Origin of the sequence: Pseudoalteromonas sp. '520P1 No. 423', assembly GCF_001269985.1 — a bacterium.
In the GTDB taxonomy this organism is placed as follows: Bacteria; Pseudomonadota; Gammaproteobacteria; order Enterobacterales; family Alteromonadaceae; genus Pseudoalteromonas.
This window is the reverse complement of record NZ_BBZB01000001.1, coordinates 3,748,648-3,806,318: the sequence shown is the minus strand read 5'-3', so window position 1 is coordinate 3,806,318 and position 57,671 is coordinate 3,748,648. Positions and strand designations below refer to the sequence as shown.

Sequence of the window (57,671 nt, the reverse complement as noted above, 5' to 3'; positions counted from 1 at the left end):
ATCAAAATCCATTGGTTTTAGTGGGCGCAGCTGCATTATCAATTGTATTAGCTGTAGCGATAGCACCTAAATCAGCTACTCCAATTATTGATGAAACTGGTAGTGAAGTGCATACAGTAGATTTACAAAAAGTGAACGATATTATCGTTAGCCGTTGTGCAAGTTGTCACTCAAGTACTCCTACGGATGATATTTTTAAAGTGGCACAAGGTGGTGTAATACTTGATGACATAGAACAAATGAGTCGTTGGGCACCTAGAATTCAAGCGCGTGCAGTTGATGCCAAAGATATGCCGTTTATGAATAAAACAAAAATAGAAGACGATGAGCGTAATTATATTGCTTTATGGATCGCGCAGGGCGCACCTGTTAAGTAAATCTCGTTTTACCTTTGTAGTGGGCTTTTAATCCGATTTGGCCCGCTACTTTTTATTTTAAGTACAGAAGTAGGATCTACCACATGACAAAGCGAAGAATAACTGTTGGCGGATTTCAGGTAGCAGAAGCATTTTTTAATTTCATAAACCAAGATGTTATTCCTGGTACAGGGATAGAGCAGGATAAATTTTGGCAATCATTTGAAGCCATAGTAAATGAACTCTCACCTATCAATAAGCAATTACTCGATACACGTGTAAAATTGCAGTCTCAAATTGATGAGTGGCATAAACAACACCAAACAAGCCAGTACGATGAAGTGGCTTATAAAGCCTTTTTACAGGAAATAGGTTACTTAGCTGAAGATATTGCTGATTTTAAAATCTCACCTAAAAATGTCGACCCAGAAGTGGCTAACTTAGCAGGCCCACAACTTGTAGTGCCAGTAATGAATGCGCGCTATGCACTTAATGCGACTAATGCACGCTGGGGCAGTTTATTTGATGCCTTATATTCAACTGATGTCATTGCAATTCACGACGAAACAGCCATCACTAAAAGTTATAATCCAAAACGTGGTAAAGCTGTAGTTGCATACGCTAAGCAATATTTAGATGAAACCTTTACGTTAAATCAAGGTATTTTTTCTGAGGTTACAAACTATCAAGTTATTGACCAACAGCTGCAAATTACCTTAACAAATGGCGAAACAACACAATTATCAAATGCATCAAATTTTGTTGGCTTTAAAGGTAGTAAAGACTCACCAAGTGCTATTTTATTAGCTAATAACGGCTTGCATGTAGAGTTAGTTTTTAATGCAAATCATCCTGTAGGTGAAGCTGATATCGCAAATATGAGTGATGTGATCATTGAATCAGCATTAACAGTTATTCACGACTGTGAAGACTCCATTGCAGCAGTAGATATTGAAGATAAAATCCAAGTTTATAAAAATTGGTTAGGCCTAATGAAAGGTGACTTAAGTGAAAAAGTCACAAAAGGCGGTAAAGTGATTCATCGTAGCTTAAATACAGATAGATATTACACAGCTAAAAATGGTGAAGAGCTGGCATTAAGTGCACGCAGCTTAATGTTTGTTAGAAACGTAGGTCATTTAATGACAAATGAAACCATTATTGACAAAGATGGTTGTGAAATACCTGAAGGTATTTTAGATGGTGTAGTCACATCTCTTATTGCAATTCATGACTTAAAACATACAGGGGCATTAGTTAACTCCGCTGCTGGCAGTATTTATATTGTAAAACCAAAAATGCACGGCCCTGAAGAGGTGGCTTTTGCGGTAAAACTATTTGGTTTAATTGAACAAGCGTTTGGTCTTGAAGCTAATACCATAAAAATGGGCTTAATGGATGAAGAACGCCGTACCAGTGTGAATTTAAAACAATGTATTCATGCTGCTAAAGAGCGCGTTGTATTTATTAATACGGGCTTTATGGATAGAACAGGCGATGAAATTCATACCTCTATGGAGGCCGGTCCTGTTGTGCCAAAAGAGGCTATGAAGTCGCAAGATTGGATCCAAGCTTACGAAAATCGTAATGTGGTAATTGGACTTGATTGTGGTTTTAAAGGCAAAGGTCAAATAGGCAAGGGCATGTGGCCAATCCCAGATAATATGGCGCAAATGCTGGTGGAAAAAGATGTTCATCCAAAATCAGGTGCCAATTGTGCTTGGGTACCATCGCCAACAGCGGCAACGCTACATGCATTGCATTATCACAAAGTAAATGTTGAAGCCCTACAAGACGAAATCGTAGATAAAGGCCTTAAAAGCTTAGATATGCTGCTTAGATTGCCATTATTGAAAGATCAAAGTCAGTTAACGGCTGAGTCTATTCAGTTAGAGCTAGATAACAATATCCAAGGAATTTTAGGTTATGTAGTGCGTTGGGTGAATATGGGCATAGGCTGTTCTAAAGTACCAAATATTGAAGATGTTGGCTTAATGGAAGACCGTGCAACTTTACGTATTTCAAGCCAACATGTAGCCAACTGGTTGCATCATGGTATTTGTAGTACTGAACAAGTAGAAAATACTTTAGTTCGTATGGCAAAAGTGGTGGATCAGCAAAATAGCCAAGATAAAAATTATATTGCAATGTCTGATAACTTAAATACCAGTGATGCGTTCGCTGCCGCATATGAATTAGTATTTAAAGGCAGTATACAACCTAGCGGTTATACTGAACCTGTACTTCATCGTCAGCGTTTAATTGTGAAAGCTAAATAACGGTGAAGTGAAGTTCAGCGCTTATTATTTGAATCTAGATTTTTTTAAAAACAGTAAAAGGGATGTTATTTTAAATAACGTCCCTTTTTTATATGGCTATTATATTGTTAGGTATAGCTCAAATAAGCGAAATTCCTTATACTGATTTTTTTGATTAAGCATATTTAAAAGTTTATGAGTGAAATTGACGTATTACAAAACCGCCGTAAAGAGCCTGCTGGACGTATTCGCCAACAAAACCAAGTCGTGATCATTGCAGCAGCAGAAGAAGAGTTTCTTACTTTTGGCTTTAAAGGCGCTTCTATGAAGCGTATTGCTGAGCGTGCTGAATTACCACGTGCCAATATTCATTATTACTTTAAGAATAAACTCGACCTATATGGCGCTGTGTTAGGTGATATCGTTGAAGTATGGGATGCAACCGTATCTGATATTAATGCAGATGATGATCCTAGAGAGACTTTAACCACTTATATTCGTGCAAAAGTGATGTCATCAAAGAACAATCCTAATGCGTCACGCATATTTGCCAGCGAAATGGTCCATGGTGCACCGCATTTAAGTCATTTTTTGAGCCATGACTTCAGAACTTCAATAAAACATAAGGCCGATGCTATCCAAGCATGGATAGATCAAGGTAAAATGGACCCTATCGACCCGATGCACTTATTATTCTTTATTTGGGGCTCAACACAGCATTACGCCGATTTTGGTGTACAAGTATTGGCCGCTATGGATAAAGAGTCACTATCTGATGAAGATTTTGAAGACATCACAGAAACTTTAACTCAGCTAATATTAAAAGGCTGTGGTTTAAGGTAGGCGAATTCGCCAAACAATAGAAACTCACAAACGGAAACTCAATGAAATATTTATGTATTTATCACAAAAACTGTTCTGATGGCTTTGGTGCTGCTTTAGCCGTAAAACAATATTGTGATCTCAATAACTTCGATTGTGAGTTTATTGCCGCACAACATGGTGATGAAGCGCCAGATGTTAGCAATAAACATGTTTTTATTGTCGACTTTTCTTATTCACGTGAAGTGATATTAAAGCTAGAACAAGAAGCCGATAGTTTATTAGTAATAGATCACCATAAAACAGCAGAAGAAGCACTAGCTGGTTTAGATTGCACTGTATTTGATATGGAACGCTCAGGTGCCGTATTAACATGGGAGCATTTATTACCAGAGCGCCCATTACCAACTTTATTAGCTTATATCCAAGATCGCGATTTATGGCATTGGCAATTACCAAACAGTAAAGAAGTATCGGCTGCACTACAAACATGCGCTATGACCTTTGATGTATGGGAACAATACTTAGATGAAACTAAGTTATTAGATTTGATCAGCAAAGGCGAAGCCATCGTTGAATATCAAAATAAACAAATCAGCAGAGCAACTAAACCTAAAAATATAGAAATGGTTGATATCGCCGGCTACCAAGTACCATGTGTCAATACTAATAGCCTAGCCAGTGAAATTGGTAACGAATTAGCAAAAGGCCAGCCTTTTGCCGCTATGTACTGTGATAATGCTGATAAACGCATATTCTCATTAAGATCAGATGTCGACGGCGTAGACGTAGCCAATATCGCAAAATTGTTTGGCGGTGGAGGACATTTCCACGCAGCCGGTTTCGCAGTAGAAAAACCTAAAATCTCATTAAGCCTAAAAACTACTTCAGTTACAAAGTAGTTCTTCTCTTTGGCACCAGACGGTTCGTTTGGTGCTGAAATATCCTCTTTGTAAGTCCCCATATAAATCAAAACTTTTAACTGTTTTAAGAATTTAATATCAAAAAATAAGCTCAAACCTAAAGTGCTTTTTTAATTTTAACATTACACTTGTAATTCTATTGATTACATGTGTAATATATTGGTGTTGTGAATTTACTAAATATTAAAATACAGAGCGAAAGTTATGAATAAGATAAAAATATTATCCGCTAATTTTATGTTTTGGCTGTTAATTGTTCTAATAGGCATAAGTACGAATAGTAATGCAGCAGAGTTTAAAAATCATATTAATGGTATGTATGATGCTGGTGGCATAAAACTTCACATTGAATGTTATGGGGATAAATCACCTAGCATTATTGTTCAATCCGGTTTTAATGGTTATGGCTCTGAAGATGAGTGGGGGGCTGTAATAGAAAAAATGAGTCAAAAAAACAGGATTTGTATTTATGATCGTGCACATATGGGAAAAAGCGATAAATTATCAAAAGCATACAATATCAATGATATTAGCGAGCAGCTTCATACGTTATTAAAAAACGTGGATGTAAAGCCGCCTTATATAATGGTTGGTCATTCGTACGGTTCGTACCCTGTGAAAGCATATAATCACCTTTACTCTAGTGATGTTGTAGGTATTTTACTTATTGATCCTAGCCAATATGGGCAGTGGTCTAATCGAATAGCTAAATGGAAACCTGAATCAGAGCAATATAGCAAAGATCAAGAAGCTGATCGCTTAGAGGAATTATCATATTGGAATGAACCAATGAAAAACATAGGCTTTCATGACCTTAAAGCTAATGAAAAAATAATCAAAGAAGCTGATGATTTTGGAGACACGCCTTTTGTTCTTTTATGGGCAAAGAACGGTATTTGGACCCCTGGAAAAGATCTTGGGAAAAATAAGGTGTGGACTAGGATGAAAAACATGTATTTAAAAGCGATTGAAGACATGAATAAACTTTCAACTAATATGAGAGTAGAGTTCTCTAGAACCACAGAGCATAATATCCATTTTTATGAACCTGAAACTGTCATCGAGCAACTGAATTATTTAATAGCGCAACAATAAAAGTAGTTTGCTCGGATAAATTGTATGCGAATAAGTAGACTATTTATTACTTTGATATTTTTAAATTCACTGTAATATCTGATTTTTGATATAAAACTAAATTCTCAAATCCCAAGCCATAAAATGTGAAAATCTCTAAAACTAGTTTATAGTTAAATCTAAACAGCAGGGATAATCTGACCAGCTAAAAAATCCTCACTCATTTTATATCGCGCATACAGTACTTTTTCTTATCGCCATTCTGGTTTATATTACTTCTTGGTTTATTCCTGCTGGGCAGTATGACCCTATTGAATATAATTCAGATAAATACATGTTTATATTGAGTACAAATAATTCACAAATCGAATTACTAGTAACAGAAAAAACAATTTCTGAGTTAGGAATAAAAGTAAAGTTAGCAAGCTTTACGCAAGGAAAAATTTTAAAACCAATTGTAATTCCTAATACTTACGAGCAGCTACCTAAGATGTGATTGATTTTTTACAATCATTCTTAAAAGGTTCTTATAATACGATAGATATTATTTTACTTGTATAAGTGGTTGGAGGCTTGATAGGTTTAGTTGGAGCCACAGGGGCTTTTGATAAAGGTATGTATGCGCTTTTAATATATTAAAAGGAAAGGAACAACTCCTTATTGTATTTTCTTTTTTACTTACTGGTATAGACGGTATGACGTTTGGGATGGCAGAAGATCTAATTGCTTTTTACCCTATTTAAATTCTTGTTTTTTTAGTTGCAGGCTACGATGTATTAGTACCACTAGCAACTTTGTATTTAGGGGCGGCTACCGGGCTTTAGGGGCAACTATAAACCCGTTTAGTGTCATAATAGCTTCTAACTCTGCAGGTATTAATTGGACTGTTGGTACTGGTTTAAGAGTCGTTATATTAATTACGGCAAGTATCATCGTTTATTTTATATTCTTCACTATGTAAAAAAAGTAAAAAAAGTAAAAAATGACCCTAGCCAATCTTTGATATTTTTTGCTAAACAAGAGAATATTAATCATTTTTTTAAATCAGATATGGATTCAATAGGAAAGTTAGATAGAAAAGTAGTGATTATTTTAACACTGTTCTTCGGTACCTTTGTCACTATGGTTTATGGGGCAATAAGCTTGCAATGATGATTTTGGAAATGACAACTGCCTTTTTTACAGGTGCTATTTTGATTGCTTTAGCCGCGCCGGGATGACCGAAAAAAGCATAGTAAATAACTTTGTTAATGGTGCTCAGAGCTTATTAAGTATTGCACTTATTATTTGCTATGGCTAGGAGCATAACTGTTTTAATGGAAGATGATTTGATCAGTGACACTATTTTTTATTATTCGTCACTATCTTTATCTGGTATGAAAGATTGGTTATTTATTAATATGATGATAATCAACTAAGGACTAGACGTTATTATCTCTTCAAGTTTAGGGCTTGCTGTTCTTACTGAGTCAATATTTGCTCAATTAGGAGGCTCTATTGGAGTTGGTCGAGTGGACTTCCTAGACTTTGCTAGACACTTAAAAGAGTTACAATGTAACTAAAAAAGAGGTGTTTATGAGTAAAGAAAACGTTATACCCAAGAATTTAAAGTTGAAGCTGTAAAGCAAATCACTGAATGTGGTTATTTAGTTTCAGAAGTGTCAGAATAGTTAGGAATTTGTACTAAAACCTTATATCACTGACGGAGCCAGTTATCTAAAAAAACCTAAACTAAAACAATCTTCTGATGATCAATTAAAAATCGCAAAACTTGAATCTGAGCTAAAACGCGTAACAGCGGAGAGAGACATCCTAAAAAAGGCCGAAAGGTACTTTGCCAACAATCCAGAGTAAAATACTGTTTTATTAGAAACCATCGTAACGAGTTTTCAGTTATATTTATGTGTCGTGTTATGAAGTTAAACCGCAGTGGTTTTTGTGTATGCTTAAATAAACCACAAAGCGATAGAACGATTGAAGACAATCGTTTATTTAAGCTTATCAAGGAGTTTTATGTTGCTAGTGGTGGTACTTATGGCTGTCCTTGGATCTACCAAGGTTTACGTGAGATTGGTGAACAATGCAGTGTTAATCGTGTTGCAAAGGTAATGCGACAGCATTATTTCAAAGCAAAAATAGGTTTAAACGACACTACATAAAAGGTGGTAAACCATATTGAGTCGCCGATAATTTGTTAGCACACCAATTTAATCCGTCTGCTCCTAATCAATCGTGGGTAAGTGATATTACCTACATTGAACGAATGAAGGTTTTTTATATTTTGCAACCGTGATGGTTCTATTTTCAAGACGGATTGCTGGGTGGTCAATGGATAGAAATATGGATAAGCAATTAGTGATAAAAGCTTTATTAATGGCTGTTTATCAACGCCAACCAAAATCAGAAGTTAGGTGTATAGCGATCAAGATAGCCAATACGGCAGTGCTGATTAGCTAGCATTCATGAAATAACATAACCTAGTTCCATCGATGAGTCGAAGAGGAAATTGTCATGATAATGCTGTTGCTGAAAGCTTTTTTGCAACGATCAAAAAACGCATTGTCTGAAATAAGATATACACAACTCGTAATGATGCGAAAGCTGAGGTATTTAATTTATAGAAATGTTCTTCAATCCTAAAAAGCTTCACTCATACACTGCGGTATTTCACCAGCTAAGTTTGAAGAAGATTATTTTCTGAATTGAAATCTGTCTAGTGAAATCAGGGAAGTCCACCTGTTTTTCATTGAGTCACCTATAAAAATACTGAGATGAATTATATCTCCTCTAACTAGTTGGTCAAAATTACTGTACCACTACACAATTAACAAACACAAAAATACTGTCACAGTAGAGCTTAATGTTAGTGGAGAACTCTAGTCCTCCACCAACTTTATCACTTATAAATTAATCTTTTATGTGGAAGTTATATTTATAGGCCTCAATTTTATTTAAGGTCACTTTCTTATTATTACAGCTATCAATATCAACTCGGATTCCCAAAATTTCAGAAGAGGTTCTCCAGTCGTAGTTCATATGTATGGGGATTACGTTGTCGCCATTGCCTATATTAAATCTTATTGACTTAGCTTCACTAAAACCACCCCCATCATCCCAAAATAATTGAGAGTTACATATGACATCTTTACTTAGACTAAAGTTTAAATTTATTAAATCAATCTCTAATGGCCTAAGTTGATTCTTTATATCATATAAGAGCCAAGGATCCTTGCCACTAACAATATTGCTAAAATTATTAATACTATTACTCTTAGAAAATGATTCATCTACTCTAGCATTTACTAGGTTAGACAACTGATTGCTTAGAGCACTACCCCATTTAATTGGAAGTAAACCAAATTGGTTAGTAGAGTATTTTTGTTCAAAAGAATTATTAACAATGAAGTCAAGTTTATTTTCTATAGATGAGAATACTTCAGGTGAAACAAGATAGTCTCTACCCTTAAATGATATAAACTTAAAGTTTAAGGATGATAAGTAATTAAAGAAAAGATGATACCGACGAACTCCATTAGAAACTCTTATTATTTCCACATTAGAGTTTTTAACTTTGACTAACTCTTTGTTTTGTAACTCTAAGCTACTTACATTAAGAATAGAATGATTTAAAGTTGGCGTTAATTTATCATAGATTGAATAACGAGCACTTTGCGTAACATATTTATCTATTAATAAAAATGTCTCATTGCTTGATAAATTACTAATAAGCTCATACTCGTTTTTTAGGTCTTGATACCTTCTTTTCTTTATAAAGCCATCACCTAAATTAGGTATTTCATTTTCATCTATTAATATGTGCTTATTATCAATGCCTTTGTCTGAAAATACGCGATGGAAATTGTTAATACCTTTAATTTTAATCCATGCAGGGTTGCTAGTAATGAAGTAAATAATTATAAAAAGTGATGATAATATCAACTTAGTGACTTTATTAAGTTCAACACTCTTGTTGTTGATGAATGCAAAAATCATTGGTGCGCAGAAGGCTGTGAAAAGAAAGGCTCGAGAAAATCGACCATCAGCTCTTCCTTCAAGATAGGATAAAATGACGAAGGGGAATATAATAAAAAAGCAAAGCCACAATATATTGTCTTTATTAATAACCAGATTTTTAGTATAGATAAGAAAAGAAAGGACTATGGGTATTAATACCCATAAATTACTTTTTAACAATGATTCGAAAGTGCCTGAATTTCCCCAGTAGAATAAGTTACTTGAGCTATTTGATAGAACATAAGCTACTGATGAAGTAATATAATTAAAAAGGAAAATTAAAATAAGCATCCCAATAATAAACGAAATAGATTGCAATTTATTAGGGTGATATTTATGAATGACTATCTCTTTTAAGTGATAAATAAGAATAGGAAGAATTACAAGTCCGAAAGCAATGGCAAACGCATTATAATAAACAAAGTAAAAAAAGGAGAATAATAATGAGGCTATCATGAAGTTGTAACTATCATTTACTACTCTTTTACTACTTAGTATACAAATACCAATTAATATCGGTGCGTAATGTCCTGTGAAGGGCAGGCCGATACATAAAAGAATTAAGAGGATAAATTTACTATAGAAAAAGCCAAGAACTCCCAACGCTAATATTACTGTAATCAGTGCTGATAGTTTTAAAGACAATCCGATGGTAGTATAACCACCGTCGTAGAAAGTGTTATTCAATAAACCTGTAAAAGTATGCATAAAACCTTTAGTAGGAATATATTCTGAGTAATATGCTTGATTTAAAGTAATGCCCTGATGAAAATTAGTAAACACCTCACCAAGGTGATACTCATCTAAAGCATAAATCCGACTACCTTCACCTATTAATGCTACGCAAACAAAAACCAAAAATGAGAAATTAATTTTGCTATTATTTTTCATTACATCATTAATTGAAATGATTAGCGTAATCAAAGATATAAAATAGATAAGGTAGCTTAAATTATCAGAAGGGGGGAAATGAATGACGTCACCGTTAAAAATATAACTTTCATTCAAATAGACTAAAGGCGAAACAGAAAAAAATAATTGAGAGACTAACGGTGCTCTTTGCTTAAAAGAGAGCGAAATCACCATAATTGAGATAATAAACACATTTCGATTAAATGTTGAGTAATGCTCCCACCCTATTATGCTAAATAAAACCTTACTAGATAAGTAAGAGAAAAGTACAACCAAAAGGAAGTCAAAAATAATGGACGTAAACTTATTGCTTTTTATTAGGGGTAGGAATGTTAAGAGGCTACTGTATCCATTTATACATTTCGTTATGACTTTAAATTTATCAAAAATAAAGAAAGAGAAAAGAAACAGACTGAATAATATAAGTAAAAATCTATAGTCGGTAAGTTTGCTATATGAAGCATTAATGGTATCCCCATATATAAATTGATCATAGGGGTCAATGTTAATTATATTAATTTTGTAATATAATATAGCTATCATCAAAGAGAATATAAATGCCACAATAAGGTGTATAGATTGGGATAGGAAGTTATTACTTTTCATTGTAAAACCCTAAAGAAGTTTTAAATAAAGTTTTGATAACGCCTAAATTACCTTTTATTGGTGATATTTTAGTTGGCACTTTTCCCTTCGGATAAGTTCTTGTTACCGGGATTTCTATACATTTAAAACCTTTTTTTGCTGCTGTAATAGCTAAGTAATAATGAAACTCATAACTTGTGAATACATCTCTAAATACAGCCATATTATCATCAAGTAATAAGTTTTTGCTGTAGGCTCTGAAGCCATTCGTAGTATCTGTATACTTAAAACCTGAGGCCATTCTCATCATTGGCACATGTAAAAGTTTTAGTCCTAGTAATCGGGATATTGGTGTGTTAATAGCCTTACCTCCAGGGATAAATCTAGAGCCTTGAATATGGTCATAACCTTCTTCTAGTTTTATGACAAAATCATTTATATTTTTAACACTATCCTTATTATTGCCATCAATTACTACGACTCCTTTGTAGCCCTTTTTCAGCGCCCAAGAAAAGGCAATTCTCATTTGGCTACCAAGCTTGCCTGCTTCTTTCTTCACGAGTAATGTATTAACATTCAATGCTTGCAGTGTTTGTGTATCTGTTGACCCATCCGTACTTCCTCCATCAGATATGATGACATCCACATTTAGATGAGAATCTTTCATTCGTTGTAATTGTTTATGTAGCTTTTTGCCTTCATTGATAACAAATATTGCAACACAATAATCGTGCCTTTTTTTTGAAGTAAACACTTCATCATAACTTGGAACTTGATGATTAGCTGAATGTATTATCATTTATTCTTTCCTGTTTGTTATTCATTTCATTATTAACTGAGGTGAATAAAACATTGCTACGATTCTCATTTAACATAACAGAGCTATTTTTCTCATATACAACGTTATAATCTTTGTGTTCACTACGGTCATTTAATAACCTAGCTAGATACTCACCAAAAAATGATAGCATCGTGAATAAAATGGCAAATAACATTGACATAAAGAGGATTGTTGTTGTCCAACCTGAAGCTACAGTGTCATTAATTAAATGTACTAATAGGCTATAAATTGAAAAAAACATAGCTAGAATACTGCCTATAACGCCTAAAAAACTCATCCAACGAAGTGGTTTTGTTGAGTTAAACACCATATGATGAAGAGTTTCAGTTATACCACGTGTTATGTTCTTTTTCTTATTGGTATGTGTGTATTGATTGGCATCGAATGGGTGGAGATTATAACCAATATTGGCCATTCTCATATGCAATTTGCAGTAGTAACGGCCTGACTCTGTAATGGCATTGACAGATCTTCTGCTAAAGCAAAACGTTCCTGTACTGTCATTTGGCAATGTATACCCTATAGATTTTAGCAACCCAGTTGATACTATTTTAATTTTCTTATAAAAATAAGAAGTTACTTTATTTGATGTGCATATAATAATATCATTACCTAATAAAGCATATTCCATTAATGGCAATACTATTTCTACATCATCACTTTCAATATTTAAATTGATAACAAAATCTCCGATTGCATTCTCTAGCCCAGCAGCAAGAGCAACATCATTACTTTCCTCTTGAGATAAACGGATATGCCTTATCGATTGATGAGTTGCAAGTGATTTTGGGAGCTCGTTCTCTAAACCATCTTTGGAGTTTTGATCGATAATGACAATTTCATAGTCATTAAGGTGATGGTCTAAGTATGGGGATAGTTTATCTATATACCCTATTAACTTCTCTGTTTGATTTTTAACGATTAATACAACAGAGATAAAAGTATCGCTTTTTATCATTTATCTAATCCTAATTCATTAATTGTTTGTATCACGTCATACACATTATCAATTTTCCCACCCATTACGCAGTGTAAGCCTTCTAATCCATAATTTGCTTTAAATAAAATCGGGCGTGAATCATCTGTACCACTGCGAGGCAAAATTGTTTTTACTTCCCATAACGATTCTTTATAATTTATATCTTCTAGCATCGGGATATAACGTTGAGCATCTAATTGCATTTTTTTAAATGCACTTTTTCGCAGGTTTTCTTTTGCCAATTTATGAGCATTTAAATAAGAATTTTCGTTATTATCATCCCACTCGTAATGTGGTGTATAACGTACATGACTAAAAGAATGTGCTTGTTTAGATGGAAAAGGCATAATGGAAAAAAATGGACCGCACATTACAGTAATACCAACTTTTTTCAATTCATCAGGGACATCAACAATGCACATTTCTGTCATTTCATGTCTTAAAGGAATAAGTTCAAGACTCGACTCTGATAAGACAGAGTTCAACAATGAATAAGTGCAGTTAAACACTTGTTTGCTCGTAACCTTTTGTATTTCTGTACCTGAGGTAACGGTAAGCTCTAAGTTAGAATTGTTTTTTTTAATTTTAGACACTTCGTGATTAAACAAAATTTCAACATTATTATTTTGCAATCTGTTTAACATAGTTTCTTTCAAAAGGGTTGAATTAAATGCAAACTCCTTTACCTTGAAGATGCTATCAATCATATTAGGTTTAACTAACTGATGTATTGCCGATGATGCAGGCTCGTGCGATGCACCTATTCGATCACAGAACTTTTCAAATTGGTTAGGGGTAACTTTACCTAACCGATTAGATATCATGTAATACTTATCAAAATCATTATCAATACATGATGCGAACTCGTCAACAAACCGAGGAAAAGAGATGCGTGAACGTAAAGCTGTAAGGACGCTTCTAGGGTAATGATACCCATTATGAACACGAGCCTGATTGTTATATGAAGCTCTTTGCATCGCATCGTTTTCTTTTTCGATGATCAATACTTTTTTGTTCAACAGAGAGTAATATTCGGCAAGATATAAGCCAAAAAAACCACCGCCAATAATTGTGATATCTACATTTTTATACATAAGTTAATTAATTGTTAACGCAACAACCCCAAGAGTTATTAATAAGATGCCTGCTATATTGATAGGAGAGAGTGTTTCACCAAAAAAAGCAACTGAAGCGATTGCGACTAACGCAATGGAGCCGCTAGTTAATGTAGGGTGGGCTACATTTAAAGGTAGGTATGTTAGAGCAACGGCATAGAGTATGAAAGCTAATCCATACAGGCTAAGCCCCGAGACTAACGGAATGTTTCCAATGATAGACAACGGCTTACTAAGCTGTATTGGTGCGGATGTATTAGTCATCGCAACCTTAATCAAAACACTTGCTGATGCATTTGAAAAAATACCCAAAACCAAAATTAACCATTTCATCTATAAGCCTCTATAAACTTGTTGCATTAGCTCTATTGCATTTCGTATTTGCTTAATTGATGAGTAAGAGTTGGTTGTTAGCATTTCAATTGTCATAGGCATTTCTGGCAAATAGGTTTGTATCGCTTCAGCTGCTTTTTTGTGATAGGGGTTATTTTGGTTCAATGGAGCAAGTTGTGGTTCACTAATATGAATGTGATGAATAATGGGCGCTACTGATTTTATAATTTTAGCAGGGTCTTCATTGTTGATATCCATTGCACCAATATCAAGCTGCATTCGAATATGAGCGTGATTAACTTCTTGTACAATAACCGCTGTATCAATGCTGTTCGTCATAAAGTTCGCTTGATAACATTCAGGGTTAGGCTCTAGACATATAACAACACCATAACTCTCAGCTATAGCACCTAAGCGTCTAAAGAAATCGACCGACATTTTTAGTGTTTGATTATCGTCTAAATGAGAGCGGTCTCTGTTTTTAGGTGAGCCAAAAACAAGTTTTTTCGCACCAAGAGAGCTTCCTATTCTACAAATATGAGTTAAATGCTGTAAAAGCAAGTTTTGTGTTTCACTTGTTCCAAAAACATTAAGGCCAGTAGTACCAAACAAGAGGGCTTGCATCCCAATAGGTTCGACTCCCTTACTATTCCAGTAATGCTTTACCTCTAAGATTTTTCTTTCTTCTGCTTGGCTAGGTATGTCAAAGTATTTTGGAGGTGCTATGTCGATGTAAGGAACGGCATAGTCGTTTAAAACTTTAGCAACATCCTCATCCTTGGCTACATCCCAAGCAATATTAGAGATTGATATCATTATTCACCTCTTTCTTAGTTTCTGATTGAGCATAAGAACGAATCGCTAATAATGTTTCTTTTTTAGAGTATTGATAAGGTTGCTCAGTATGAAATAAATGAGAGACCTCTGTTTGAAAGTCATAACTAGCAGGCGTATCACTTAATTTATTGTCAAAATCTAAGTTAAAACACTCTTTTGCAATATCACTAACAGATAATGGTTCAGCCGTTAAATGTAAAAGATTACAGTTGTTCTTAATAGCAACTTGGATATCTGGCCATAAGTTTACCATAGGGTAAAACTGGAAAACACCACCGCTATCTATAGCCTCTAAATTATTGTTGTTTAAAAAGTCATAAATGATATTCTTTTTAAGCCCAGGGCCAACTAGGCCTGGTAGGCGAATGATAAGATGATTTAAAAAATTAGCCTTTACAAACTCTTCAAGCTCATACCTGTGGAGGCCGTAGGGATGAAGACCCGATGTGTCAATTGAAGTTGATTCAGTTGCTTGATTAGGGTTTTGAAAGACATCTACCGTACTAATTAATATGAATTGTTCACATTTTATGGTCGACAAATGTGAGATTAAGTCTTGTATACTCTGTTTATCTTGCTCTGGATCCTTGTTCGCTAACCATTTCACAGCGGGAGCTCCAGCACAAACGACAGTATCAAATGACTTGTTTCTAATCTCAGTTATATTAGTTGAGCGGTATAAGCCATTGAATTTTTTTTGTTTTAAAAGTGTGCTACCGACAAATCCACTGTAACCTATTAAGGCATCTTTTTTAGTCATTATATTTTTCCAGTTAGCATTATCATATATGTATAATTCTATCAATAATACAAGCTACAAGCTACAAGCTACAGCTTGAAATGTGTTTTACTCTTCTTAAGTTTCTAAAATTAAAGAGTTTTAATTCAGTTGTAACTTTGTGTAACGGTAAAATTTAACTAGAGGCTACGTTTTAGGTATTATCTAAAATAACAATGGTAAAATGCAAAAAATATTATGAGCTGAATTCAAACGTGAATGTATAAAGCTTGTAGTGTAAAGGTAGAATTTAACTAGAGACTTCGTTAGAGGTATTATTATCAAAAATAACGAGGTCAAAAATGCCAAAGAAAATATTATCAGCAGAATCTAAACGTGAATGTGCAGAGCTAGTGATTGTACATGGCTACAAACATAAAGATACAGCGGTAGCTATGGGCGTAGGGTTATCTTCAATTCAGCGTTGGATCAGTCAGTATAAAAAAGAGCAACAAGGTATCACACCAAAAGCGAGTGCTTTATCTCCTGAACAAATACGTATTTTAGAGTTAGAAAAACAAATAAAACAGTTAAAAAGTGATAATCAACTATTAAAAAAAGCGTCGGCCTTTTTCGCTATGGAAATGAACAACGGCAGCAAGTGGCTGTTATGTTGAAGAAGGCAGGAAATAAAGTTCAGAAAATTTGTCGGTGCTTATCGATTGCGGCAAGTACATTTTATTATCGTTCAAAGCCTAAAGTTATAAATGCTGAACAAGTAACACTCGAAGCGGCCATGAAGCAAGTTCATGTTGATATGGATGCAACTTATGGCAAACGCAGAATGCTAATAGAGCTTCAGTCGATGGGTTTTAACCTAGGTATTCATAAAGTTAGAACAGTAATGAAGCGGTTAAAGCTTGTAGCTAAACGACCTAAGCAACATAGTTATCCATCAGGTGGTAAAACATCAGTTATCGCACCAAATCACTTGAATAGGCAATTTAACCCTGAGCAGCTAAATACACTTTGGTCTGGCGATATTACCTATATCCGAACACAACAAGGCTGGCTTTATTTAGCTGTGATTATGGATTTATGCTCGCGTAAAGTAATTAGTTGGGCATTCTCAGATAAACCAAATAGTGAGTTAACAACAAGAGCAATACGCTTAGCAGTAAATAAACGACAACCAAATGATGACGTTATATTCCATAGTGACCAGGGAGTCCAATATACGAGTGAAACATTTCAAGAAACGCTAAATGAATATGATATTAAAGCGAGTATGAGTCGCCGAGGAAATTGTTTAGATAATGCTGTTACAGAAAGGTTTTTTCGCAGTTTAAAATCTGAGCGAGTTAATTATCGTCGTTATCAAACGAGGAGTGAAGCGATAGCCGATATTATTGATTATATAGAACCATTTTATAATCAAAAGCGCCGCCATTATAAGTTAGGAAATATTTCACCAGCAGAATATGAAATGAAATTACTAAAAAGTGCCTAAAGAAGTCTCCAAGTTGAGTTGACCATTACAGTAAGTTTTATTTTAGGTTTTAAAAATTTAACTAAGGTTTGATTTCTAAAATCCTTTGTTGCAAATTTCCCATTAATATCAATTTGTATATATAAGTGTAATAGGGCGCTATCACATATATGTATTAAGTTTTTGTAGTAGTTTGTATTTTGGGTCATAGTAAAAATCCATTTATTCTTCCCCTGTTTTTATATCGTTAAAAATAAGTTTTTTCCTAATCTATTTTATATCTATTCGCTCTATTTAGACTCTTTTAATGGATTTTAGCAGTAAATATGCTGTTTTTTTATTGTATAGAAGTCGATTTACTTTGTTTAATCACAATACAAAAAAGGGACATATATTCTTGTGTTTAGCTGCATAATTAAAAATCAAATTTAGCGTTAAAATTAAACAATTAAAAGTCGACACTTGTGTCAATAGTGATTAGTGTTGATGTTGCTAGCGTGTTAATAAAATAAAACTGTCAAATAATAAACCTTATATTGATAACATAAACGAGAGAACTGAAACCATGGAACAAGTAAATCAGTCAGTTAATAATCATTCTGCCCGGGTCGGGTTGTTAGAGCGATTATTTAAACTATCAGCACATCGAACTAATGTTAAAACAGAGCTTATGGCTGGGTTAACGACCTTTGTCACTATGTCTTACATCATGTTTTTAAATCCAATAATCATGTCTAAAACCGGCATGCCATTTGACGGATTATTCCTTGCGACCTGTTTAGGTGCAGCTATTGCCACAATTTTTATGGGCTTATATGCAAACTGGCCAGTTGGTTTGGCGCCGGGTATGGGGCTTAATGCCTTTTTCACCTTTACCGTTGTTTTACAAATGAATTACAGCTGGGAAATCGCACTTGGGGCAGTGTTTCTTTCGGGTTGTTTGTTTGTAATTATGAGTGTAACTCGGCTTAGGGCGTGGATGTTAGAGAGCATACCTATGAGTTTACGGCTTGCGATGACCGCAGGTGTCGGATTGTTCTTAGGATTTATAGGTTTGCGCTTTACAGGCATAGTTGTGTCTAACCCAGATAATGTTGTTGCATTAGGTGATTTGACACACTTTGGTTTTGGTGAATTTGGACCTGAAGCACCTGCGCTTGGTTTATTAAGCTTTCTATTAATTGCGGTTTTAAGTTACCGCAAAGTATTTGGCGCTGTGATTATTGGTATTGCAGTAACCACAATAGTGGCATTTATGATGCCTGGTGACTTCTTTACGGTTGCAGAAAAAGCAAAAGCTTGGGCACCAGCTTCGGGATTTGTGTCTTACCCCGGTGGTGGCTTATTAGCTATTCCTGATTTTGCTGCAATTGCGCCTATTTTTATGAAGTTAGATATTATGGGCGCACTTGAAGTTGCTATGATCCCTGTAATTGTGACTTTCTTATTTGTAAATATCTTTGATACTGCGGGTACCTTAATGGGTGTGGCAGAGCGTGCTGGTCTTCAAGATGATAAAGGTAATATTAAAGGTTTGAATAAGTCTTTAAAAGCTGACTCTATCTCTTCTGTAATTGGTACTGCATTTGGTTGTCCACCTGTGACCTCTTATGTTGAATCGGCTGCGGGTGTTTCAGCTGGTGGTCGTACAGGCTTAACTGCTGTCGCTATCGGTGGTTTGTTTGCACTGGGTGTATTCTTTTTACCATTAGCTCAAATGTTGCCTGGATTTGCTGTAAATGGCGCATTAATTTATGTTGCTATGGTGATGATGTCGTCACTTAAAAACATTGACTGGAATGATATGACAGAGTTTGCGCCAGCGGCATTAACCACAGTTATGATGGCATTTACTTTCTCTATTGCTAACGGTATTGCAATTGGTTTTATTACTTATACAGTGATGAAGGCGGGTACTGGTAAACATAAAGAAATATCATCAGGTGTTTGGGCGTTAACGGCACTGTTTGTTGCTAAGTTTATATTTTTACCATAAAATTTTTACCATACTTATGCGATTTAGCAGAAGTTAAATTTATAGACTAAAATTAAATTGTTAAGCAATTAAAAACTCCATAGCCTGCGGGCATGGAGTTTTTTATTTTATAGAAACAATGCCTGTTTCACTATTGTATGTAATCAAACCACTGTCTTTAAATGGCTTGTATTCACAAGTCGCATGGTCTCGCTGAATATCAATATCACCACTTTGCATCAATGAAAGCCATATATTCTTGCAATCTTGGTGGGTATGTATTGCTGATGGGTGATTATTGGCAACAAAAAATTTAGCGTATACCCATTTAATACAAGCTGATTAGGCTCTCCTGCTATGATATGTTTTCCTTTTAATAGTGCTAGAGAATCTACTAAGGCTGCTTTATGGCCTTTTAGGGATGCTTGAGTTGCATCATCATTTAGGTTTAAAAACTTAGGTAAAGCAGATAATGATAAGATTGATAAAACTATAATGGTAATGATCAGTTCAGTAAGGGTAAAGCCTGTATTTTTGCTCATGATGTAAAACTTAAAATGAGGTTGGATTGTTATTTATAACGAATTAATGATATTAAATTTGTAATCTTATTATGTGGTTTTGTGATTAATTTAGAATGGTAATATAAGGTCAAAAAAAAGCAGCTTTTCAGCTGCCCTTTGATTGCAATTTGGAATGATGAATTGGTTGGGGGATTTGTATTAAAAGTGCCACTGAAGCAATAGGTTAGCGTTTTTCTCTGTGATGCCATCTATGCCAAACTTGTTGTGCCAATATACATACTCAATACCGGCATATAATTTGTTCTTTTCAACACCCATATGTTGGCCAAAGTCATATTTAAGTTGTGATGTGATGTTATAGCTAGAGACTGAACTATCTGTGCTATCAACAGCATCCATAAAACCATCGTAAACAAAACCATCAGCAAAAGGGAATGCCCAAGCAAGAGTCAGCTGATTGTTTGCATCACCATGTTCATTGTTTCTACGGTATAGGTTTACGTTGAAGAAAGTTGAACCAGGAATATCAAGGTTAACACCTGCACCTAATAAGTAGTTATCTTGTGACATACCAAAAGCACCAGATGAAGAACCGTATTCCCACTGAGTTGCTACGTATACATCTTTAATAAAGCTTTCTTTTTGCCGCATAAGGTTAAAAGTCATGCCAACTTCGCCATACACTTCTTTATCGTCACTATTTTTAGGGCTTAATCTATCTACAAAAGCAAATATGTTTCCCCAGGTATGACCGCTGGCATGCTCAAGTGTGAAAACATTTCTTTCACTTTCACCTACTTCATAATCACTACCTTTAAGTAAAGTGAAGCTAGTATCGCTCCAAAATTGCTTGGCACTTACTGAAGTTGATAAAAGCGCAGTTGCTATTAACGCTGAATATACTTTTGCAGACATAGATGTTCCCTTATTTCGTTTTTAATAGCCAATAAAAGAGTATGGCTTATATTATTGAAGTTAAAATTTTAATAAATGTAATAATACTATTTAAAGTTATTCCCTGGTTGAGATAATCGGCGAGTTCTAGCCTAAAAGAGTTGAAAAGCCGATATTTAATAGTGCTTTGTCATATGTTTGTTTTTTATAAAACATATGATTATTAATTCATCTATAACTATTATTGCGTTTTTATTTTAAGTTGTTTATTGCTTAAAATTTATCAAGTTCATTAATAGTCTAGGTTATTTACTTCTATGTAAATCAAATCGTTTTAACATATCTGTAACATCAATGCTATCTATTCTTGTCACTTGTGTTAAGTTGAAATGAAACGAATTTATAGCTTGATTTTCACACAAAAGATGTTTGTTTTTTCTCCAAGGTGAAAGGCGTGTAAATTAGCCTAAATCACGATTGTTAGGCTACGTGAGTATGTTTAAAAATATGAATTTTCAATTGTTTATAAAATTAAAATAGCTCTAAAATCATTTACATTGGTTCTTGTTGGGCCTGTTTTTAAAAGTTGTTCTGTAGCTTCAAAAAAACCATAACTATCATTGTTATCAAGGTAATTCTCAAGGTTTAATTGCTGATGTTCTGCGCTGATATAGGTTTGTGGCGTTAGCAAACAACCTGCGTTATCCTCTGAACCATCTATGCCATCGGTATCAGCTGCAACGGCATAATATTGTTGCTTTTTTTGCAATGAAATGGCAAGGCTTAATAAAAACTCAGCATTTCGACCGCCACGTCCAGTGCCTTTTAGGGTTACCGTGGTTTCACCACCGGATAAAATTACACTAGGAGGTGTTACTGGTTGCGCATTTTCAGCAATATTTAGTGCTATTGCACCGTGAACCTTAGCAACTTCTTTTGATTCACCTTCAATTTTATCACCTAATACGAGTGCTTTTATGCCTATTTTTTCTATCTGTTTTTGTACTGCATCAAGTGCGTCTTTTGGTGTGGCAATTAAAGTAAAGTGTGTATTTTTAAGCGCAGGATCATCTGCTTTTAAGGTTTCTGATGCTGGGCTTTGCAACCAAGCTTTTACATTATCAGGAATATTAATATTATAATTTTCTAAAATAGATAGTGCTTGCGCTGATGTAGTTGGATCTGCCACTGTTGGTCCAGATGCAATCACTGTTGCTTCATCACCAGGTACATCTGAAATCGCATAAGTATGAATCGTAGCAGGGAAGCAAGCTTTTGCTAATCGGCCACCTTTAATAGCTGATAAATGTTTGCGTACACAATTCATTTCATCAATGGCTGCGCCTGATTTTAATAGTGCTTTATTGATCGCTTGTTTATCAGATAATTTAATGCCCTCAGCGGGTAAAGATAATAAAGAAGAACCGCCTCCAGATATTAAACAAATCACCACATCATCTTCAGTTAAGCCTTCAACTAATTGCATTATGCGTTTTGCCACAGCTTGCCCTGCATCATCAGGCACAGGATGCGCAGCTTCAACAACTTCAATATGTTTACAGCTTTCATTATGACCATATCGTGTTACTACCAAACCAGATAATGGACCTTGCCAATGCTGCTCTAAGGCTTGCGCCATAGAAGCTGCTGCTTTGCCTGCGCCAATGACAACAGCACGTTTATTGGTATCTTTAGGTAAATACTTAGCCAAAACTTCTTTTGGATGTGCTGCGTTAACAGCAGTATGAAAAAGATCAATTAGAAACGCTTCAGGATCTTTAATTTCTGTTTGAGAACTGAGCTCAGATTGTGAGTTGTCCATAGTTGCTCTCCATATGTTAGTTTTTATACTGACACTCTATAGCTAAATAACCTTTTGAATACCTGTAATATAAAAGTCATTTAGCTATAAAGAATATCGACATAAGCTGTAAAACCCTATGTCGATATTAAAACTTATTGTGTTAATGTGTGGTTAGCCATTAGTTCTATAGACTTCACCAGTGCTGAATGATCTTCATTAACACCACCATTTGCACAACAAGTATTAAATAACTGTTGTGTGCTTGCGGTATTTGGCAGGCTCATTTCAAGCTCTTTTGCTGCACTTAATGCTAAGTTTAGATCTTTTTGATGTAAACTAATTCTAAAACCAGGATCAAAAGTACGTTTGATCATGCGTTCGCCATGTACTTCTAAAATTTTAGATGAAGCAAGTCCGCCCATAAGTGCTTCACGTACTTTAGCTGGATCTGCGCCTGCTTTAGATGCAAATACTAAGGCTTCACTGACCGCTTCAATGTTAAGTGCCACTATAATTTGGTTCGCTACTTTACATGTTTGGCCATCACCATTACCACCAACTAAAGTGATATTTTACCCATTAAATCAAGAATTGGTTTAACACGATCAAAAGCTTCTTGTTTAGCACCTACCATAATTGTCGGCTTGCAGCTTTAGCGCCTACTTTACCGCCAGAAACAGGCGCATCGACATATTCACAATCTACAGCGTTTATGCGTTTAGCAAATTCTTTAGTTGCCATAGGTGAAATAGAACTCATATCTATTACAATTTTACCTGCGTCTAAACCGTTAATAACACCGCTTTAACCAAACAGTACATCTTCAACTTGTGGGGTATCTGATACCATAGTGATAATGATATCTGCTTTTTGTGCAACTTCTTGTGGTGGTTTTTGGTTTGTATTCGCAACCGATCCAACCTGTATATTTGATGCTGTCGAGAAACTTAAAGATAAAGTGATAGTTAATTTTACCTGTACTAGGCTCATTTTTGGCATAACAATTACCTCTCATTTTTTATGAATAAGCGGCACAAATACTAAATTTGGTTGGCTAAAGTTTGGACTGAATAATTAATTGATTTTTGTATTGACCTGTTAAGTTTTATTGATACTGTAAATTCCTGTCGAAAGTGTTAGCTTTTAATTGTTATTTATCAGTATTTTGAGTTGTTCTGGTTTTTAAAATTAAACATAAAAAATAAATTAGTTTTATTTGCCAAAGCGACTTCATGTAAATCTCGTCAATTAATGGGCTTGGCTGTAATTTAACAAGTAGTTTATTATCAATCGGGCTAAATGAAATTGAAAAGATATTGTCTTTGATAGTTTGTTTTTTAGGTTTCTTATTAGAATCTTAAGTAGCAATAAATAATTTCTTAAATTGTAAATCTTCTTCGTAAATTTCAGTTTTAAAACCTAGTTTTACAAGCTCTTTATTTTCTTTTTCTTTAGGTTTTTTTGCTAAAACAGCTACTTTTTACCATTGTGATTTAAATCGAATTGGCTAATAGATGCTTTTTTTAATGATACTTGTTTAACTGCTTCACCACCGTTAGCTTGTATAGATATAGAATCGTTATAAAAAAGATGTGCTTAAAATGAAATAAAAAAACCGCTTTCGCGGTTTTTTTATTTATTTAATATAAGGAAATGTATTAAGTATTAAATCTTGACGCTAAATATGAGTAAACAGCACGAATACCAAATGCTTCGCCACCTAATGGGCGACCAGATAGTTTACGGTTATTCCACGCCATCACATCAAAGTGTAACCAATCTGTATTTTCATCAACAAAGTATTGTAGATATAAGGCTGCACAAATTGCTGCACCTTGCGGTACTGTTGGGCAGTTTGTCATATCAGCAACTTCGCTTTTGAATAGCTCTTTATATGGCTGATATAAAGGCATTTGCCATACAGGATCAAATACATCATCACCGGCATCAATAATATCGTGGGCAATTTTACGATTTGTAGAGAAGAAACCTGGTAGCTCAGTACCTAAAGCAATGCGCATAGCCCCCGTTAAAGTTGCGAAATCAATTAATAACTCAGGATCATCATTTTGCGCTTCATTTAACGCATCACATAATACTAATCTACCTTCTGCATCGGTATTATCAATTTCAACTGTTAAACCTTGGCGTGTTTTTACAACGTCACCTGGGCGTAACGCATTACTAGATACTGCATTTTCTACTGCGGGTACTAATACACGTAATCTAATTGGTAAATTATTAGCCATGATTAACTGTGCTAAACCAATAACATGAGCTGCACCGCCCATGTCTTTTTTCATATTACGCATGCCAACTTTTGGTTTTAAATCTAAACCGCCAGAGTCAAAACATACGCCTTTGCCCACTAAAGTGACTTTAGGATGTTTTTCATCTCCCCAAGTTAAATCAAGTAGTCTTGGTTTATGACAGCTTGCACGGCCTACAGCATGAATTGTTGGATAATTGTGTTCTAACAATTCATCGCCAATTAATTGAGACATATCAGCACCAAACTGCTGGGCTAAATCACGCATAGTTTGTGCTAAATGTTCAGGCATCATATCAGCAGGTGGCATGTTAATTAAATCACGCACTAAGCTAGTTGCTTCAACTTGCTTTAATACTTTATCTGCTAGTTCCTGAGTTGCTAAACCTAAAGAAACCTGGGGTTTTTCAACAGTTTTATATACATCAAATTGGTAACAACCAATCGCCCATGAAAAAGCGATGGCTTCATGATATGCAACATCTGCTTTTAATGAATATTGTCCAGAGGGTAATTGCTTGGCCAGTTCACCACATGAAAAGAAATGCTCAGGTGTTTCTACAACAAATACTACTTGCGTTAAAGCCCCTGTGTGATCAGGTATTAAAGATAAACCGGCACCTTTAAATTGCGTTTGCTTTAACCAGTTTTGAACAAGTTCATTTTGTTGTGATAGCCAAGCATCAAAACCATCTGTTGATAAAATATTTAATGGGATACCTTGGTTATTAGCATTTAAAAGTTGAATCATGTTTTACCTTAAATCGTAATTTAAAACGTGCATTAATTAAGATCTAATATACCTTATTTTGATGTTAAAAGGCTGATTTGCGATGAAAATTAAAAGCTTTTACTTTATTGATTTTAAAAGACAAGATGTAAAAAAGAGAATTAAATAGTTTAAAAGGCATTAAAAGAAATTAATGCCTAAGAGATTAGGGTTATTAATATCGAGTTAAAAGCGGTAGCTAAAGCCAATACTCGTTTGAAATTGATTAAGTAAATCGCCATCAAAATGCCATAAACAGTTATCGTCTTCTTCTTTATTTTCGGCTTCGCAGGTGGTTTTACTATTGTTATCTACGATTGTCGTTAACCAGCGAGTTTCAAAAGAGACTCTCATTGCTTCTGATAAATGATACTCAACACCACCATAAAGACCTGTAGCAAAGTAGGTATCCGACTCTGACCAGTTAGGTTTTATATTATTAATACCTAAATGAGCGCCAAAATAGCCTGATAAATCTTGACCTAATGGTACATCTATCGCGCTTTGAAATAATAAGTAATTAAAATCGAGTTTTTTGTCTTTTTCATTTTTTAAGTGGGTCGACATATTAGAATAAAACACACCATATTTCGCATTAGGAATGCTTCTTTCTATCGTTAAATTAAAGTGAGTACCGTCTTTAACTTCTATTTTTTGCAGCTCTTGAGTTTCCATTCTTTGGCTAAATGTTTTACCAACAGCACCACCTACAATGATTTTTGCGTTAGAAACAGGTGAAAAAGCAAATAAAATACTGGCAGATATGAGAGAAAGAAGGGTTTTATTCATATTTATTTCCTTTAATAAAAGAAGCTTAGCGCATAACTCTAGCGGTAGAGTATCAAATTTAGGGTATTAAAATAAGCTTTAACTTCGCTCTAATGTTCATTATGCTGATGACAATTATTTATATAAGAAAAAAATCTATGAATTATAAAGTTATATTTTTAGCATTAAGCATATTAATGTTATCGGCATGTTCAGATAATGCAGGTAAAGTAAGTTTAGGTTTATTCACTACAAAAGATGTGGTTATAAAAGCAAAGAGCGATCCTAAAATCTCTGGCATTACATGCCATATAAGTCATGTTGAAGCTGATTTAGATTTTTCCGACCCTTCAGATATGTCAATTGCGTGTCGTCAAACTGGTCCTATTTTAGCTGAACAATTACAAAAAATTGATTTTTCCAAAAATGGTGAGGTAGTTTTTAAAGAGTCTAAAAGCATATTGTTTAAAAGCTTAAAGGTGAGACGTATTTATGATGAAGAGACTAAAACGTTGATGTATTTATCGTACTCAACTAAAGAGTCAAGCGGTAGTCATCATCATGCTTTATCAACGGTGCCTCTTTATAATACCCAAGCTTGGCAATGGGCTAATCAACCAACTAAGAATTAATTATGTTATCAATTTTTAAATCTAAACCATTATTAGCAACCGAAGAGCAAAATTGGGTATTAGATACTTTTGTTTGGGCTTTTGAGCGTTTTGATGGACTGCATTTTCTAGACAAAACAGAAATCATTTTACCTAATAATCATTATTTTCCTGATCAGGTTAATAGTGTATTCGGCATGGCACAAAATGTATTTAATCACGTAGTTAATTATGCTGGTATGCAAAACTGGCCTTTGAAATTAGTTGAACCAAGCCAAATGCAGTCAGTTGCTTTTCCTAATTGGCAGTTTTCACCGCGTTTACGTGGAGAAAATGCAAAGCTGGTAAATGACAGCATGAATGATCAAGTGATTTATGTATCGTATAACCCAAATCAAATAAATCAGCCTCAAGATATGGTGGCTTCTTTTGCACAAACATTAGCATTAATTTTAATTCACCATGGTAGAGAGTTACCGCCTGGTGGAGAAGCACTATTACCGCAAGTCAGTGAGTTAATTGCGGGGTTTTTAGGGTTTGGTGTCATGCTGAGTAATACTGCTTATCAGTTTAAAGGTGGTTGTGGTTCTTGTTTTAATGCTTATGCTAACAGACAGCCTGCTTTACCTGAGCCTGAGTTGATTTTTAGCCTTGCCTTGATTGCAAAATTAAAAGGCGAAAATAAAAATAAAATATTACCCCACTTAAAGCCACACCTACGCAGTATGTTTAAAAAAGCAGATAAAACGATAAGTAATGAGCTAAAAGAATCGGCAAATCCTTTGTTATTAGCTGTATTTGATAAAGCGAATAATTAAAAAATTATAAAGAGAATAAAAATGAAAAAATTAAGCGCGATATTTTCAGGGATGTTAGCCGCATCTTTGAGTTTTTCATCAGTTGCCCAAGTAGACGCTGATAAAATATCAACAATTGTAGAGAACTCTATGGCACGCTTTAATGTGCCGGGTTTGGCTATTGCCGTAGTCGAAGATGATAAAGTGATTATGGCTAAAGGCTTTGGTGTTAAGCATTTAGATACTGGCGAAAAAGTTAATAAAGAAACTTTATTTGGTATCGCCTCCAATACCAAAGCATTTACTGCTGCTGGCATTGGTATGTTAGCTGATCAAGGAAAGCTTAATTGGGATGATAAAGTAATAGATCATATTCCCGAATTTCGTTTATACGATGCCTATGTCACGCGAGAAATGACGATTCGTGATTTATTAAGTCACAGAAGTGGCTTAGGTTTAGGTGCGGGTGATTTGATGATTTGGCCTGATACCAATAAAGATATGCCTGATATTTTGGATAGCCTACGACATTTAAAGCCTGTTTCTAGCTTTCGTTCTAAATACGCTTATAACAACTTAATGTTTGTGACTGCGGGCGAGGTAATTGCGCGTGTATCTGGTATGAGTTGGCAAGATTTTACAGAGAAAAACATCCTAAAACCATTAGGAATGAATGCGTCTAAAGCGGGCTTTTCTCGAATCGACAAAGATAATAAAAACTGGGCAACAGGACACATTCCATTTGATGGCCAATTAAATCCATTTTTTGTTAACTATTTAGAGGATTTCCGTGGTGCAGGTGCAATTGCATCAAACGTTGTAGAAATGAGTAGCTGGTTAAAAGTGCAATTAGCGCAAGGTAAAATGACTAATGGCGAACAGCTTTTCACTGAAAAACAACAAAAAGAAATGTGGCATCCGCACATTACTAAGATGGCATCTCAAAAGGGCTTTGATAGCCACAGACAACAATTTAGTGGTTACGGCTTAGGTTGGAGCATAGAAGATTATCAAGGATATAAAAAAGTAGGTCATGGCGGTGGTATTTTAGGCATGGTTTCACAAGTGACATTAGTGCCAGAGAAAAACTTAGGTATTGTAATTCTTTCTAATCAGCAAGCATTTAGTGCTTTATCTGCTATCACTCATGAAGTATTAGAAGATGCACTGCACCTTAAAGACAAAGATTGGGTAGAAGAATTAGCTGTTAAACATTTTGCAGGTAAAGACAAAGCCTATGCAAAAGCTAAGTTAGATGATGTTAAAGATGTTCAAGCGGCATTACCTTTAAAACATTATACAGGTGAATTTGTAGATAGTTGGTATGGTGATGTCAATATTATTGAAAAAGATAATCAGTTATTAATTGATTTTACCCATACTGAACAACTTAAGGGTAAATTAGAGCACTATACAGGTAATACCTTTATTGTAAGGTGGAATGATAAATTATTAGAGGCGGATGCGTTTATTAATTTTGAAATGACATCTAAAAATACGGTGAAAAATATCTCTTTAAAAGCAGCTGCACCAAGTGTTACAGATTTTAGTTTTGATTTTCACAATCTAAATTTAAAACAAAAACTTTAGCATTCTTATATACCAAAGTATCAAAGTTTGATTTTATAAACTTTGATACACTTCCTTCTATTCCTATATTTTCAATTTATTAATCTGAGTATATTATGCGTACCGCAATTATTTATCATCCTGATTGTCGTAAACACAAAATGGTGGCAGATCATCCCGAGTGTTCAGAGCGCCTAGATGTTATTCAAGATAGATTATTAGCTTCAGGTTTAGATATTGCGGTGCCGCAGATCATGACATCAAAAGCCAGCGAAGAAGATATATTAAGGGTTCATAAACAAACACATTTAGATCTTGTTAAAAGCAAAATACCAGAAACTGGCTTAGCAGACTTAGATGGTGATACTTGGCTGTGTAAAGATACATTTAAAGCTGCTGAGCGTGCGGCAGGTTCAGGCGTCTTTGCTGTAAAACAAGTATTAGCTGGTCAGTTAGATGCCGCTTTTTGTGCTGTGAGACCGCCAGGGCATCATGCAACAGAAGATACTTCTTCAGGGTTTTGTATTTTTAATAATACCGCAATTGCGGTTAAATATGCGCAAGAACAAGGCATTGAACGCATCGCTATTTTAGATATTGATGTGCACCACGGTAATGGTACACAAGATATTTTTGAACATGATGATAACGTATTATTTTGCTCTATCTTTCAACATCCTTTTTATCCAAATACGGCAATTGATAGTACAAAAACTATTATTAATACGCCTCTAACCGCAGGCATGGGCGGAGATGATTTTAAACGCGCGATCATAGGATCTTGGTTACCCGCTATTAAACGGTTTAAACCTCAATTGATATTTATCAGCGCCGGTTTTGATGGCCATTTAGAAGATGATATGGGTGGATTAACTTTAGTTGAAGCTGACTACGCTTGGTTTACTGATAAAATAGTTAAGTTATCTAAGTCCCCAGAGTGTAAAGGCATAATTTCCATGCTTGAAGGCGGTTATGACTTATCTTCATTAGGGCGTAGTGTTACTACCCATCTCAAATCATTAGCTGAAGTTTAATTCTTTTATAGAAAACCTTTCTTTGATCTAAAACACATCTTAGTTATTTCCTATTTGATAAAATTTACACTTTGCATGTATCTTTATCATGAATAGGGAATTTCAATAATGGTTTTAAAATCAAGTAATAAAATATTGACTGTAGCAGATTTAATGTCGAAAAATATTTTATTCTGTAAACCAGAAACATCATTATTCAAAGTCGCTAATATGATGGGCAACAGAAATGTAAGTGCCATTTTCATTATGTCTGACAATAAGCTTGTTGGTGTATGGACCGAAGCTGATTGCGCTAAATTAGACTTTTTAGAGCCTGAGTTTTCTCAACAACTAATTTCTAGTTTTATGAGCAGCCTAGTTAAACAGGTGCAAAGTTCAATATTAGTATCTGAATTAACCGTATTACTTCATAATTATGGCTTTCGTCATTTATTAGCAGTTGATGAAAATAATACCCCTCAAGGTGTTGTAAGCCTATCAGATGTAATAAAAAGCCAAGGGCTTGAGCACTATTTTCACTTTAGGCAGGTTGATAAAAGTTATAACGCTAAAATTCCAGATGAATATGGTAATAGTCAAATAGTGAAAGCTATCATCGCATTGGCACAGAGTTTAGATTTAGAAATGGTGGCTGAGGGGGTAGAAAAAGAAAAACAACTGCAGTTTTTACAAAGTATCGGTTGTCATGTCATACAGGGATACTTTACAGTAAAGCGTTACCTAAAAATGAATTTAATCAATTTATTGCCAATCAAAATTTAGCATGCGAAGTAATATGATTTTAAATTAAATACTTGAAAGGCATGAGTTATCATCAGAGCATGCCTTTTATCGATTTGTAGCAAAAATTTAAGCTTAAACTTCTTCTACATCAACAATTACATCCGAAGTAATAGATTCTAACGCGTTGATAATTTCGCTTTTATCTAAGCCACTTGGTAGGTGTACAGTTGCAATGGCATTAAATAAAGGCACGCCCCAATTAGGTGCACTTTGCTGTTTAGAAGTGAAATGAATAATGCTTGCGCCTTTATGCCTAATAACACTTGATAATTCTTGAACGATACCTGGTCGGTCGTTACCTGTGATCACTAAGTTGATTTGGCTTTGTTCGCAATGTTTTGTATCTTCCCCATCTTCAATCCTTATTTCTAAGTCTTTGATATTATGGAGAGCTGTTTGTAAAATGTCTAACTTTTCCTCTGGTACCTCGATTTGTAATATGCCGGCAAAATGACCGCATAAATGACTTAAATTACTGGCTAACCAATTGCCGTTGTATAATAAAACTGTTGATGAAACTTCTTCTACAAGACCTGGTCGGTCTTGCCCGATTAGGGTTAGTACTAACTGCTTCATAGGTATCTCTCTGTATCACGAAACTAATACCATTTGCGTTAATTAACTGGTCACTCAGCGGGAGTTCAAAGCGCTTTAGGTAAGGCATTGATTTTAGAAAATGGTTATTCCCTTATCAAAATCAATAACGCATCATAAAGTGCTTTGAAACCCACCTAAAAGAGCTAATGAGGATTTACACTTCGTTGTTATGTCAGCTCTAATGGGAATAACCATTAATTCACTGGCATGCCTAGAATTGTAAACCCTCATTAACTCTGAGTGGTCATTTAATTGTCGGAATTGGTAAAATTATTATTTAATATTAATTTAAAACCAAAGTATTGACCTAGCCTAGTAATTTGTCCAGTTTCCACAACAAAATTCCATTTTTATGGTTATAACTTTGACTCGAAGCAATATTTGCCTTTTTATGACATTTTTATGTCAAAATATTTGTTTAATTAAGTCTCATGTAACAAAACTGTCATCTTGACACAATATAATATGCTCAACTTTAATGCTGAAGGAAACTTTGATGGCTTCACATTCGCAAAAATCTAACTTTCATACGGATAAAGGCCGTTTGATTAAAGATAAAATTGCACAGTTTAGTATTTTTTCAGGTGGTGTCATGGTATTGGCAGCACTTCTTATGATTTTCTTTTATTTACTTTATGTTGTTGCACCAATTTTTGAATCTGCGTCAATAACACCGAGAAATGAATTTAAATTACCTGCAGGGCAAGAAGTTTTAGCTGTAGGTATGGAAGAGCAGACTGAAATTGCTTATTTACTGACTAAATCAGGTGGAATGGATTTTTATCAGGTAAAGGGCGCTAACTTTGGTGAAAAGATAACGAGTAGCCAAGTAAATCTTGAAAGCAATATTACAAGCTTTGCTCAAAGTGCACCTCATTTAGGTTTGTATGCTTATGGCTTATCAAATGGTGGCATGACGTTAGTTCACCCTAAATTTGATGTGACATTCCCTAATGATAAACGTGTTATTACACCGGGTATTTCTTATCCTGTAGGAGAGAGTGCTTTAATTGTTGATGAAAATGAGCAAGCAATTAAAGATTTTGCTTTTAGCGTTGATGAAGGAAAAATTTCTGTATTAGCGCAAACACAAGAAAATAAAGTGGCTTTTACTGTTTTCACCGCAGAAGAAAACTTTATGACTGATGAAATTGAATGGATTGCTGAATATGCTTATCTTGATATTGAAGGTCGCATTGATGAGTTATTAATTTCTCCAGATGGCACGCGCTCATTTATTCGCAGTGCTAATAAAGTTTTTATATTTAATACACGTGATATCGACGATATTTCTAAAATACAAGTTTTAGCGGCAAATGAAGAAAATGCTAATTTAGTTTCAAGTGTGCTATTAGCTGGTGCAAACTCTTTATTATTTAATAATGATAATGGTGAAATTTCACAATGGTTTGAAATCAATACTGAGCAAGGTCGTGAACTTACGAAAGTACGTACTTTTGATACACAAGATAGCTCAATTACAGCGATGTTTCCTGAATATTATCGCCGTACATTTTTTACTGTTAATGACCAAGGTGGTTTAGGACTTTATTATACAACAAGTGAAAGCACACTTTGGTTAGGTGATGTTGCTGATTCTGCAATCTCAAACTTTGCCATTTCACCCCGTTCAAATGCAGCTCTGATCATTGCTGGTAATACAGTATTTATGATTGATATTGTAAATGAACACCCTGAAGTGAGCTGGTCAGGTTTATGGAATGAGGTTTGGTATGAAGGTTACACTGAACCTGGTTATACTTGGCAGTCAACTTCAGCAAGTGATGATTTTGAATCTAAATTTTCACTCATTCCAATTTCATTTGGTACCATAAAAGCGGCATTTTATGCCATGTTATTTGCAGTACCAATTGCGTTATCCGCTGCGGTTTATACTGCTTACTTTATGTCACCACAATTACGTAAAGTTGTAAAACCAACAATTGAAATAATGGAAGCATTACCAACTGTTATTTTAGGTTTTTTAGCAGGTCTTTGGTTAGCGCCAATATTTGAAGAGCATTTACCTGCTATTTTGATTTTATTGTTTGGTTTACCACTGGCTATGTTAGCAACAGCCAGTGGTTGGAGTCAGTTACCGCAAAAAATTCGTAACTCAGTACCTGAAGGGTCGCATTCAATACTATTAATTCCAGTTGTTTTAGTGGTGGGTGTTTTTGCTTTCAGCATGAGTCCGTTTATCGAAGAGTTATTATTTGGTGGCGATGTTCGTCAATATCTTACAAACGATTTAGGACTTGATTTTGACCAAAGAAATTCACTCGTTGTTGGTATCGCAATGGGCTTTGCGGTTATTCCAACGATATTTACAATTGCTGAAGATGCGGTATTTAGTGTGCCTAAGCATCTTACAAATGGTTCACTAGCATTAGGCGCAACACAATGGCAAACCTTAGTTAAGGTTGTATTGTTAACTGCCAGTCCAGGTATTTTCTCTGCGATTATGATGGGCTTAGGACGTGCAGTAGGTGAAACTATGATAGTACTGATGGCCACAGGTAATACACCTATTATGGATTGGAGTATTTTCCAAGGTATGCGTACGTTAGCTGCCAATATCGCAGTAGAAATGCCAGAGTCTGAAGTAGGTAGTTCTCATTATCGTATTTTATTCTTAGCAGCATTTGTTTTATTCATATTCACCTTTATGTTCAACACAATAGCTGAATTTGTTCGTCAACGTTTACGTGACAAATATAGCTCAATGTAAGGTGGTTTAAGATGATATTTCAAAAGTTGAATATGTTTAATAAAAGAATTGTGAAAGGTTATAAGTATGAATAACTGGTTTAAATCAGGATCACCTTGGATATGGTTAACAGGTGGCGCAGTTAGTATCAGCTTGATTTCAGTAATTGGTTTGCTAGCGCTTATAGCATGGCGTGGATTAAGCTTTTTTTGGCCATCTGAAGTGGTGCAGTTTGAGCTTGAGCAAGCGGGTGTTAAAAGTACTGTTATTGGTGAAATCTATGATAGAGAGCAAGTACCCACTTCTCGTATATCGGCAACAGGTGCAGATTTAGGTGATTACAATGAAGAGTTTATAGAACGCTTGCTTGTAAAAACGGGTAATCGTGAGTTTGTTGAGTTAGATTTTCGCTGGATTTTAACAACAGATATCAAGTCTCAATCAGTACCTAAAGAAATGGCTGTTTTTGAACGTAGTAAAAACGGTAACTTTTATGGTTATGTTGAAAAAGTAATTGAAAATGGCAAAGAACAAACGATTGATAAAATAGAAAAGCTTGATGCATTAGTTGAACGTGCCGTATCTCTTAATGAAGAAGCGCTTGATTTACAAAATGGTCCGATTGGTCATATAAACTATGAGCTTGAAAGAGCGCGTTTAAAACAACGTGCTTATGAATTGGATGGCGAGTTAACGCAAGAGCGCATACAAGAGTATGAGCAATTTAAAGCAGAGCAAAAAGCCAAATATGATGTTTTAGAAACTGAATTATTTAAATTACGTGGTGAAGCTAAGCGTGATCAAATAATAGTAAAAGATATGCGCGGTGAAATGGTAACCATACCTCTATACCAAGTGCTTGATTTTACTTTCCCTAATAAAATGGGGTTCTTTGCTAAGTTAGGTCAATATTTTGTTCAGCTAGGTAAATTTGTATCTGACGACCCAAGAGAAGCCAATACTGAGGGCGGTGTATTTCCTGCAATTTTTGGTACTGTATTTATGGTAATGCTAATGGCTGTGATAGTGACGCCATTTGGTGTGGTTGCAGCAATATACTTACATGAGTATGCCGCTAAAAATGCTGCTACAAAAATGATACGTATTGCAGTTATTAACTTAGCAGGTGTACCTTCAATTGTTTATGGTGTATTTGGTTTAGGTTTTTTTGTTTACATGTTAGGTGGTAGCTTAGATCAGTTATTTTACCCTGAAGCATTACCAGGTCCAACATTTGGTACACCAGGTGTTATGTGGTCAGCACTTACGCTAGCGATATTAACTTTACCTGTTGTGATTGTATCAACAGAAGAAGGTTTATCTCGTATTCCAAGTTCAATTCGTCAAGGTTCGTTAGCCTTAGGCGCAACTAAATTCGAAACTTTATGGCGTATTATCGTTCCTATGGCAAGTCCTGCAATTATGACAGGTTTAATCTTAGCGGTAGCACGTGCAGCAGGTGAGGTTGCACCATTGATGCTGGTGGGCGTTGTTAAAATGGCACCAACTTTACCATTAGATGGTAACTTCCCGTTTATGCATTTAGACCGTAAGTTTATGCATTTAGGTTTCCATATCTATGATGTTGGTTTCCAAAGTCCAAATGTTGAAGCTGCAAGACCATTAGTTTACGCAACTGCATTTTTATTAGTCTCTGTTATTATTGCTTTAAATATAACTGCGATTGGTGTGCGTAACCACTTACGAGAAAAGTTTAAAGTTCTAGATAACTAATAACTTAACAGATTTAAATGATAAGTAGCGGGCGTAATTGCCCGCTAACTAGAATCAAATATTTAGGTAAAGAAAATGATTACAGTTGCACCAGAAGTTTCAAACCCAACAAATGGTTTAAAATTAGACCTAGAAAATTTAATGCCAGAACAAACGGCACTTGAAATTAAAAACCTTGATTTGTTTTATGGCGAAAAACAAGCGCTAAGCAATATCAACATGAAAATACCAAAAGGCCAAGTAACTGCTTTCATCGGTCCATCAGGTTGTGGTAAATCAACGTTATTACGTTGTATTAATCGTATGAATGATTTAGTTGATATTTGTCGCATTGAAGGTGAAATTCAGCTTCACGGTGAAAACATTTACGATAAGCAAGTTGATGTTGCATCTTTGAGACGTAATGTTGGCATGGTGTTTCAGCGACCAAATCCATTCCCAAAATCTATTTATGAAAATGTTGTTTATGGTCTAAGACTACAAGGTGTTAAAGATAAACGTCGTTTAGATGAAGTTGTTGAAAAGTCACTTCGTTCAGCTGCTATCTGGGATGAAGTAAAAGATAGGTTACACGAAAGTGCATTTGGTTTATCTGGTGGTCAGCAACAAAGGTTAGTCATTGCTCGTTCAATTGCAATTGAACCAGAAGTTTTATTATTAGATGAACCAACATCTGCACTTGATCCAATTTCTACTTTAGTAATTGAAGAATTAATCGGTGATTTAAAAGAAAAGTTCACAGTAGTGATAGTGACACATAATATGCAGCAAGCTGCTCGTGTATCTGACCAAACTGCATTTATGTATATGGGTGAACTAATAGAATACGCTGATACAAATACATTATTTACGACACCAGCGAAAAAGAAAACTGAAGATTACATTACGGGTCGTTACGGTTAGTTTATTCTGAGTTAACAATTGGCGTACTGGGTTTTATGACCTAGATTTATTAAAGAATTTAAGTGGAAAGAAGATGGAACATAATTTAAGCAAACATATTTCTGGTAAATTTAACCAAGACTTAGAAGATGTACGTAATCATGTATTAGCTATGGGCGGTTTAGTTGAGCAACAATTAAACTCAGCTTTAGATGCGGTATCAACTGGTGATTCTGATTTAGCTAAAAAAGTCGAAAAAGATGACTACAAAGTAAATGCAATGGAAGTGAGCATAGATGAAGAATGTACGCGAATTATTGCAAAACGCCAGCCAGCAGCAAGTGATTTACGTTTAGTTGTCGCTATTGCTAAAACTATTGCTGATTTAGAGCGAATTGGTGATGAAGCACGACGCATTGCACAAGTTGCTTTAGATTCCTTTTCTAAAGAGCAGCAAGATTTATTAGTGATGATCGATAATATGGGCCGTCAAGTATCAAAAATGTTACATGATGTATTAGATGCTTTTGCACGTATGGATGTTGATGCGGCATTTAAGGTACATAAAGAAGATGCTAAAGTTGACCGTGAATACGAAGCCTTAATTCGCCAAATTATGACTTATATGATGGAAGATCCACGCTCAATTCCAAAAATAATGGCATTAGTGTGGTCAGTTCGCTCACTTGAGAGAATTGGGGACAGATGTCAAAATATAGCAGAATATGTTATCTATTTTGTAAAAGGCAAAGATATTCGTCATATTTCTCAAGAAGATATAGAAAAAGATATTTTAAAAATGTAATCAGCTTTAAAAACAAAAGTAGTCAATTTTAAATTTAATGGATTGTAGGTGGTAAAAATCGATTCACAATCGACATTTATACTGTAAAATCCGCGCTGCAAATAAGAAATGAAGGGTAAATCATGTCTGGAAATGCGTTTTTTGGGGTCTTTGCAAAGTCTCCGATCAAACCAATAGAAGAACACATAATAAAAGTTCATGAAGCAAGTGCTACATTGATGGATTTTTTCCAACATGTGTTCAAGAAAGAATGGCAACAAGCTGAACAAGTTCGTTTACAGATCAGAACGCTAGAACGTCAAGCGGATGTAATGAAGCGAGATATCAGAATTCAGTTACCAAGAGGGTTATTTTTACCTGTTGAGCGTACTGATTTATTAGAGTTGATCACGCAACAAGATAAAATAGCTAATAAAGCGAAAGATATTGCTGGCCGAGTAATTGGTCGTGAGATGGATATACCGAGTGAAATTCAAGCTGATTTCATGACATATCTATCTCGTTGTATAGATGCGACTAAACAAGCATCTAAAGCAATAAATGAATTAGATGAACTATTAGAGACAGGCTTCAGAGGTCGTGAAGTCACTTTAGTAGAAAACATGTTAGTGGAATTGGATGCCATTGAGCAAGATACTGACGATATGCAAATCAAGTTACGTAGACAGTTACGTGAAATTGAAAGCGAAATGAATCCGATTGATGCAATGTTCTTATATAAGATCATTGAATGGGTTGGTGATTTAGCAGATATTGCAGAGCGTGTAGGCTCTCGTCTTGAGTTAATGTTAGCTCGTTAGTTATTTAATAAAAATTAAAGCGAAAAAGGTACTCGTATGGATTTTATAGCATCCTATGGCACTATGTTGGTGCTAATTGCTGCGGCAGTTGGTTTTTTTATGGCTTATGGTATTGGTGCAAATGATGTTGCCAATGCGATGGGTACATCTGTTGGTTCAAAAGCACTAACAATTAAGCAAGCAATTATTATTGCAATGATTTTCGAATTTGCAGGTGCATATTTAGCCGGCGGCGAAGTAACTTCAACAATACGCAAAGGTATTATTGATGCATCATACTTTACCGCGACTCCTGATGTATTTGTATTAGGTATGATTTCAGCCTTATTTGCTGCTGGTGCTTGGCTATTGATTGCATCGGCTTTAGGTTGGCCTGTATCTACTACTCACTCAATTATTGGTGCGATTATTGGTTTTGCCTTAGTTGCAGTTGGTACTGATGCGGTAACTTGGAGCAAAGTTGGTGGTATCGTTGGTAGTTGGATTATTACGCCATTATTATCAGGTATTATTGCTTACTTTATATTTATGAGTTCGCAAAGGCTGATATTTGATACTGCTGAACCTTTAAAGAATGCAAAACGTTTTGTGCCTATTTATATGGGGTTAGCTGGTTTTGTTATGTCTTTAGTGACAATCAAAAAAGGCTTAAAGCATATTGGTATAAATATGGGCGCTGTTGAAGGTTATTTACTTTCAATCGCAATCGCAGTAATTGTTGCAATCATTGGTAAGATTGTTATTCAGCGTTTAAAGTATGACCCTAAAGCTGATAAAGAAATGCAATTTAACAATGTGGAAAAAGTATTTGGCGTTTTAATGATACTGACTGCTGCATGTATGGCATTTGCTCATGGTTCTAATGATGTTGCTAACGCAATTGGTCCATTAGCTGCTGTTGTTGGTATTGTTGAAAATAACGGTGAAATCGTTAAGAAAACCGCTCTTGTTTGGTGGATTTTACCACTAGGTGGAATTGGTATTGTGGTAGGTTTAGCAACACTTGGTAAAAATGTAATGAAAACAATAGGCGAAGGTATTACACATTTAACACCTAGCCGTGGTTTTGCTGCTGAATTAGCCGCTGCATCAACTGTTGTTATTGCATCAGGTACTGGTATGCCAATCTCTACAACACAAACTTTAGTGGGTGCTGTGTTAGGTGTAGGTATGGCCCGTGGTATTGGCGCATTAAACTTAGGTGTTATTCGTAATATCGTAGTTTCTTGGGTTATTACATTACCAATAGGTGCATTCTTAGCTATCGGTATATTCTTTATTTTAAGAACTGCATTTGGCATATAAATTTACTGCGTAGATTTATTATGACCACTACGTGGTTTATTAAATAGAAAAGGCTTCCAATGGAAGCCTTTTTTGTTTTATGGAATTATAACAACCAAACTTAGACGGTGCTTTAGCTGCGTTAGAATAAATATTAAGCTTATATCAATTCAGATAATTAAGTGAGCGGTTAATTATCTGAAATGGCATTAGAAGTTTTATTGGGCTTTAGGGTGTGATTTGCTATAATCTCGCGCCTGTTACTTATGTTACATTTTGAGACGCTCATGATTAAATTTATCATCAAATTACACCCTGAAATTGCGATTAAAAGTCGTTCTGTCAGAAAACGTTTTACTAAGCTTTTAGAGAATAATATCCGAATTCTTGGCCAGCGTTTTGATGAAGGTGTAAAGGTACTTAATAACTGGGATAACTTAGTATTAGTATCTGAAAAAGATGATGAAGATTCTCGTTTAGCGTTAATTGATATCTTAAAAAGTATTCCAGGTATTATGCAATTTATTGAAGTTGCTGAAACACCTTTTGAAACCATAGATGATATATATCAAGCTGCTTTAGAATTAAATCGTGATGTGATTGCTGGCAAATCATTTTGTGTTCGCTGTAAGCGCGTAGGTAAACATGACTTTAGTTCAGGTGAAGTAGAGCGCTATGTCGGCGGTGGTTTAAATCAAAATGTTGAAGGTGCACGTGTTCAACTTTCTAAACCTGAAGTAACAGTCAAAATAGAAATTAAACAAGATTTAGCTTACATCGTAAAAGAAACACATACAGGTGTTGCAGGATTTCCGCTTCCTAGCCAAGAAAGTGTGTTATCTCTGGTATCCGGTGGTTTTGATTCTGGTGTTGCGACGTATCAAATGATACGTAAAGGGGCTCGTACACATTATTTATTTTTTAACTTAGGCGGTGCAGCACACGAGATTGGTGTTAAACAAGCCAGTTATTACTTATGGAATAAATTTAGCTCTACTCATAAAGTTAAATTTGTATCTGTAGATTTTGATCCTGTTGTTGCTGAGATTTTAGAAAATGTAGAAAACAGCCAAATGGGTGTTATTTTAAAACGTATGATGATGCGTGCAGGCTCAGCTGTTGCGGAGAAAATGGGTATCGATGCGATTGTAACAGGTGAAAGCTTAGGCCAAGTTTCGAGTCAAACACTTGCGAATTTAAGCATTATTGACAGAGTAACCGATACATTAATCTTACGTCCTCTTATTCAACACGATAAACAAGAAATTATCGATATCGCACGTGCCATAGGTACGGCTGATATGGCAGAAGTAATGCCTGAATACTGTGGTGTGATCTCTAAAAAGCCAACGGTTAAAGCTAAAATTGGTAAGATTTTAGCTGAAGAAGAAAAGTTCGACTTTGATGTATTAGACACAGTTATCGAAAACGCACGTGTTATGGATATACGTGATATAGCTAAAGAAGCGAAAGAAGAAGTAAAAGATGCTGAATCTGTGTCTGACTTACCAAAAGATGCAGTGGTAGTTGATATTCGCTCTCCTGAAGAAGAAGATAATAATCCTCTAGAAGTTGAAGATCATGAAGTTATTCATTTACCTTTTTTCCGCTTAGGGACTAAGTTTGCTGATTTACCACAAGATAAAGAGTATTACTTATACTGTGATAAAGGTGTGATGAGTCAACTACAGGCGCTTATTTTACATGATCAAGGATATAAAACTGTTAAGGTTTATAGACCTTAGCCAGTATTTTTAGGCCTGAATGTTAAAGTAATTCGGGCCTAAAGACACTCCTACTTTAAGCTTGTGCGTATTGCTCTCGTTCAGGTAACCAACGTTTAATAAGCTTATTGCTCGGTTCTGGGTATTGATTAAGCATATTAAGTGCAATTGGGCGAACTTGTTGTACTAAATAAGCATCACGTACTAAATCTGCAATTTTAAATTCTGCTAAGCCTGTTTGTTTGGTGCCAAGTACTTCGCCTGGGCCTCTAATTTCTAAGTCTTTTTGAGCGATAACAAAACCATCTGAGCTGTCTCTTAAAACACCTAAGCGCTTTTGTGCAGTTTTAGATAAAGGACTATGGTAAAGCAATACACAATGTGATGCGATATGTCCTCGACCGACACGGCCACGTAATTGATGTAATTGTGCTAAGCCAAGTCGCTCAGGGTTTTCAATTATAATGAGACTTGCATTTGGCACATCAACACCCACTTCAATGACAGTTGTAGCAACTAAAACTTGAAATTCCCCATTTTTAAACTGCTGCATCACTTCTTGTTTTTCAGCTGCTTTCATTCTGCCATGCACTAATGCAATTTTAAGATCTGGCAAGCATGATTGTAAGTGAACTGCGGCATCTTCTGCAGCTTGACATTGCAGTGCTTCAGATTCTTCTATTAAGGTACACACCCAATAAACTTGTCTATTTTGCTCTTTACAGGCTTTCTCTACTCGACCAATAATTTCATCTCGTCTGGTATCAGGTAAAGCAACGGTTGTGATAGGTGTTCTACCAGGAGGAAGTTCATCTATAATTGAGGTTTCTAGATCTGCATAAGCTGTCATAGCTAATGTTCTTGGGATAGGTGTTGCGGTCATTACTAATTGATGAGGGTAACAAACTGTGTTTTCATCAATTTCAAATTTACCTTTTTCTCTTAACTCTAATCTTTGGTGTACGCCAAATCTATGTTGTTCATCAATTATGATTAATGCCAAATTATTAAAAATAACCTGATTTTGAAATAATGCATGAGTACCAACAATCATTTGAGCATCACCTGATGCGATAGACTCTAATGTGGTTTCTCTGAGTTTTCCTTTGGTTTTACCTGCAAGCCAAGCAACTTTGATATCGAGTTGTTCAAACCAGTTTCTAAAGTTGGTGGCATGTTGTTCAGCTAAAATTTCAGTCGGCGCCATTAATGCAACTTGATACCCTTGAGAAATAGCACAAAGCGCACTCAGCGCTGCGACTAAGGTTTTTCCTGAACCAACATCGCCTTGTACTAAGCGCATCATAGGGTAGCTTTGTGTTAAATCATTTTTAATTTCAGCTACCACTCTTTGCTGTGCTTGAGTGGGCGAAAAAGGCAAGCTAGATAAAAATTGTGATTCTAATGGGTTAGTGGGCGGTAAATTGATCGCTTGATGATCTTGGCCTTTTTGTCGTAATTTTAATAAGCTGAGGTTTTGCGCTAATAGCTCTTCCATTACTAAGCGTTGCTGCGCTGGATGGGTACCTAACTCTAATAAAGTTTGATTAGTATCGGCACAAGGGCGGTGCAATGTAAGCAAAGCTTGTTTTAAACTTAAACCATGGGTTTGATGTTCTATGGGCAATAATTCTTCAATATCATACTTATGTAATAAGGAGACTGCTTGATCGCTCAAGTTACGGATACTAAGCTGTTTTAAACCTTCAGTAGTATGATAAACGGGTGTTAGCGTTTCTTGCTCGCTTTCCTGCTGTGGATAGCCGTCATTCATTTGCACAAGTTTATATTCAGGATGAGCCATTTCAAAACCACTATGACCACGACGCACTTCACCAAAACATCGAATTGTTTTACCTTGTGCTAAACTTTTAGTTTGCGCGGCAGTAAAATTGAAAAATCTAAGTGATATTCTGCCTGTACCATCATTAACATTAACAACAAACATGCGCCTTTTGCCAAAGGTAACTTGGCTTGTTTCTATTGTTGCTTGAATACTCACATGGGAGTGAACTTGTAATTCATAGATAGGCACGATTTTTGTTCTATCTTCATATCGCATAGGCAAATGAAAAAGCATATCTTGGACTGTATGAATATGTAATTTATATAATCGCTCGGCCATTTTTGGGCCAACACCTTTAAGCTTTGTAATAGAGTATTGGCTTAAATTAGGAAGTTGACTCATTTATTGCTCAATTAGATTAATCAAAGTGATAATATGAAATGTTGCCAGAATTTAAACTTATTCGCTAGGGATATGTGATTGAAAAGGAAATATGAATTCAGCCTAATGACAAAAATGCCATTAGGTTCTTTTATTTTAACTTAGCTCGCCTTGTATCTTAGGGTATTCCAAAAAGCTTCAGTTGCGATAATTTCGCCTTCATCATCAATGGCAGGGTAATCTAATCCTTTTAACTTACATTGTTTAGCAACAACAGGATGACAACCTTCAAACAATAACTTATGTCTAATATTTTTACATAAGTCAGAATTATCATACATGTTTGCTATTTTTCTTTGCCTTTGCGCTTCAAATAAAATTAAAGCCGTCGCCACAGAAACATTAAGAGACTGAACCATGCCTTCCATTGGAATGACAATATGTTGGTCGGCTAAAGCAAGTGCGGTATCTGAAATCCCTGTTTGTTCTTGACCAACAATAATGGCTGTAGGTTTTGTGTAATCAATTTCTCTAAAATCAACTGCTGTATCCGACAAGTTGGTCGCTAAAAGCTGAATACCAGGAGTACGCTCTCGAATATCAGAAATAGCATCTTCAACAGTTATATGCATATGAGTTTCAACCCAATTTTTACTACCACCTGAGGTATTGCCTGTAACACGCTTTTGGTTTTCTGGCCATACAGCATGAACGTCATGAATTCCCACTGCATCTGCCGTGCGTACAATCGCAGATAGATTATGATGTTTGTGTACTTCATCTAAACATACTGTTAAATCAGTTTGTCTTTTATCTAAAACGCTTTTGATTCTTTTGTAGCGATTGTTTGGCATGCGTTGACTCATTAATACTCATAATTGAAAAACGGATGAGATTATAATGTTTTGTTGGCTTAAGGTAAAACATCACGATTAATTGGGTTTTGTAATGATATTAAGGTTTCTGTTGATTGAATTTCTTCTATCGTTTGTATTTTATTGATTAAAACAAATTGTAAATGATCGATAGAACGTGTCATTAACTTAATAAAAATACTGTAGTTTCCGGTTGTATAATAAGCTTCAACAACTTCTTCAAATTCTTCTAGTCTTTTTATTGTATTAGGGTAATCTTTGGCATTTTTAAGGTTTATACCAACAAAACAGCAAACATCATATCCTAAGTTTTTTGCATTAATTGATACTTTAGTACCTTCTATGATCCCTGCATTTTTCATTTTCTCTACACGAACATGAATTGTACCTGCACTCACTGCTAGTTTTTTAGCCAATTCAGCATAAGGAATACGTGCATTTTCTGTTAGTGCCTCAAGAATGCTTTTATCTAGATTATCGATCTCATAATTTTGCATTGTATTTTGCCCAAGTAATTATTGATCTCTCAATTTAAAGGCTATTCTATTATCAATAAAATTAGTGTAAAGCTATTTTTGTTAAGGGATATTGAATGATATTGTGATTTGAGTGAGGATAATAGACAAGAAACGTAAACTAATTGAGAATTATCATGAGCAGCCAATACATAAAAAGCCAAGTACAGATCAGCAAAGCAAAACAGTTATTTTCAGCACAACTAGAATCAAAGCTAGGATTAATCGAAGTGCAGGCGCCTATTTTAGCGCAAGTTGGAGATGGTATTCAGGATAACTTAAGCGGTCATGAAAAAGCGGTTGAAGTAAAAGTGAAATCTTTACCTGAAAAAGAATATGAAGTTGTTCATTCTTTAGCTAAATGGAAGCGTAAAACATTGGGTGAGTATGGCTTTAGTATTGGTGAGGGGATTTATACTCATATGAAAGCCCTTAGACCTGATGAAGAGAAGTTAAGTCCAATTCACTCTGTGTTTGTAGACCAATGGGACTGGGAAAAAGTAATTTGTGAATCAACTGAGCGTTCTTTAGACTATTTAAAATCAACGGTAACAACGCTCTATAGTGCTATTAAAGCAACTGAATTAGAGCTTGATAAATTATATGATTTAAAACCATTTTTACCAGAATCAATTACTTTTATTCATTCGCAAGAATTAGTAGAACAGTACCCTGAATTATCAGCAAAAGATCGTGAAAGGGCAGCTGCAAAAGAGTTTGGCGCAGTATTTTTAATTGGCATAGGTGGTAAGTTATCTCATGGTGATATTCATGATGTGCGTGCACCAGATTATGATGATTGGTCTAGTGCTACCTGTGATAAATATGAAGGCTTAAACGGTGATATTTTAGTTTGGAACCCTGTGTTAAAAGATGTATTTGAAATTTCATCTATGGGTATCCGTGTTAGCCCTGAAGCATTAGAAAAGCAACTTGAAATTACGGGTGATACAGCTAGGTTAGAATTAGATTGGCATAAAATGTTATTACAATCTAAGTTACCGCAAACAATTGGTGGTGGCATAGGCCAATCAAGATTAGCTATGTTGTTATTACAAAAACAGCATATCGGTCAGGTTCAGGTTGGAGTATGGTCTGAGCAATTAAAATCAGAAGTATCTGAAATACTATAATAAACCTGCTGCGCCTACATGGATGTCGGTGCTTAGGTTTTAAAATCTATTTTTATTTTTCCTTCATGTAATTTCATTTTACAAGGTCCATAACAACGTTTAGTTTGTAGGACCTTGTCAAATAAATGAAGCTCTATTCCCGGATAAACTTGTTGGCTCACATCTAATTCAGCAGCTTCTAAAAGTTGATGTAAATACTCCTCAAATAAAGTTGTTTTTTCATGAATATTTTCTGCTTGAGTAACCCAGTGGTGGTGTGTTGATGTTATTTTATTAAATAGTGCCTCTTTTTGCTCAGAAGCTTTTGAATTTTCTATTTTATCTAACGCTTCTTGTAACTCAGTTAAGTGCTGTTCAGTTTCAATTTGTTTATGAATCAACTTTTCTGTATTTTCTTTTAATTTAAAAGCATCTTGAATTAAATGTAACTCTATTTTTGCACCAGATTCACAGCCAATTTCACCTACTTTTATTTTGCGTGCATCTAATACTTTACCGCCAATAAGTTTACCAAGTGGTTTGTTTTTATCTCCTATTAGAATTTGATTTTTAGCCTTTAAATTACAGTGGTTTGAAAGGCGTTCAATATAAATATTTTTGGCTTGTAGTAAGGCATATTGTGCATGGCTTATCTCTAAATCGCCTTTACAGGAAATAGTGCAACTTAATTCATCTTTATTAGCAAGTTGATGACCAATAACACCTTGTTTAATAGTGATATTACCTGTTGCATTTAATATAGATGATTCAACGGTACCTAATACGGTAATATCACCTTTAGCTGTGACTTTCATATTTGGCTCAATATTTTGAGTAATTAAAATACTGCCATCAAAGTCAATATGTCCAGTTTTAACAGATACACTCTCTACTGAATAAATATCATCTACGCGCATGCCATTTTTAATCTCTATAGGCACACCTGCTAGCACTGATATCAATTCATTTGGTTTATTTTCTTTGATTTCTGTGCCTTCACCAGCCACAAGTTTAATTGTTTTACCGGGGACTGCTTTGAGTGTTTCTCCTGATACAGTAAAGCCATCTTTACCTGCGGTTTCAAGTATTTTTTCAATCAATAAAGTACCTGGTGTAACCCTTGCTACTTTGCCAAAATCAAGCATATCAACACGACCGTCTTCTAGTTTTTTAGGGGTATTTATCCGCTCAGCTAATGTTTTTATTTTCTTTTCTAACTTAGCGTTTCGACCTGCTTCTGCTTGCTGCCCTTTAGCTATCGGTTCAATAAATTTAGTACCTGAAGGCTGTTCCAGTTGGTGTTGTAAAAGTTGCTCTAAATAGGCTTGTTTATACCCTCTTGAAACGCCTGATTTAACAATCAGTGCCTTTGCTGATTCTAAATCAAGCATTTTTCCACCTTGTGGGGTGATTAAAGTGCCTTGAGCCGTCATTTTATCTTCTGATATCTCTATTGTTAGTTGGGCATCTCTTTTTGTTGCAACAATTAAAGTTGTATTATGGTTTTTATCTTTTACAAATTGCAAAATATCTTTTTTATGCACTTCAAATTCACAAAAGGCAGATGTGCTTAAGGCTTCTAAAACATAATCTGTACTAGGTGGGAAAGGGAACTCATTATTGATAACGAGTTGTACTTGATTATTTGAATTCAGCTTAAACACGTTATACCTCAAAAAAAACATTGATTTAACTTTAAGCCAGAAAATAAATTTAATCTAGTGTCTGTGTTGTGTGTTTTGGGGAAAAAATGAGTCGTTGAATATTGCTTGAAACTAAAAAAGAGCCAAAAGGCTCTTTTTATCAAAAGTTTAATGATTATTAGTTAGTTGAAGGTAGCTCCATAATGCCGTCAATTTCAATTTGTACAGCTTTAGGTAGTGCACTCACCTGTACAGCAGCACGTGCTGGGTATGGTGTTTTGAAATATTGGCTCATTACATCATTTACAATAGCAAAATTAGATAAATCAGTTAAAAATATATTCACTTTAACCATATCTTGTAACTCACCACCTGCGGCTTCACAAACAGCCACTAGATTTTTAAAAACTTGGTGCGCTTGCTCTGTAAAGTCTTGTGAAATTAGCTCCATGCTCTCTGGTACTAATGGAATTTGACCTGATAAATATACCGTAGTGCCCACTTTTACAGCTTGGTTATAGGTACCAATTGCTGCAGGTGCATTTTCTGTACTAACAATTACTTTTGCCATTTTACTTCCTTAATTCATAATTAGCTGCTTTATTGTTTTAAATAAAAGTGCAGTTATTTTTTACGGTATACCTTTTGTACTTCAGGTACAACTCTGATCTTTCTCATTACATTTGCAACATGTATTCGGTCTTTAACCGTAATAGACATATCAACGATGTATAAATTACTTTCTTTTTCTTCAGTGGTTATTTCAACAATGTTGGCTGAAGTGGTAGAAATTAAATTAGTGAGCTTAGCCATTGAACCCTGATGGTTTATGAGTTCAACTCTAAATGCTGCGATATATTCTTTCTCAGGCGCGTCTTCCCATTTAACGATAAAGAATTTTGCCGGCTCGTTTTCCCAGCCGCGAATATTTTTACATTCGTGGCGGTGCACTGTTAGGCCTTTTCCTTGACTTACATGAGCAACAATATCATCGCCAGGAACTGGTCTACAACATTTAGAATAATTAACTAACATACCTTCAGTACCTATTAAGGCAGCTTTAGTATCTTCTTTAATTTCGCTTACATTATCTGAATCTTCAGAGTCTATCGCTAATAATCGTCTGGCGATCATGACGCTCATTAAATTACCTAAGCCAATTTCTACTAATAACTCTAATAAGCTTGAAACTTGGTTATCCTCTAGAACTTGGTTGATATTGTCTTGCGATAACTCTTCAAGAGAGGTTTCACCTAGAGCAGACTCTAATAAGCGTTTACCTAAGTTCATCGCTTCATCATTTTGCTGTGTTTTTAGGTAGTTTCTAATGCCTAGGCGTGCTTTACCTGTTACTACAAAGTTGAGCCAAGTTGCATTAGGGTGAGCACCTGAACTTGTGATAACTTCGATTGTTTGACCTGTGTCTAAAGGTTGGCTTAAAGGGTGTGGTTTTCGGTTAACACGAACACCGACACAAGAGTTACCAACATCAGTATGAACTGTATATGCAAAGTCGATTGCAGTTGCGCCCATAGGTAACTCAACAATTCTACCATCAGGTGTAAATACGTAGATTTCTTCTGGGAATAATTCCGTTTTTACATTTTCAACAAATTCAAAAGAAGAGCCTGCACTTTGCTGCAGTTCTAATAAGCTTTGCATCCATTGGCGTGCACGTTGTTGTGCTGTATTACCTGAGTTATCACCCGCTTTTTTATATGTCCAATGAGCAGCAACACCCATATCAGCCATTTGATCCATTTCTTTTGTTCTGATTTGGATTTCAACTGGAATACCGTGAGGACCGACTAAAGAAGTGTGGAGCGATTGATAACCATTGGTTTTTGGTACAGCTATATAATCTTTAAAGCGTGTTTCAATCGGTTTATATAAGTTATGAGCAACGCCTAATACGCGATAACATGTATCTAAAGAGTCAACTACGATGCGAAAAGCATAAATATCCATAACTTCGTTAAACATCAGTTCTTTATTTAGCATCTTACGATAAATGCTATAACTATGTTTTTCACGACCCGTTACTTCAGCATTAACACCAGATTCTTGTAATCGAGTGATGATTTCTTCTTGGATATTATTGATAATCTCTTTACGATTACCGCGAGCTTTAGCAACTTCTGATGTTAAAGCGCGGTGACGCATAGGATAAAGGGCCTGAAAACCTAAGTCTTCAAGTTCATTTTTGATATCGTGAATGCCTAAGCGATTTGCAATCGGGGCAAAAATCTCAAGGGTTTCTTTTGCAATACGACGGCGTTTATCAGGGCGAAGTGCACCTAATGTACGCATGTTATGAGTGCGATCAGCAAGCTTGATTAAAATAACGCGAATATCTTGCGTCATAGCCATAATCATTTTTCGGTAGTTTTCTGCTTGGAATTCTTTTTTGTTTTTATACTTTAGCTTATCGAGCTTACTCATGCCCTCAACAAGTTCGGCTACGGTTTCACCAAATATCTCGGCTAAATCTTGTTGGCTAAAATCAGTATCTTCAATTACATCATGCATTAATGCTGCCATTAATGTTTCATGATCTAAATGCATCGCTGCCAGTATTTGAGTTACTTCAACTGGATGAGTGATATAAGGTTCGCCACTTGAGCGAGTTTGGCCTTCATGGGCCTCTCGTGCAACAACATATGCTTTTTGCACTAATTCAACTTGATCTTCAGATAAATACTCTGAGATATTCTTTTTTAAACCTTCAAAAAGATACATTCACGCTCCAATGCATTATGAGGTGAGAGAAATAGGGGTATGTCTTACAATATACGATGAAATAAGCTGGAAGTGAAGAAGTGAATTAACAGCCTTTAGTATTAAAAGCTAAAGACTGTTAAAAAGTATGCTTTCTATTGGTTTCCACCAACAATTGCTGCCACAGCAGCGAGTTCAGCAGCTTCTTGATTTTGCTCTTCAGCAAGCTCAATGCTATCTAAACTTGTATTAGTTACTAAACCAGCTTCGATTTCACGAAGAGCAATAACTGTAGGCTTATCGTTTTCTTCTTCTACCATAGCATCTTTGCCACCAGTAGCAATTTGGCGAGCACGACGTGCCGCAACCAAGATTAAATCAAAACGATTACCAATTTTATCTACCGCATCTTCAACAGTTACACGAGCCATCGAGTACTCCCAAATTCAAAAAATTTAATTTACGCAAGTAGTGTAGTTTACTTTAAGCGCGAGATTTAGCCAAACAATTTTTACTTTATGCAGGTAAAAGATCGTTAATTAAGCTATTAAACTTCAAAGCTTGGTTACTTTGCTTTAATCTTTGGCCAAAAACAATTGTTTCTAACTGATATAAAGCTGTATCAAAGTCATCGTTAATGATTAAAAAATCAAACTCATTGTAGTGAGACATTTCAGCTTGCGCTTTATCCATACGAGATTTGATTACTTCAGCTGAATCTTGGCCGCGAGAATTAAGTCTGTTTTCTAGCTCTTGTTTAGAAGGCGGTAAAATAAAGATAGTTTGCACTTCTGGTAGTACTTTTCTCATTTGTTGCGCGCCTTGCCAATCGATATCTAAAAATACATCAATCCCCTGAGCAAGTTGAGACTCTATACTTTGTTTTGAAGTGCCGTAATAGTTTTCAAAAACTTGAGCCCATTCTAAAAAATCATTTGCTTCAATTAATTTTTTAAACTCATCTACTGCAACAAAGTGATAATGCTCTGCATTATTTTCACCTGGGCGTGGTTGGCGAGTAGTATGAGAAACTGATACTTTCATATCAGAGTGGCGCTCTAATAAAGCATTAATTAAGCTAGACTTACCTGCGCCTGATGGCGCTGATAAGATAAATAAATTTCCGCGAACTTGTGACATCAGTATTCTCGATTGTTCAATGTTAAATATTTTTATAGCAATGAAAATAAAGCTATAAAGTTTTCTATATTTTAAATGGATTTTGACAGAATGGCTATAAATGAAAAAACCGCTGTAAAAGCGGTTTTCTGATATGGTGAATAAACTTCTATTCTATGTTCTGGATCTGCTCACGCATTGTTAATTTAAAACGCATAATATTCATTATGTTAAGTTAAATTAACATAGTGAATTTAATTTTGTGTCACCAATCATGTCACCACTTAGTGAGAGTGCTCTAATTGAGTAAACCTAGCTAAAGGCATCTAGGGATTGCTTAATACCTTTTATCTGAGTTTCAATATATGTCATGTGTTCGTTATAAATATGCTTTTTTAGTCCATTAATATCTTCTTGAAAGATATTGTTCATCTTCTGTATATCATCAAGCATTTCTCCAAGATAATCTGAAGTACTCAATTGGTTTACAATATCGTTATATTGATTTGCAGAATCATTAAGCTTTTCACCTATTTCGTTTAATTGATCCATAGTCGTAATAGACCAACCTAATTGGTTTGCTAATGTTAGTTTACTCATTTCACACTCCTTTATTGCTGTGCAAGCTGTCGTAGTCTATTGATTTCTGATTTATGTAGGTCATTTATTCGAGAACGTTGCTGTTCGATTAGGGACATTGTTTGAGATATTTTATTGGCAAAATCTCGCTGTCTTTTAGTCAACCCGTTAACATAATCATCAACAAAACCTAAGCTTGCTGATGCATTGATTTGCTGTCCATAGTTTTCTGGTATCACAGCAAGGTACTCCTTTAGTGTATTAAGGTTCCTTTCAAATTCTTGTAATAATTGTAATTGAAGATTAAAGCTTTGATTAGCAGATTGCATTTTTTCACCTTTACTTGAATTCTTGTAGTGGACATCATTTTGTTTACGTTGACCGTCTGTATAGCCCTTATCATAACTACTCATATAGGATTGATACGCATTTGAAAACTGCCAAGCATAATTAATTGGATGTATAGCCTTTATAACACCAAGCTTATTTTTAGGTTTATTCTTCTCAGAGCTATTGATGCCCGCAATATAGCCTTCCTCAGAATAATCCCCTGTATAAATTTTATTTAATTTACTCATGAAGTTACCAATTTTAAGACCAATTTAAAAATACATGTATTTAAATTAATAGACATATTTATAGCTTGTTTATTTTTTCTTTTAGTTTATTACAGTACTCTGTATCAGGAAAACCTGAAGAGAGTAATTTTTTTGCTCTGCTTGCATTCATTGGTAATCCTTTACTATTATCAACATAGAATTCTGCAGCGTTACAGTTACCGTAATCATCACCTAATGAAGATGATTTTTCATAATATTTTAGCGCAAGTTTATTACTCTGCTTTACTCCTTCCCCATTATCAAATAAAACTCCAAGATTATTACAAGCGGCTCCACTCCCTTTTAATATGCAGGATTTTTCATAGTAAAAATGGGATTTTTGATAGTTTTTATCTTGAGACTTATATAACCGCCCTAAATAAAACCAAGCTCCATCATGTTTTTCAATACTTTTAAATAACTTAAAAGCCTTTTGATATTTTTCTTTTGAATATAAGCCCCTAGCTTCCTTAAACGTCTCAGTAAGAAATATTAATTCTTCTTTTAGCTTGTTGCATTTAACTTCATTTGGAAAGCCTCGCTTTTGGTACTTCATTGCTTTACGTATATCTACTTCTCCATGTGATCCCGAGGTTAAATACCTAGCGACATTACAATGTGAAAACTCATTCGAAAATTTAGATATGTTTTTATTTGCGGCCTTATTAAAATATTTATAAGCTTCTCTGTGGTTATTTTCCAGATCTCGATATAAAAAACCTAAGTATACATAGGCTAATGGGTCATCAGATATTTTATTGAACTCGGTAAAGGCTGTTTTTTTATCTCCTTTAGCAAATAATTTTTTAGCTTTTTCAAAAACATTTTCCAATGTTATGGATACCTTTTTCTCACCTTTTTTTACTCGCTTAGTAACTGTCTTATATCCTGGTGCTGTTACTTCAATATCATTAAATTTTTCTTCTAATTCATAATCCACTTGGAAATAGGGTGAATCTCCATTTCTTTCATCATTAATGTCACCAGAATAAGCATCATTAATGCGAACTGTAGCGTGTCCTGGTGAAATTTTAAATTCTGTATCTGGTGTATCGAAAAACCAGAGAATTATAGAAACTATCAATATAATTCCTCCAATACCAAATAGTGCTTCCGTGTCTTCTACTTCTTTAATTTTTTCTTTAGCAGCCGTACTATAAAGACCATCAGGAAATTCTTTCAAATATGCTTCATAGCTACTTAATTTGTTATCTTGAAAAGCTTTCTTCCATTTAGACTCATCTAGCTCAAGTTCAAATATTTTTCTCTCTACAGATAAAGTCCATTTGCCTTTAGGGTATGATTTTAGGTAATCTTGATAGGAGCTTATTGAGTTGACTTTCTTTGCATACTCCCAAGCTTTGTTGTCTTTAGTTATGACTTCTATTGCTTTGTTAGCTTGACTTATGTAAAGACCATTTTTAAAGTTTTTTAAATAATGTTGATATATTGTAATTACATTTTTTTCTACCGCTTTTACCCATTCATTTTCATCTTCTTGAATTGCTAATATATATTCACTCGCTTTCTTGTGATAAAAGCCTTCTGGGAATTTTTGTAGGTATAATTGATAGGATGTTAGATCTTTTTCTTTTAATGCTTTTTCCCATGCCTTTTCATCGTTTGTAAAAGCGGTAATTTTCTTATTTGCTTTAACGATATTCTCCCCATTAGGGTAGTACCTTAAGTAAGTTTTATAGGATTGAAGAGTATTAATATCTATAGCTTTTTGCCAAGCATTATTCTCTCTTGCATAAGCTTCTAACTTATTTTTAGCCTCTTTTTTATATTTTCCATTTATACAATTAGATAGGTACTTCTCATAACTTACTCTTGAATCATTAGAGCGGGCAATGTTCCATTCAGTTTCATCCTTTTCTATAAAAAGTATTTGAGTGCGTGCTTTGTCTACATAAGAACCTTCAGGGTATTTTGATAAATAATTTTCATATGTCTCAATTGAGTCTATTTCTTGTGTTGTCTCCCAAAGGCTGGTTTCTTTTTTAAATTCTTCTATTTTTTTATTTGCTTCGGTTAAGTATTGGCCACTTTTAAATAATTCAATATATTTACTATAGCTATTATAAGTGTCTTCATTGCAAGCCATACCCCAAGCATTAGCATCTTCTGCTAGTAATCTCTTTATTGCTGCATTGGCTTCTAGTGCGTATACACCTTTTTCTTGATGGTTAGATAAATATTCTTCATAAGAATTTATAGTGTTAGCATTTTTTGCTTTTTTCCAATCTGCTTTATCATTAATGAAATAACCAATATATTTATTTGCTTGCTGAACATACTTTCCATTTGGGTATGTATTTAAATACTCACCGAATGTTTCTTCAGTATATTCTTCCAGTATTTCATTCCAGATATGCTCTTCTTTTTTTATCTGATCTTGTCGTTTTTTAGCTATATCAATAAATTTAGCTTTTTTATTTTTGTCTAAATAACACTGAAGACTTTCTAAGGTGTCACCTTGCTTAGCTCTTTCCCATAGGGAGTTATCAAATTTTAAGTCTTCTATTTGCTGTTGAGCTTCTTTAATAAATTTACCATCAAAAAACTCCTTTAAGTAATGCTGAAATCCTTCAATAGAATCTTGAGCCTTACTTTTTTTCCAAGAATTATTATCTAATGCGCTAAATACATATTCGAGGTAGTTTTCATAATTATCGTAAACTGGATGATTATTCATTATTTGTAGCAACCTCTTCAGTTACATTTAATTTATCCATCATTTCACTGTATTCAGTTAAATCAAACGGTTGAAATTTATCTATTTCAATGGAAGCTACGTTTTCAATATCATGGGATGATTCTCTTTTTTCAGCCTCTTCCGTTGAAGTGGCCGTAGTTTTATTTGATATTTTTGGAAAAATCATTTCTTCTTTATGTCTGCTACTTATAACGGTAGACAAAATGCTGGAAACTTCTCTTGGGGGCATTGCTCTGGCAATGGTATTACCTGTTTTTTCACCTGCTTCGTTATTGTATATAAATTGGTATTTTCCGAGTCTTGCTGGTTCATCATTATTAGATGCGTAAATTTTCCATATTTCAGAACCAATTAGTTTAAAAGCTATACGAAGAGGAATTTGCGACATTATAGCTGGACTAATATTTGCTCCGGTTAAAGTCTGGGTAGACATAATAATGTGAATGCCGAAACTTCTTCCTTGTCGAACAACATATTCAAGCTGTTGTTCGAAATGACTTTGTTCTTTATAACCACCGGAAAACAGTCGTTGTACTTCATCTATTACTAATATTATTCGAGGAATGACCTTACTAGACTGTGTTTTATTATAGTCATCTATGTTACTAACAGCTGCATCCTTAAATAACTCACTTCGAGTATTAATTAAATTTGCAAAATCATCTATTAAGTTTATAGCAGCAGCTACATTGGTATTATCTAGAAATAAATGCTCACAGTTAGGGTGTTTTTCAAAAACTTGAAATTCAACACCTTGCTTATAATCCATCAGATATAGTTTTACTTGGTTTGCTGTAAAGTTCTCAGCAATACCTAAAATTATATTGTTGATTAAAGTCGTTTTCCCCGTACCGTTTGTGCCTGCTATAAATGCATGGTAAACACTTGAACGATCTCCTAATGAAAAGTTAATTTCCGTACGACCGTCTAAGGTAGTACCAATAGGGATACGTAAAAAATCTTCAGATTTATCATTTGAATCAAGTAGTAGCCTTTCTTTGATGTCATTTGCTTGTTGGTATATTTTTGCGTTGTCAGTATCGACGTTATGATTAAATTTAAAACGTTTGATAAGTTCTTTTAACTTTATTGTTTGATCATCAACTGCTATTAATTGTGTTTGTTTGTCATTTATTTTAATTACACTATAAGCAGTAGAAATAATTTGTGAAGATTTAACAATTTCTTTTCGGTCGTTATTGCTTAAGCTTATTAATGCTTCATCAGAAGCATAAGCAATAATATAAACCCCTGCTTCACGGCTTGCTTCAATAAAAGATTTAATATCTTTTATTGTACCGAACTGACTGACAATGTGTTCAATATTCCACAAAACGATATGGAATTTTTCTTTTTGTGGAGAGTTCTGATTATATGAGTGAATATCTTCATAGCCCGTCAATAATTCATAGTGTCGATACCGAACTAGCTCTTCTAATTCTTCATATGCTTTCAGCGCTTTTTTTTCTGAGTAAGAATTGTATATTCCAGTATCTTTAAGTTGCGCTAATTCTTTGAAGGGATTTTTTAATGAAAAATCAAAAGTATGGATAGTAACTAACTGTTCTGAAAGCGCTGTAATATATGAAAGTGTTAGTTTTTGTATAAACTGTAATGCTTCTTGGCTCTTATCCAATGAATACTCAACTATAAAGCCGCCAGTTGATAGGGGTAATATTAAAGGTAATTTAATGCCTTCAGAGTTTTGTAAATTACCAATATTTATTCCGTAGTTATTATTCATTTTTACTGACAGCATCCTTATAGAAAAGTATGAATATTCATGCGTTTAACATGTTTTTATAAATATCTGAGATTGTTTATAGTTTTTATTTGTTAAGCTTAAATACTATCAATTTACGAGCCTTTATTACAATGGTTTGAAGTCAATTCATAGATTATTAATTAATCTTTTTTATTGGATATAGTGAAATCAAACTTTGCTAGTTAATATATAATAAAAGTCGGGCTCAACATTTCTTAATCCATTCCTGAATTTCAGTCAGTCGCCAACCAATACTACCAGCTGTTAAAGC

49 protein-coding genes and 3 pseudogenes (2 of these 52 only partly in view) are annotated in these 57,671 nt (G+C 34.8%); 25 read left to right on the top strand and 27 right to left on the bottom strand.

Annotation, left to right across the window (positions count from 1 at the left end; genetic code table 11):
• The 9 genes and pseudogenes from PSA_RS17375 to PSA_RS26895 form a co-directional block, all read left to right on the top strand.
• Positions 1–377 carry the final stretch of a urate hydroxylase PuuD gene (locus PSA_RS17375; RefSeq protein ID WP_042150594.1) on the top strand. Its footprint begins 832 nt before the window's first position, so 377 of the gene's 1,209 nt are visible here — the last part of the coding sequence; its start codon lies beyond the left edge, outside the window; the stop codon is at positions 375–377.
• Between the two features lie 83 nt (positions 378–460).
• Entirely contained in the window at positions 461–2,635 is a 2,175-nt protein-coding gene (locus PSA_RS17370) for a malate synthase G (protein WP_042150593.1), read from the top strand.
• A gap of 174 nt (positions 2,636–2,809) precedes the next feature.
• Positions 2,810–3,457, top strand: a complete 648-nt coding sequence (locus PSA_RS17365; RefSeq protein WP_042150591.1) for a TetR/AcrR family transcriptional regulator — start codon at positions 2,810–2,812, stop codon at positions 3,455–3,457.
• Between the two features lie 41 nt (positions 3,458–3,498).
• Positions 3,499–4,338, top strand: coding sequence for a DHHA1 domain-containing protein (locus PSA_RS17360; protein ID WP_042150590.1), 840 nt, complete (start codon positions 3,499–3,501; stop codon positions 4,336–4,338).
• Positions 4,339–4,563: 225 nt separating this feature from the next.
• Positions 4,564–5,454, top strand: coding sequence for an alpha/beta hydrolase (locus PSA_RS17355; RefSeq protein WP_042150589.1), 891 nt, complete (start codon positions 4,564–4,566; stop codon positions 5,452–5,454).
• 613 nt (positions 5,455–6,067) lie between these two features.
• Complete coding sequence (locus tag PSA_RS27280; protein ID WP_127924211.1) at positions 6,068–6,394, top strand: hypothetical protein; 327 nt, start codon at positions 6,068–6,070, stop codon at positions 6,392–6,394.
• Positions 6,395–7,028: 634 nt separating this feature from the next.
• A pseudogene (locus tag PSA_RS27275) lies at positions 7,029–7,103 on the top strand (hypothetical protein); the annotation flags it as partial.
• Positions 7,104–7,346: 243 nt separating this feature from the next.
• Entirely contained in the window at positions 7,347–7,592 is a 246-nt protein-coding gene (locus PSA_RS26455) for an IS3 family transposase (RefSeq protein ID WP_202865665.1), read from the top strand.
• A 115-nt stretch (positions 7,593–7,707) separates the two neighbouring features.
• A pseudogene (locus PSA_RS26895) lies at positions 7,708–7,890 on the top strand (hypothetical protein); the annotation flags it as partial.
• 450 nt (positions 7,891–8,340) lie between these two features.
• Here the strand turns inward: PSA_RS26895 and PSA_RS17340 are convergent.
• From PSA_RS17340 to PSA_RS17310, 7 genes are read right to left on the bottom strand one after another with little or no spacing between them, the layout of a single operon-like run.
• Positions 8,341–10,965 (bottom strand): hypothetical protein, encoded by a 2,625-nt coding sequence (locus tag PSA_RS17340; RefSeq protein WP_042150587.1) that lies wholly within the window; start codon positions 10,963–10,965, stop codon positions 8,341–8,343.
• Entirely contained in the window at positions 10,955–11,743 is a 789-nt protein-coding gene (locus tag PSA_RS17335) for a glycosyltransferase family 2 protein (protein ID WP_042150585.1), read from the bottom strand. The genes PSA_RS17340 and PSA_RS17335 overlap by 11 nt, the downstream gene beginning before the upstream one ends.
• A complete protein-coding gene (locus PSA_RS17330; protein ID WP_042150583.1) occupies positions 11,724–12,743 on the bottom strand; it encodes a glycosyltransferase family 2 protein in 1,020 nt (339 codons plus the stop codon). Before PSA_RS17330 ends, PSA_RS17335 begins: the two co-directional genes overlap by 20 nt.
• Positions 12,740–13,858: an FAD-dependent oxidoreductase gene (locus PSA_RS17325; RefSeq protein ID WP_042150582.1), complete on the bottom strand. Its 1,119-nt coding sequence runs from the start codon at positions 13,856–13,858 to the stop codon at positions 12,740–12,742. Before PSA_RS17325 ends, PSA_RS17330 begins: the two co-directional genes overlap by 4 nt.
• Before the next feature lie 3 nt (positions 13,859–13,861).
• A complete protein-coding gene (locus PSA_RS24720; protein ID WP_042150580.1) occupies positions 13,862–14,212 on the bottom strand; it encodes a multidrug efflux SMR transporter in 351 nt (116 codons plus the stop codon).
• Positions 14,213–15,028, bottom strand: coding sequence for a sugar phosphate isomerase/epimerase (locus tag PSA_RS17315; protein WP_042150578.1), 816 nt, complete (start codon positions 15,026–15,028; stop codon positions 14,213–14,215). It lies immediately after the preceding gene.
• The gene (locus PSA_RS17310) at positions 15,012–15,809 is read right to left on the bottom strand and encodes a pyridine nucleotide transhydrogenase (protein ID WP_042150576.1); all 798 of its coding nucleotides are present in this window, start codon (positions 15,807–15,809) and stop codon (positions 15,012–15,014) included. Before PSA_RS17310 ends, PSA_RS17315 begins: the two co-directional genes overlap by 17 nt.
• 320 nt (positions 15,810–16,129) lie before the next feature.
• Between PSA_RS17310 and PSA_RS17305 the strand changes: the two genes are divergently transcribed.
• From PSA_RS17305 to PSA_RS17290, 3 genes are all read left to right on the top strand, one after another.
• Positions 16,130–16,444, top strand: a complete 315-nt coding sequence (locus PSA_RS17305) for a transposase (protein WP_042150574.1) — start codon at positions 16,130–16,132, stop codon at positions 16,442–16,444.
• Complete coding sequence (locus tag PSA_RS17300; protein ID WP_231665283.1) at positions 16,438–17,277, top strand: IS3 family transposase; 840 nt, start codon at positions 16,438–16,440, stop codon at positions 17,275–17,277. The genes PSA_RS17305 and PSA_RS17300 overlap by 7 nt, the downstream gene beginning before the upstream one ends.
• 544 nt (positions 17,278–17,821) lie before the next feature.
• On the top strand, positions 17,822–19,252 hold the full coding sequence (locus PSA_RS17290; RefSeq protein ID WP_042150559.1) for an NCS2 family permease: 1,431 nt from the start codon (positions 17,822–17,824) through the stop codon (positions 19,250–19,252).
• 218 nt (positions 19,253–19,470) lie between these two features.
• On the opposite strand, the gene PSA_RS17285 is transcribed toward PSA_RS17290, so the two are convergent.
• The 6 genes and pseudogenes from PSA_RS17285 to PSA_RS17260 form a co-directional block, all read right to left on the bottom strand.
• On the bottom strand, positions 19,471–19,773 hold the full coding sequence (locus PSA_RS17285) for a type II secretion system protein (protein WP_052380186.1): 303 nt from the start codon (positions 19,771–19,773) through the stop codon (positions 19,471–19,473).
• A 180-nt stretch (positions 19,774–19,953) separates the two neighbouring features.
• Entirely contained in the window at positions 19,954–20,670 is a 717-nt protein-coding gene (locus PSA_RS17280) for a hypothetical protein (protein WP_042150557.1), read from the bottom strand.
• A gap of 502 nt (positions 20,671–21,172) precedes the next feature.
• Positions 21,173–22,471: a glycerate kinase gene (locus tag PSA_RS17275; RefSeq protein ID WP_042150555.1), complete on the bottom strand. Its 1,299-nt coding sequence runs from the start codon at positions 22,469–22,471 to the stop codon at positions 21,173–21,175.
• Between the two features lie 134 nt (positions 22,472–22,605).
• Positions 22,606–23,380, bottom strand: a pseudogene (locus PSA_RS26985) (2-hydroxy-3-oxopropionate reductase); the annotation flags it as partial.
• Between the two features lie 731 nt (positions 23,381–24,111).
• A complete protein-coding gene (locus tag PSA_RS17265) occupies positions 24,112–25,473 on the bottom strand; it encodes a M17 family metallopeptidase (protein ID WP_042150552.1) in 1,362 nt (453 codons plus the stop codon).
• A gap of 204 nt (positions 25,474–25,677) precedes the next feature.
• A complete protein-coding gene (locus tag PSA_RS17260; RefSeq protein WP_042150550.1) occupies positions 25,678–26,280 on the bottom strand; it encodes an outer membrane beta-barrel protein in 603 nt (200 codons plus the stop codon).
• A 137-nt stretch (positions 26,281–26,417) separates the two neighbouring features.
• Between PSA_RS17260 and PSA_RS17255 the strand changes: the two genes are divergently transcribed.
• The 5 genes from PSA_RS17255 (at position 26,418) to PSA_RS17235 (ending at position 31,032) form a co-directional block, all read left to right on the top strand.
• On the top strand, positions 26,418–26,891 hold the full coding sequence (locus tag PSA_RS17255) for a CreA family protein (protein ID WP_042150548.1): 474 nt from the start codon (positions 26,418–26,420) through the stop codon (positions 26,889–26,891).
• A gap of 2 nt (positions 26,892–26,893) precedes the next feature.
• Positions 26,894–27,688: a hypothetical protein gene (locus tag PSA_RS17250; RefSeq protein ID WP_042150547.1), complete on the top strand. Its 795-nt coding sequence runs from the start codon at positions 26,894–26,896 to the stop codon at positions 27,686–27,688.
• A gap of 21 nt (positions 27,689–27,709) precedes the next feature.
• Entirely contained in the window at positions 27,710–29,257 is a 1,548-nt protein-coding gene (locus PSA_RS17245; RefSeq protein ID WP_371257829.1) for a serine hydrolase, read from the top strand.
• A gap of 95 nt (positions 29,258–29,352) precedes the next feature.
• Entirely contained in the window at positions 29,353–30,270 is a 918-nt protein-coding gene (locus PSA_RS17240; RefSeq protein WP_042150543.1) for a histone deacetylase family protein, read from the top strand.
• A 108-nt stretch (positions 30,271–30,378) separates the two neighbouring features.
• Complete coding sequence (locus PSA_RS17235; RefSeq protein WP_042150540.1) at positions 30,379–31,032, top strand: CBS domain-containing protein; 654 nt, start codon at positions 30,379–30,381, stop codon at positions 31,030–31,032.
• Positions 31,033–31,125: 93 nt separating this feature from the next.
• Here the strand turns inward: PSA_RS17235 and PSA_RS17230 are convergent, their stop codons facing one another.
• Positions 31,126–31,629 carry a glycine cleavage system protein R gene (locus PSA_RS17230; RefSeq protein ID WP_042150538.1) on the bottom strand — a complete coding sequence of 168 codons (504 nt, stop codon included), beginning with the start codon at positions 31,627–31,629 and terminating at the stop codon, positions 31,126–31,128.
• Between the two features lie 517 nt (positions 31,630–32,146).
• Between PSA_RS17230 and PSA_RS17225 the strand changes: the two genes are divergently transcribed.
• The 7 genes from PSA_RS17225 (at position 32,147) to thiI (ending at position 41,610) form a co-directional block, all read left to right on the top strand.
• Positions 32,147–34,381, top strand: coding sequence for an ABC transporter permease subunit (locus tag PSA_RS17225; RefSeq protein WP_042150536.1), 2,235 nt, complete (start codon positions 32,147–32,149; stop codon positions 34,379–34,381).
• Between the two features lie 66 nt (positions 34,382–34,447).
• Positions 34,448–36,094, top strand: a complete 1,647-nt coding sequence (gene pstA, locus PSA_RS17220; protein WP_042150534.1) for a phosphate ABC transporter permease PstA — start codon at positions 34,448–34,450, stop codon at positions 36,092–36,094.
• Positions 36,095–36,169: 75 nt separating this feature from the next.
• A complete protein-coding gene (pstB, locus tag PSA_RS17215; protein WP_042150532.1) occupies positions 36,170–36,997 on the top strand; it encodes a phosphate ABC transporter ATP-binding protein PstB in 828 nt (275 codons plus the stop codon).
• A 73-nt stretch (positions 36,998–37,070) separates the two neighbouring features.
• On the top strand, positions 37,071–37,781 hold the full coding sequence (phoU, locus tag PSA_RS17210) for a phosphate signaling complex protein PhoU (RefSeq protein ID WP_042150530.1): 711 nt from the start codon (positions 37,071–37,073) through the stop codon (positions 37,779–37,781).
• 122 nt (positions 37,782–37,903) lie between these two features.
• Entirely contained in the window at positions 37,904–38,581 is a 678-nt protein-coding gene (locus PSA_RS17205) for a TIGR00153 family protein (protein WP_042150528.1), read from the top strand.
• Positions 38,582–38,617: 36 nt separating this feature from the next.
• Positions 38,618–39,886 carry an inorganic phosphate transporter gene (locus PSA_RS17200; RefSeq protein WP_042150526.1) on the top strand — a complete coding sequence of 423 codons (1,269 nt, stop codon included), beginning with the start codon at positions 38,618–38,620 and terminating at the stop codon, positions 39,884–39,886.
• 266 nt (positions 39,887–40,152) lie between these two features.
• Positions 40,153–41,610, top strand: a complete 1,458-nt coding sequence (gene thiI, locus PSA_RS17195) for a tRNA uracil 4-sulfurtransferase ThiI (protein ID WP_042150564.1) — start codon at positions 40,153–40,155, stop codon at positions 41,608–41,610.
• Between the two features lie 55 nt (positions 41,611–41,665).
• On the opposite strand, the gene recG is transcribed toward thiI, so the two are convergent.
• From recG to asnC, 3 genes are all read right to left on the bottom strand, one after another.
• The gene (gene recG / locus PSA_RS17190; RefSeq protein WP_042150524.1) at positions 41,666–43,777 is read right to left on the bottom strand and encodes an ATP-dependent DNA helicase RecG; all 2,112 of its coding nucleotides are present in this window, start codon (positions 43,775–43,777) and stop codon (positions 41,666–41,668) included.
• Positions 43,778–43,917: 140 nt separating this feature from the next.
• Positions 43,918–44,610: a tRNA (guanosine(18)-2'-O)-methyltransferase TrmH gene (trmH, locus tag PSA_RS17185; protein WP_042150563.1), complete on the bottom strand. Its 693-nt coding sequence runs from the start codon at positions 44,608–44,610 to the stop codon at positions 43,918–43,920.
• 59 nt (positions 44,611–44,669) lie between these two features.
• Positions 44,670–45,128 (bottom strand): transcriptional regulator AsnC, encoded by a 459-nt coding sequence (gene asnC / locus PSA_RS17180; protein WP_042150521.1) that lies wholly within the window; start codon positions 45,126–45,128, stop codon positions 44,670–44,672.
• Positions 45,129–45,283: 155 nt separating this feature from the next.
• Here asnC and asnA point away from each other — a divergent pair, with 155 nt between their 5' ends.
• Positions 45,284–46,279: an aspartate--ammonia ligase gene (gene asnA / locus PSA_RS17175; protein ID WP_042150518.1), complete on the top strand. Its 996-nt coding sequence runs from the start codon at positions 45,284–45,286 to the stop codon at positions 46,277–46,279.
• A 32-nt stretch (positions 46,280–46,311) separates the two neighbouring features.
• Here asnA and PSA_RS17170 read toward each other — a convergent pair whose 3' ends face one another.
• The 10 genes from PSA_RS17170 to PSA_RS17125 all read right to left on the bottom strand — a co-directional run.
• Entirely contained in the window at positions 46,312–47,922 is a 1,611-nt protein-coding gene (locus PSA_RS17170; RefSeq protein ID WP_042150515.1) for a DUF342 domain-containing protein, read from the bottom strand.
• 157 nt (positions 47,923–48,079) lie between these two features.
• Entirely contained in the window at positions 48,080–48,472 is a 393-nt protein-coding gene (locus PSA_RS17165) for a RidA family protein (RefSeq protein WP_042150513.1), read from the bottom strand.
• A 53-nt stretch (positions 48,473–48,525) separates the two neighbouring features.
• Positions 48,526–50,640, bottom strand: coding sequence for a bifunctional GTP diphosphokinase/guanosine-3',5'-bis pyrophosphate 3'-pyrophosphohydrolase (gene spoT / locus PSA_RS17160; RefSeq protein WP_042150511.1), 2,115 nt, complete (start codon positions 50,638–50,640; stop codon positions 48,526–48,528).
• 134 nt (positions 50,641–50,774) lie between these two features.
• Positions 50,775–51,050: a DNA-directed RNA polymerase subunit omega gene (rpoZ, locus tag PSA_RS17155; RefSeq protein ID WP_042150508.1), complete on the bottom strand. Its 276-nt coding sequence runs from the start codon at positions 51,048–51,050 to the stop codon at positions 50,775–50,777.
• An 85-nt stretch (positions 51,051–51,135) separates the two neighbouring features.
• The gene (gene gmk, locus PSA_RS17150; protein WP_042150505.1) at positions 51,136–51,759 is read right to left on the bottom strand and encodes a guanylate kinase; all 624 of its coding nucleotides are present in this window, start codon (positions 51,757–51,759) and stop codon (positions 51,136–51,138) included.
• Between the two features lie 291 nt (positions 51,760–52,050).
• A complete protein-coding gene (locus PSA_RS17145; RefSeq protein WP_042150502.1) occupies positions 52,051–52,338 on the bottom strand; it encodes a hypothetical protein in 288 nt (95 codons plus the stop codon).
• Between the two features lie 11 nt (positions 52,339–52,349).
• On the bottom strand, positions 52,350–52,895 hold the full coding sequence (locus PSA_RS17140) for a hypothetical protein (protein ID WP_042150498.1): 546 nt from the start codon (positions 52,893–52,895) through the stop codon (positions 52,350–52,352).
• 58 nt (positions 52,896–52,953) lie between these two features.
• Positions 52,954–55,614: a tetratricopeptide repeat protein gene (locus tag PSA_RS17135; RefSeq protein ID WP_042150494.1), complete on the bottom strand. Its 2,661-nt coding sequence runs from the start codon at positions 55,612–55,614 to the stop codon at positions 52,954–52,956.
• Complete coding sequence (locus PSA_RS17130) at positions 55,607–57,379, bottom strand: FtsK/SpoIIIE domain-containing protein (protein ID WP_042150491.1); 1,773 nt, start codon at positions 57,377–57,379, stop codon at positions 55,607–55,609. Before PSA_RS17130 ends, PSA_RS17135 begins: the two co-directional genes overlap by 8 nt.
• Positions 57,380–57,605: 226 nt before the next feature.
• Positions 57,606–57,671: the 3' end of an AlpA family transcriptional regulator gene (locus PSA_RS17125; protein ID WP_042150489.1), read on the bottom strand. Its footprint extends 381 nt past the window's final position; 66 of the gene's 447 nt are visible here — the last part of the coding sequence; the start codon falls outside the window, past its right edge; the stop codon is at positions 57,606–57,608.

Excerpts from the sequence above, each read along its gene's own strand:
- PSA_RS17370 (WP_042150593.1), top strand. The coding sequence starts at position 461 with ATGACAAAGCGAAGAATAACTGTTGGCGGATTTCAGGTAGCAGAAGCA.
- PSA_RS17365 (WP_042150591.1), top strand. The coding sequence starts at position 2,810 with ATGAGTGAAATTGACGTATTACAAAACCGCCGTAAAGAGCCTGCTGGA.
- PSA_RS17360 (WP_042150590.1), top strand. The coding sequence starts at position 3,499 with ATGAAATATTTATGTATTTATCACAAAAACTGTTCTGATGGCTTTGGT.
- PSA_RS17355 (WP_042150589.1), top strand. The coding sequence starts at position 4,564 with ATGAATAAGATAAAAATATTATCCGCTAATTTTATGTTTTGGCTGTTA.
- PSA_RS26455 (WP_202865665.1), top strand. The coding sequence starts at position 7,347 with ATGAAGTTAAACCGCAGTGGTTTTTGTGTATGCTTAAATAAACCACAA.
- PSA_RS17340 (WP_042150587.1), bottom strand. The coding sequence starts at position 10,965 with ATGAAAAGTAATAACTTCCTATCCCAATCTATACACCTTATTGTGGCA.
- PSA_RS17335 (WP_042150585.1), bottom strand. The coding sequence starts at position 11,743 with ATGATAATACATTCAGCTAATCATCAAGTTCCAAGTTATGATGAAGTG.
- PSA_RS17330 (WP_042150583.1), bottom strand. The coding sequence starts at position 12,743 with ATGATAAAAAGCGATACTTTTATCTCTGTTGTATTAATCGTTAAAAAT.
- PSA_RS17325 (WP_042150582.1), bottom strand. The coding sequence starts at position 13,858 with ATGTATAAAAATGTAGATATCACAATTATTGGCGGTGGTTTTTTTGGC.
- PSA_RS24720 (WP_042150580.1), bottom strand. The coding sequence starts at position 14,212 with ATGAAATGGTTAATTTTGGTTTTGGGTATTTTTTCAAATGCATCAGCA.
- PSA_RS17315 (WP_042150578.1), bottom strand. The coding sequence starts at position 15,028 with ATGATATCAATCTCTAATATTGCTTGGGATGTAGCCAAGGATGAGGAT.
- PSA_RS17310 (WP_042150576.1), bottom strand. The coding sequence starts at position 15,809 with ATGACTAAAAAAGATGCCTTAATAGGTTACAGTGGATTTGTCGGTAGC.
- PSA_RS17305 (WP_042150574.1), top strand. The coding sequence starts at position 16,130 with ATGCCAAAGAAAATATTATCAGCAGAATCTAAACGTGAATGTGCAGAG.
- PSA_RS17300 (WP_231665283.1), top strand. The coding sequence starts at position 16,438 with ATGTTGAAGAAGGCAGGAAATAAAGTTCAGAAAATTTGTCGGTGCTTA.
- PSA_RS17290 (WP_042150559.1), top strand. The coding sequence starts at position 17,822 with ATGGAACAAGTAAATCAGTCAGTTAATAATCATTCTGCCCGGGTCGGG.
- PSA_RS17285 (WP_052380186.1), bottom strand. The coding sequence starts at position 19,773 with ATGAGCAAAAATACAGGCTTTACCCTTACTGAACTGATCATTACCATT.
- PSA_RS17280 (WP_042150557.1), bottom strand. The coding sequence starts at position 20,670 with ATGTCTGCAAAAGTATATTCAGCGTTAATAGCAACTGCGCTTTTATCA.
- PSA_RS17275 (WP_042150555.1), bottom strand. The coding sequence starts at position 22,471 with ATGGACAACTCACAATCTGAGCTCAGTTCTCAAACAGAAATTAAAGAT.
- PSA_RS17265 (WP_042150552.1), bottom strand. The coding sequence starts at position 25,473 with ATGATTCAACTTTTAAATGCTAATAACCAAGGTATCCCATTAAATATT.
- PSA_RS17260 (WP_042150550.1), bottom strand. The coding sequence starts at position 26,280 with ATGAATAAAACCCTTCTTTCTCTCATATCTGCCAGTATTTTATTTGCT.
- PSA_RS17255 (WP_042150548.1), top strand. The coding sequence starts at position 26,418 with ATGAATTATAAAGTTATATTTTTAGCATTAAGCATATTAATGTTATCG.
- PSA_RS17250 (WP_042150547.1), top strand. The coding sequence starts at position 26,894 with ATGTTATCAATTTTTAAATCTAAACCATTATTAGCAACCGAAGAGCAA.
- PSA_RS17245 (WP_371257829.1), top strand. The coding sequence starts at position 27,710 with ATGAAAAAATTAAGCGCGATATTTTCAGGGATGTTAGCCGCATCTTTG.
- PSA_RS17240 (WP_042150543.1), top strand. The coding sequence starts at position 29,353 with ATGCGTACCGCAATTATTTATCATCCTGATTGTCGTAAACACAAAATG.
- PSA_RS17235 (WP_042150540.1), top strand. The coding sequence starts at position 30,379 with ATGGTTTTAAAATCAAGTAATAAAATATTGACTGTAGCAGATTTAATG.
- PSA_RS17230 (WP_042150538.1), bottom strand. The coding sequence starts at position 31,629 with ATGAAGCAGTTAGTACTAACCCTAATCGGGCAAGACCGACCAGGTCTT.
- PSA_RS17225 (WP_042150536.1), top strand. The coding sequence starts at position 32,147 with ATGGCTTCACATTCGCAAAAATCTAACTTTCATACGGATAAAGGCCGT.
- pstA (WP_042150534.1), top strand. The coding sequence starts at position 34,448 with ATGAATAACTGGTTTAAATCAGGATCACCTTGGATATGGTTAACAGGT.
- pstB (WP_042150532.1), top strand. The coding sequence starts at position 36,170 with ATGATTACAGTTGCACCAGAAGTTTCAAACCCAACAAATGGTTTAAAA.
- phoU (WP_042150530.1), top strand. The coding sequence starts at position 37,071 with ATGGAACATAATTTAAGCAAACATATTTCTGGTAAATTTAACCAAGAC.
- PSA_RS17205 (WP_042150528.1), top strand. The coding sequence starts at position 37,904 with ATGTCTGGAAATGCGTTTTTTGGGGTCTTTGCAAAGTCTCCGATCAAA.
- PSA_RS17200 (WP_042150526.1), top strand. The coding sequence starts at position 38,618 with ATGGATTTTATAGCATCCTATGGCACTATGTTGGTGCTAATTGCTGCG.
- thiI (WP_042150564.1), top strand. The coding sequence starts at position 40,153 with ATGATTAAATTTATCATCAAATTACACCCTGAAATTGCGATTAAAAGT.
- recG (WP_042150524.1), bottom strand. The coding sequence starts at position 43,777 with ATGAGTCAACTTCCTAATTTAAGCCAATACTCTATTACAAAGCTTAAA.
- trmH (WP_042150563.1), bottom strand. The coding sequence starts at position 44,610 with ATGCCAAACAATCGCTACAAAAGAATCAAAAGCGTTTTAGATAAAAGA.
- asnC (WP_042150521.1), bottom strand. The coding sequence starts at position 45,128 with ATGCAAAATTATGAGATCGATAATCTAGATAAAAGCATTCTTGAGGCA.
- asnA (WP_042150518.1), top strand. The coding sequence starts at position 45,284 with ATGAGCAGCCAATACATAAAAAGCCAAGTACAGATCAGCAAAGCAAAA.
- PSA_RS17165 (WP_042150513.1), bottom strand. The coding sequence starts at position 48,472 with ATGGCAAAAGTAATTGTTAGTACAGAAAATGCACCTGCAGCAATTGGT.
- spoT (WP_042150511.1), bottom strand. The coding sequence starts at position 50,640 with ATGTATCTTTTTGAAGGTTTAAAAAAGAATATCTCAGAGTATTTATCT.
- rpoZ (WP_042150508.1), bottom strand. The coding sequence starts at position 51,050 with ATGGCTCGTGTAACTGTTGAAGATGCGGTAGATAAAATTGGTAATCGT.
- gmk (WP_042150505.1), bottom strand. The coding sequence starts at position 51,759 with ATGTCACAAGTTCGCGGAAATTTATTTATCTTATCAGCGCCATCAGGC.
- PSA_RS17145 (WP_042150502.1), bottom strand. The coding sequence starts at position 52,338 with ATGAGTAAACTAACATTAGCAAACCAATTAGGTTGGTCTATTACGACT.
- PSA_RS17140 (WP_042150498.1), bottom strand. The coding sequence starts at position 52,895 with ATGAGTAAATTAAATAAAATTTATACAGGGGATTATTCTGAGGAAGGC.
- PSA_RS17135 (WP_042150494.1), bottom strand. The coding sequence starts at position 55,614 with ATGAATAATCATCCAGTTTACGATAATTATGAAAACTACCTCGAATAT.
- PSA_RS17130 (WP_042150491.1), bottom strand. The coding sequence starts at position 57,379 with ATGAATAATAACTACGGAATAAATATTGGTAATTTACAAAACTCTGAA.